Consider the following 57,671-nt stretch of genomic DNA (forward strand, 5'->3'; position numbering starts at 1 on the left):
CAGCACCACCACAACTCCACCTCCGACCACCCCACCGCCGACCACCCCACCGCCGACCACCGATACCGATACTGTCTATGGCTCCAGCGGCGGCGATGTCCTTCGGGCTACTGGTGCTCACACGATGGTCGGCTATGGCGGCAACGACGAGTACTATGTCGACCATGCCGGCGACAAAGTGGTCGAGTCCGCTGGCCAGGGCCAGGACAGGGTGTGGACCTCTGTGAGCTATGCGCTCGCGGCCGGCTCGTCGATCGAAGTCCTTGGCACCACGAACGACGCCGGCACCACCGCAATCAACCTGAATGGCAACACGCTGGCCCAGACCATCCAGGGCAATGCCGGCGCCAACGTCATCAGCGGCGGTGGCGGTGCCGATAAGATGAGCGGCTTTGGCGGCAACGACACCTACTATGTCGACAACGCCGGCGACAGGGTGATCGAGGCGGCGGGCGGCGGCACCGACATGGTCCGCACCTCGACGACATTTGCGCTTTCGCGTTCGTCCGATGCGCAGATCGAGATTCTTACGACCACGAACGCCGACAGCACGGCGGCGATCAACCTGACCGGCAATGATTTCGCCCAGACCATACAGGGCAATGCCGGCGCCAATGTCATCAACGGTTTGGGTGGCGCCGACACGATGAGAGGCTACGGCGGCAACGACACCTTCGTTTTCAATACCGCTCTTGGTAGCGGCAATGTCGACAGGATCACCGACTTCAACGCGTCCCAGGACAAGATCCACCTCGAGAACGCCATTTTTGCCGGGCTGGGCGCGGGTGCGCTCACAGCCGCCGCTTTCTTTGAGGGCGCGGCCGCGCACGACAGCTCCGACCACATCATCTACAACAGCTCAACCGGGGCGCTCTCTTTCGACAACGACGGCATTGGCGGCGCGGCTCAGATACAGTTCGCCACCCTTTCTCCAGGCCTCTCGCTTACCGCAAGCTCATTCTTTGTGACTTGATCTCTGGCAGGGGACAACGTCCGGCGAGGGCTGCCGTGGTCAAGCAAGACCAAACAGACGGCCCTCGTTGCCTGCCAAGAATCGGCGTACGGCCGACCCGACATCGAGGACCACAACGTGATGAAGGACACGGCCAACGACGGCCGCTCGCCAATGAGCGAGAACACGACGCCGTCGCTTCATCCGCGCTTGCAACGGCCAACGACGCTTCATCGGCGCTGATGAAGGGCCAAATGTCCTTCGGCGGCGGCTACTTCCGACTGCCCCAGCTCGCGCGGTCCGGCCATGATCCTTAGCCATACCACCTAGTGGTGCGCAGCAATCGCGTTCAGGAACATCTCCCCAAACTCCCTGAGCTTTGCGGCGCCGACGCCATTCACTTCGGCGAAAGCGTCGAGGTCGCGCGGGCGGCGCTCAGCCATGTCGATCAGCGTGCGATCGGAGAAGATCACATAGGCCGGCACCTGGCGTTCCTTGGCAAGGCGCAGCCGCAGCGCCTTGAGCGCGGCCAGCAGCGAAGCATCGAGACCTTCGGTATCCGCAATACCTCCGGCGGAACGCAGCTTGCCGCGCGCGGCGCGATGCCGCGTCTCGACGCGATACTGGAACGGAATCTCGCCACGGCCGAGCGCATGGCCCTTTTCGGCGATGGCGAGACCGCCATGGCCGGACGGATCCGGCTCCAGGAAACCGCCAGCGACAAGCTGCCGGATCAGCGACAGCCAGAAATCCTTCTTGTGCGCCACTCCGCCGCCGAAGCTGGCGAGCCTTTCATGGCATCTGGCCAGCACCTTCTCGGTTTCATGGCCGAGCAGAATGTCGATGACATGGGCCGCACCGAAGCGTTCGCCGCTCTGCGCAACGGCCGCCAGGATGATGCGCGCTTCAGCCGTACCATCCGCGCGCGGCACCTGATCGAGGCAGTTGTCGCAATTGCCGCATGGCGGCGCTTCCTCGCCGAAATAGCCAAGCAGCACCTGGCGGCGGCACTGCGCCGTCTCGCAATAGCCGATCAGCGTATCGAGCCGGCGATGCGCCCGCCTTTTGTGCTCCGCCGATGCGTCCTCGTCGTCGATGAAGAGGCGCCGCATGCGGATGTCGCCGAGGCCGTACAGCATATGCGCCTCGGCCTTCCGTCCGTCGCGGCCGGCGCGGCCGATCTCCTGATAGTAAGCCTCCAGGCTGCCCGGCATATCGGTGTGGAAGACATAGGCTACGTCAGGCTTGTCGATGCCCATGCCGAAGGCGATGGTCGCCACCATGACGACGCCGGACAAGGTCATGAAAGCGTTTTGATTCGCTTCACGCGCGTCCTTGCTCATGCCGGCATGATAGGCGAGCGCGGTGACGCCGTTCTGTTCGAGGAACGCCGCCATCTCTTCCGTCTTCTTGCGCGACAGGCAATAGACGATGCCGCTGCGGCCAGCATGACGCTGCACGAAATCCAGCAACTGGCGCTTGCTGTTCTGCTTGGCCTCGATGCCGAGCTTGATGTTCGGCCGGTCGAACCCCAGCACCAGGCTCTCGACGCGCCCCGCGAACAACCGCGCGGCTATGTCGGTGCGCGTGGCCTCGTCCGCTGTCGCCGTCAGTGCGATGATCGGCACATCTGGGAAGATGCCGGAGAGCCGCGACAGCTCCTCATATTCGCGCCGGAACGCCGGTCCCCATTGCGAAATGCAATGCGCCTCGTCGATGGCGATCAAGCTTATGTCGAGCCTTGCCAGCGCCTCGAGCATACGCTCGGTCATCAGCCGCTCCGGCGCGAGATAGAGCAGGCGTGTCTGGCCCGCCGCGACGCGGCGCCATGCCGCGACATTGGCCTCGCGGTCGAGTGAGGAATTGATCGTATCGGCCGCCACGCCGGCAAGCCGCAATGCCGCGACCTGATCCTGCATCAGCGCAACCAGCGGCGACACGACAAGAGTGAGCCCACCCAGAACCAGCGCCGGCACCTGGTAGCAGAGCGATTTGCCCGCCCCCGTCGGCATGACGGCCAGCACATGACCCCCGGCCAGCAGCGTCTCCATGACGGGTGCCTGGCCGGGACGAAAATCGTCGAAGCCGAACACGTCCTTCAGGACGCGCCGTTTGGGATCCTCTGCCGGGGCGCTCATTGGCGATATCTGCATCAGGGAATTTCTACAATCGGCGCCGCCCGGAAAGGCGGCGTGGAGAGTGGCTGAAGAGCATCCCCTTCATTGACTGATATTGGATCGTGATTCCAGCCCTGTTCGCTTTCGTACAAAGAACGCACCACTCCGGCCGGTTAATCCTATCTTCACCAAGATTCGCCAGCTTCGGGTCCTGCGGTGATGTTTCGAGTACCGCGGCGCCGCAAGGCGCCCAGGCAACAACCCGCGCCTCTCCGGAGGCGCGGGATTTCGTTTGCGAAATGTCGTCAGTCGAGAAAGTCGGCGCGGTGCGGCGTAAAACTGTCGACCAGGCGACCCGCGTCGAGCGCCCTGACGCCGTGGACAAGGCTGGACGGGACGATGAAGCTGCTCCCGGCTTCCAGGATTTCCGTCCTGCCGTCGATGGTGACCTCGAAGCGGCCCTCGGCGACGTAGCTCGCCTGGACATGCGGGTGCGAATGCAGCGCACCGACGCCGCCCTTGTCGAAGCCGAATTCGACCATCATCAGCTCGTCGGTGTGCAGCAGAACGCGCCTGCGGTTGCCATCCGGTGTCGGCGTCCACGCGGCCTCGCCGGCATGGGCGAAAATCTTCGTTCCAGTCATCGCCAGATCCTCATCCTCTCATCGCGCCAGCCAGCCGCCGTCCACCGGCATCACCGCGCCATGCATATAGTTGGACGCCGGCGCCAGCAGGAACACGGCGGCGTCGCCGATGTCTTCCGGTACGCCCCAGCGCCCGGCCGGAATGCGCGACAGGATCGAAGCGCTGCGGTCGGGATCGGCGCGCAGCGCCTCGGTATTGTTGGTCTCGATATAACCGGGCGCGATGCCGTTGACGTTGATGCCTTTTGTCGCCCATTCGCAGGCGAGCAGCCGCGTAATGCCGAGCACGCCATGTTTCGAGGCGGTGTAGGAAGCAACGCGGATGCCGCCCTGGAAACTCAGCACGGAGGCGATGTTGACGATCTTGCCCTTGCGTCCGCCGGCAAACGCCCGCCTGGCAAAGTTCTGGCAGAGGAAAAAGACCGTCTTTAAATTGATGTCCATCACCTCGTCCCAATCGGCTTCGGTCAATTCGACCGCATCGGCGCGCCGGATGATGCCGGCATTGTTGACCAGCCCATCGAGCGGCCCCTGCTCGTCCCAGACGCGATCGAGCATGCTGGCGGCAGCAGCGGGATCGGCAAGGTCGGCGGCCACGGCCGCGAACGTCCCGCCCACCGCCGCGACCTTCCGTGCCGTGTCGTCCATCGCCGAGCGGCCGACGCCGACCACCGCGCCGCCGGCGCGCGCGATCGACAGGGCGATACCCTGGCCGATGCCAGTGTTGGCGCCGGTGACCAGGATGCGCTTGCCGGCGAGGCTGAAAGCGGCGCTCACCGCAGCTCTTCCATCGCCACCGGATCAACATCGGTATAGTCGACATTGTCGCCGGCCATCGCCCAGATGAAGGCGTAGCTGGAGGTGCCGGCGCCCGAATGGATCGACCATCCCGGCGACAGCACCGCTTCCTCGTTGCGCATGACGAGGTGGCGTGTCTCATCCGGCTCGCCCATGAAATGGAACACGCGCGCCGCTTCCGGCAGATCGAAATAGAGATAGGCCTCCATGCGCCGGTCATGCACGTGGCACGGCATGGTGTTCCAGACCGAGCCCGGCGCAAGCTGCGTCATGCCGACGACCAGTTGGCAGGTCTTCACGCCGTCGGCATGGATGAACTGGAAGATCGAGCGTTCATTGCAAGTCGCCTGGCTGCCGAGATCGAGCCGTTTGGCGTCGCCGATGCGGATGAGCCTGCTGGGATGGCTCTGATGCGCCGGCGCGCTGAGCAGGTAGAATTTAGCCGGCTCGGCCGGATCGACCGAAGCGAACGACACCTCATTGGCGCCCATGCCCAGATAGAGCATATCGCGCGCCTGCAATTCATAGGACTGGCCTCCGGCCCTCACGGCGCCGGCGCCGCCGATGTTGACGGCGATCATTTCGCGGCGGTCGAGAAAAGTCTTGGTCCCCGTCGGCTTGATCGCTTCGAGCGGCAGCGGTGCCTCAGCGGGCATGGCGCCGCCGACGATCATACGATCATAGTGGGAATAGGTCAGGCTGATGCGGCCGGGCTGAAACAGGCCTTCGATCAGGAAATTGTGACGAAGCTCGTCCGTTCCCATCGCCGCGGCGGCAACGGGGTCGATGGCGAAGCGCGATGTGAAGTCCGTTTGATTGTGAATCTGATTCATTGCTGCCCTGACTTCGAGAGGATCATTCGGTTGCCGCGGCCTTGACCGAATCGGCATAAAAAACCTGTCGTGCATGCAGACGCTCGCGATAGCGTTGCTGGCTGGCGCTGAGATGCGCGCGCATGGCCTCGCGGGCCGCCTCGGCATCGCCCGCAGAAATCGCGTTCAGGATCACCAGGTGCTCGCGTTGCAGCCCGCGTTGGTAGACGTCGGACTGGGCGATCTCGGTGGACCATGGCGAGGTCACGTCGCAAGGGATGGCGCGCCGTCCCAGCACATCGAGCATCTCGACATAGAACGGGTTGTTGGTGGCGCGGGCGATCGCCCGATGGAAGGCGAGATCGGCCGGACCGGTCGGCTCGCTATTGAGCAGCAGCCGCTCGAACTCGAAGAACGCTTCCTGGATCGCGGCTTCCTGCGCGGCGTTGCGGCGGACGGCAGCAAGCCCGGCGGATTCGATCTCGATCGCCAGCCGCACCTCGAGCACGTTGAGCGCGATCGAATCCTTGGCTCCCATGTCGGCGGCCAGCGCGCCGAACATCGTCGAAATATGCTCGGTGGCAAAGACGCCGGCGCCCTGGCGCGGCTCGACAAGGCCGTCGGCGGCAAGCTTGGCCAGCGCCTCGCGGATGACGGTGCGGCTGACGCCGAAGGTCTCGGTCAGCTGGCCCTCGGTCGGCAGCTTCTGCCCCGGCTGGATCTCGCCCGCATGCAACTGCTTGCGGAGCGCCGCGACAACGGTTTCCGAAAGCTTTGGTTTGCGTTCGACCTTCAGGCTGGTCGCCATGTCAGATGCCATTGCCAACCCCTATTTGAACACGCCCGGCAGCCAGAGCGAGATCGCCGGAATGTAAGTGACGAGCCCCAGCACCACGAGGCCCGCGCCGTAGAACGGCCAGATCGAGCGCATGGCTTCCCAGACGGATATCTTGCCCACGGCGCAGGCGACGAACTGCACTGCGCCCACCGGCGGCGTGTTCAGCCCGATGCCGAAGTTCAGGATCATGATGACGCCGAAATGCACCGGATCGACGCCATAGGCCTGCGCCACGGGCAGGAAGATCGGCGTGCAGATGATGATCGTCGGCCCCATGTCCATGAAGGTGCCGAGGAACAGCATCAAGACGTTGAGCAGAAGAAGCACCACCAGCGGATCGTCCGAGATCGCGTTCATGGAGGCGATGAGCGCCGCCGGCACTTTCAGGAAGGCCATCAACCACGAGAACGACGCCGCCATGCCGATGATGAGCAGCACCATGGCCGTGGTGCGCACGGCACCATGGGTGGCATGAACGAAACTTTCCCAAGTCATCTGCCGGTAGACGAAGACAGTAACCAGCAACGCATAGATGACGGCAATGCAGGAACTCTCGGTTGCCGTGAAAACGCCCGATCGTACGCCGCCGAAGATGATCGCGATCAGCAGCAGGCCGGGCACCGCGACGGCGAACAGATGCGCGACGGCGGTGAAGCCCGGAAACGGCTCGGTCGGATAGCCGCGGGAGCGCGCCACGAAATAGGCGGTGACCATCAGTGACAGGGCCAACAGCAGGCCCGGGATGATGCCGGCCGTGAACAGGTCGGCGATGGAGATCTTTCCACCTGCCGAGATGGAGTAGATGATCATGTTGTGCGACGGCGGCAGGAGCAGCGCGATCAGCGCTGCCATCGACGTGACGTTGACGGCGTAATCCGCTCCATATCCACGCGCCTTCATCTGCGGGATCATCAAGCCGCCTACCGCCGCTGCCTCGGCCACCGCCGAGCCCGAAATACCGCCGAACAGTGTAGCGGTCGCGATGTTGACCTGCCCGAGGCCGCCGCGCAAATGGCCGACGAGCGAGCCGGCGAAGGCAACGATCTTGCTGGCGATGCCACCGCGCACCATCAAGTCGCCGGCGTAGATGAAGAAGGGAATGGCCAGCAGCGAAAAGACGCTCATGCCGGAATTCAGGCGCTGGAAGACGATGAGCGGCGGCAGGCCCATGTAGAGGACGGTGGCAAAGCTTGCGACGCCGAGGCAGAAAGCGATCGGCGTGCCGATAAGCATCAAAAGGGTGAAGACACCGAAGAGGATCCAGAGTTCCATGGCGTCAGACCTTCACATCAGCCGTGTCGAGTTCGGCTGCGACTTCCGCCGGCGGCAATTCATCGAGCACATCGTCGATCGGCTCGCCGGAGAGGCGAAGCACGATGCGCTCCAGCGTGAAGAGCACGACGAGCACGCCTCCCGCGACAAGCGGAACGTAGTCCCAGCCTCCCGATATGCCGAGCGACGGCAGGGTAGCGCCCCAGGTCAATGCGACCAGCTGGCTGCCATACCAGATCATGCCGATGCCGAAGGCGAGCGCGACGAGGTCCGAGATCATCCGCAGCCAACGCTTGCCGCCTTTCGGCAGCACGTAGAGCAGAACGTCGAAGCCGAGGTGATAGTTCTCGCGCACCCCGACTGCGGCGCCGAGGAAAATGAACCAGCTCATCAGCATAACCGAGCCCTGCTCGGTCCAGCTTGGCGAGCGGTTCAGAACATAGCGGCCGAACACCTGCCAGGCGACGAAGACGGTCATCAGCACCAGCCCGATGCCGGCGATCCACAGCGCCGTTGTGCTGACGCGCGACATCACGCGCGCGACACCGGATAGGGGCAATCTCTGTTCTGGGCTGGAGGTCACCGGTTTTCTCCGTAGGAGGATGGCGGCGCGAGAATACCCGCGCCGCCGCTTGATCACTGCACGGCCTTGATGGCCTCGACCATGGCCTTCAGCTTGTCGTCTTTGACGTGCTTCTCGTAGACCGGACCCATCGCGTCGATGAAGGGCTGCTTGTCCGGCGTCGTGATCTGCGAACCGGCCGCCTCGACCTTGGCGCGCGATTCCTTGACCTTGGCGGTCCACAGCTCGCGCTGCCTGGCGACGCTTTCCTTGGCGGCCGCCTTGAAGATCGCCTGGTCCTCCGGCGTCAGCTTGTCCCAGCTCGACTTCGCCATGACGAAGGCTTCCGGCACCATCGTGTGCTCGTCGAGCGAATAGAACTTGGCGACTTCCGCATGCTTGGCGGTGTCATAGCTCGGGAAATTGTTCTCCGCGCCGTCGATAACCCCGGTCTCGATCGCCGAATACACCTCGCCATACGGCATCGGCGTCGCGTTGGCGCCGAGTGCCGCCACCATGTCGACGAAGATGTCGGACTGGATGACGCGGAACTTCATGCCGGCCAGATCGGCTACGGAGTTGATCGGCTTCTTCGAATTGTAGAACGAGCGTGCCCCGCCGTCATAAAAGGCGAGCAGCACCAGCCCGACCTGTTCGAACGCCGCCGCGATCTGGTCGCCGACCGCTCCGTCCATGACCTTGTGCATATGGTCTTCCGAGCGGAAGATGTAGGGCAGCGAGGGCACGGTGGTTTCGGGGATGAGCCCGTTGAACGGCGCCATCGAGATGCGGTTGAGGTCGATCACGCCGGCGCGCACCTGCTCGATCGTGTCCTTTTCCTCGCCGAGCTGCGCGGAATGATAGAGTTCGACCGCGTAGCGGCCGGCCGTACGCTCCTTCACCAGCTCGCCGAAATATTTGACCGCCTCCACCGTCGGATAGCCGTCCGGGTGCGTGTCGGACGAGCGCAGAACCGTCTGGGCGCTTGCCGGTCCGGCCATCAGGGCGGCGGCAAGCAGCGCAGCTCCCGCCAGTCTTGAAAAATGCAACATGGTTTCCTCCCTTTGCATTGCGGGCGAGTTGCCCCTTCAGAGCCGATAAGCTTTTTTCGCAAGCGTATAGGCAAGCTCCTTTGCCAACTCATGCGCCTCGTCTTCACGCAGCCGATGCTCGGCGACGAGGCGGGCGAGATAGGCGCAGTCGACCCGGCGCGCCACATCGTGTCGGGCGGGGATCGACGGAAAGGCGCGGGTGTCGTCGTTGAAGCCGACGGTGTTGTAGAAGCCGGCCGTTTCCGTGGTCATCTCGCGGAAGCGGCGCATGCCCTCCGGACTGTCGTGGAACCACCAGGCCGGTCCCAGCCTCAGCGCCGGGTAGACGCCGGCAAGCGGCGCCAATTCGCGGGCATAGCTGGTCTCGTCGAGCGTGAAGAGGACGATGGTCAGGTCGCGCTCCAGCCCGACGCAGTCGAGCAGCGGCTTCAGCGCCGTCACATAGTCCGTCCGCGTCGGAATATCGAAACCCTTGTCCCTGCCGAACTTCTGAAACATGGAAGGTGAATGGTTGCGCCAGGAACCGGGATGGATTTGCATCACCAGCCCGTCGTCGCGGCTCATCTTGGCCATCTCGGTCAGCATCTGGGCGCGAAACAGTTTGCGCTCGCGCTCATCATCCGAGCCCCGGCGGATACGGTTGAACAGCTCTTGCGCTGCCGCATCGGAAAGATTGGCGGTCTCCGCCGTCGGATGGCCATGATCGGACGCGGTTGCGCCGAAACCCTTGAAGAAGGCGCGCCGCTGGCGATGCGCGTCGAGATAGCCGGCCCAGCTGCCGGTGTCGCAGCCGCTGATCTCGCCAAGCCGGTCGAGATAGGCTGAAAAACCCTCGAAGTCCGGGTCGATCACTGCATCCGGCCGATAGGTGGGAATGACGCGGCCTTCCCAGCCACTGTCGCGGATCGCCTTGTGCCATTCGAGATCGTCGAGCGCGCCGTCCGTCGTCGCGATGACCTCGATGTTGAAGCGCTCGAACAGGGCGCGCGGACGGAAATTCTCCCACTGCAGCAGCGTCGCAATCATGTCGTAGTGACGGTCGGCCGTCGCCGCGTTCAGCGGCTCTTCAATGCCGAACAGATGAGCAAGCACATGGTCGAGCCACAAGCGGGTCGGCGTGCCGCGAAACAGATAATAGTGCTCGGCAAAGCGCCGCCAGATTGCTCTGCCGTCGGCTTCCGCGGGCGAGCCGTCCAGGCCCGAAACGCCGAGATCCTCGAGGCGCACGCCCTGGCTGAACAGCATGCGGAAAATGTAGTGATCCGGCACGACAAGCAATTGCGCCGGATCGGAAAATGGTTCGTTGAGCGCATACCAGCGCGGATCTGTATGACCGTGCGGGCTGACTATGGGCAGATCCTTGATGCCGGCATAGAGATCGCGGGCGAGCAAAAGCGAGCGCCCCTCGCCGGCAAACAGCAGATCCGGATCGGTCAATCCTGCCATTTCGGTCCTCCCAAGGATCATCGGTAGGGACGATAGGAAATAATGTCAACATACAAAAAGTGAATTGTTGTATGATGACTTTGCGCGAGCTGCCCATTGTACGAAACGGAGCCGGATGTTACGCCGCCGCCGATCATCCCTAATGATGATCCACGCAATCCGACCGGACACGCCGCACCATGACGAGCAGACTTTCCAACGACACGGTTCAGGCATTGCCGGCTTCGGTCGCTGTTCCCTCATATGACCGCGCCCGCATTGCGCCTGGCATCGTCCATCTCGGCGTCGGCGCCTTCCATCGCGCTCACCAAGCGGCCTATGTCGATGAGTGTCTGGCGGCGGGCGAGACGGATTGGGGCATTGTCGGCGTCTCGCTGCGCAGCGGCGACACACGCGATGCGCTGGCGCCGCAGGACGGTCTCTACACGCTGGCGGTCAGGGACAGCGGCGGCGAAAGCTTGAACGTCATAGGTTCGATCCTCTCGCTGCTGGTGGCGCCGGAAAATCCCGGCGCGGTGCTGGCCGCGCTGACCGACCCGCGCACCCGTATCGTCACGCTGACAATCACCGAAAAGGCTTATCTGCGGGCGGCCGGCGGCGGGCTCGACGCGGCTCATCCCGACATCGTCCACGATTTGGCGAACCCGCATATGCCGAAGACGGCGCATGGCTTTCTCGCCGAATCTCTTGCGCGCCGCCGCGCCACCGGCTGTCAGCCCTTCACGGTTCTTTGCTGCGACAACCTCCCTGCCAATGGCGCGACACTGCACCGGTTGCTGGTCGAATTCGCCGCGCTGCGGGATGCCAGGCTCGCCCAACAGGGCGATGCCCGGGTCCCTGGGGATGCCAGGCTCACTGGTGATGCCTCGCTCGCCCAGCATATCGCCGACGAGGTGGCGTTTCCGTCGAGCATGGTCGATCGCATCGTGCCGGCGACCACCGATACCGACCGGACGCGGATATCTGGCCTGCTCGGCGTCGAGGACGCCTGGCCGGTCATGACCGAGCCGTTCCGCCAATGGGTGATCGAAGACGATTTCCCGGCCGGCAGGCCTTCCTGGGAAAAGTCTGGCGTCACCATGGTCGGCGATGTCGGACCGTTCGAGGACATGAAACTCAGGCTGCTCAATGGCTCGCATTCGGCCATCGCCTATCTCGGCTTGTTGAGCGGCCATGCGACGGTCGACCGCGCCTTCGCCGATCCGGCGATCCGGCAATTTGTCGACCAATTATGGGCCGAGGCCATCCCGACGCTGCCGCAGGACGCCGGGCTCGACACGGCAGACTATATCGCCCAGCTCGCCCGGCGTTTTTCGAACACCGCGCTTGCCCACCGCACGGCGCAGATCGCCAATGACGGCAGCCAGAAACTCCCGCAACGCATCGTCGCCTCCGCCATCGAGCGCAGCGAGGCCGGTGCCGTCCCCGAGCGCCTGACCCTGGTCGTCGCCGCCTGGATCGCCGCTTGCGAGGCGCGCGGCAGGACATTGCCGGAAAATCATTTCACCGATCCGTTGGATCTGCCGTTGGTGGCGCTTTTTGGCCGCAACCTGCCGACAGAAGAGACGGTGGCGACCGTGTTCGACCTTGCCGGTTTCGCCAAGGACCACACCGAGCTCCAGACGCTGATTGGACTGACTGCTGCCCATCTCGAACGTCTGCGGCAGGGCGGGCCGGCAGGCGCCTTCGCTGCCCTGGGCATCTAATAAAAAAGCGGGGCAAGCCCGCTTTTCAATCGCTAATGACCGCGAAACTTTACGCCGGCAGGATCGCGCCTTCCAGCGTGGTGAGCTGGCTAAGGAACTGCTCGGCCTTGCTGCGGGCCTGGTCGTCCTTGGCGTCGGCTGCGTCTTCCTTGGCTTCCTGGATGCGGCGGGCAAGGTCGGCGCGATCGATGTCGCCGACGGCGACCGCCGATTCGGCGAGCAGCGTGCAGCCGGCCGGAACGATGTCGGCAAAGCCGCCAAACACCACGTAGCGCTCTTCCTTGCCGGCAGCGGTCTTCACCGTGACGACGCCCGGCTTGATCGTGGTCATGACCGGCGCGTGGTGCGCCATCACGGTCATCTCGCCTTCGGCGCCCGGAATGACGACGGATTCGACCTGCTCGGAGACAAGCAGGCGCTCGGGCGAGACCAGTTCGAATTGGAAAGCTTCAGCCATGTCAATTTAGTGAGTAGGGAATAGTGAGTAGGGAGTAGGGAGAAACGGACAACTGTCCTGATTACCCAGCTGCTATTCACTACTGACTACTGACTACTCCCTATTGCCTTGATTATGCCGCTTCAGCCGCCAGGCGCTGCGCCTTCTCGACCGCTTCCTCGATGCCGCCGACCATATAGAAAGCGGCTTCCGGCAGGTGATCGTAGTCGCCGTTGCAGAGACCCTTGAAGCCCTTGATGGTGTCGGCGAGGTCGACCAGCTTGCCCGGCGCGCCGGTGAACACTTCGGCGACGAAGAAGGGCTGCGACAGGAAGCGCTCGATCTTGCGGGCGCGGGCAACCGTCTGCTTGTCCTCTTCCGACAGCTCGTCCATGCCCAGGATGGCGATGATGTCCTGCAGCGACTTGTAGCGCTGGAGGATCGACTGCACCTGGCGGGCGACCTGGTAGTGCTCCTCGCCGACGACCATCGGGTCGAGCATGCGCGAGGTCGAGTCCAGCGGATCGACCGCCGGATAGATGCCCTTTTCCGAGATCGCGCGGTTGAGCACGGTCGTCGCGTCGAGGTGGGCGAACGAAGTCGCCGGCGCCGGGTCGGTGAGATCGTCGGCCGGCACGTAGATCGCCTGCACCGAGGTGATCGAGCCCTTGGTGGTGGTGGTGATGCGCTCTTGCAGCGCACCCATGTCGGTGGCGAGCGTCGGCTGGTAGCCCACGGCCGAAGGAATACGGCCGAGCAGCGCCGACACTTCCGAGCCCGCCTGCGTGAAGCGGAAGATGTTGTCGACGAAGAACAGCACGTCCTGGCCCTGGTCGCGGAAATATTCGGCGACCGTCAGACCGGTCAGGCCGACGCGCGCGCGCGCGCCCGGCGGCTCGTTCATCTGGCCGTAGACGAGCGCCGCCTTGGAGCCTTCGCCGCCGCCCTTCTTGTTGACGCCGGACTCGATGAACTCGTGATAAAGATCGTTGCCTTCGCGGGTGCGCTCGCCGACGCCGGCGAACACCGAGAAGCCGCCATGCGCCTTGGCGACGTTGTTGATCAGCTCCTGGATCAGCACCGTCTTGCCGACGCCGGCGCCGCCGAACAGGCCGATCTTGCCGCCGCGAGCATAGGGCGCCAGCAGGTCGAGAACCTTGATGCCGGTAACCAGGATCTGCGCTTCCGTCGACTGTTCGACATAGGTCGGGGCCGGCTGGTGAATCGAGCGCATCTCGATGCCGTTGACCGGGCCTTCCTCGTCGACCGGCTCGCCGATGACGTTGATGATGCGGCCGAGCATGCCCGGGCCGACCGGCACGGTGATCGGCGCGCCAGTGTCATAGACTTCCTGGCCGCGGACCAGGCCTTCGGTCGAGTCCATGGCGATGCAGCGCACGGTGTTTTCGCCAAGGTGCTGGGCAACCTCGAGCACCAGGCGATTGCCGACATTGGAGGTTTCCAGCGCGTTCAGGATCGCCGGCAGATGCTCGCCGAACTGCACGTCGACGACGGCGCCGATGACCTGGCGAACCTTGCCGGCGAGGCCGGTTTTCTTGATGGAAACGCTCGGCGCCTTGGCCGCGGCGGCCTTGGCGGGCGCTGCCGCCTTCTTGGCCGGAGCCGCCTTTGCCGCTGCTGCCGGAGCCTTTGCCGGCGCCGTCTTCGCGGCGGTCTTTGGAGCCGCCGTCTTCGGGGTCGCTGCTTTCGCCATCGTCTTTACCCTTCTCGTCCTTTGTTTCTCACGCGATCCGCCTGAAGGTTGTAGACCTCCTGGCGAGCGCGCCTAGAGCGCCTCGGCGCCCGAAATGATTTCGATCAATTCCTTGGTGATCTGCGCCTGGCGCTGGCGGTTGTAGGTGATCGACAGTTTGTTGATCATGTCGCCGGCGTTGCGCGTTGCATTGTCCATGGCGCTCATCTTGGCGCCCATCTCGCCGGCTGCGTTTTCGAGCAGCGCGCGGAAGACCTGGACCGAGATGTTGCGCGGAATGAGGTCGGAGAGGATTTCGCCCGGCTCCGGCTCATATTCATAGACGGCATTGCCGCCATTCGTCGTCTCGGCGGCGACCGATGGCACGCCGGCCGGGATGATCTGCTGCGCCGTCGGGATCTGGCTGATCACCGACTTGAACTGCGAATAGAACAGCGTGCAGATGTCGAAGCCGCCCTCGTTGAAGAGGTTGATCACCTTCTTGGCGATCGCGTCGGCGTTGACGAAGCCCAGCGTCTTGACCTCGCGCAGATCGACGCGGTCGATGATCAGCGCCGCGTAGTCGCGACGCAATATGTCAAAACCCTTCTTGCCGACGCAGATGATCTTGACCTGCTTGCCGTCGGCCAGAAGCTTGCGGATATGGTCGCGGGCGAGACGGGCGATCTGCGAATTGAAGCCGCCGCACAGGCCGCGCTCGGCGGTGCACACGACGAGCAGGTGCACGTCATCCTTGCCGGTGCCGGTCATCAGCGCGGGAGCATCGCCGCCGCCGCCGATCGCCTGGGTGATGTTGGCCAGCACCGCGCCCATGCGCTCCGAATAGGGGCGCGCGGCTTCCGCGGCTTCCTGCGCGCGGCGCAGCTTCGCCGCGGCGACCATCTGCATCGCCTTGGTGATCTTCTGCGTCGCCTTGACCGAGGCGATACGGTTACGAAGGTCTTTTAACGAAGCCATGCTTCAAACCTGATTCCCGGCTTCGTTCAAGCGAAGGTCTTGGCGAAGGCGTCGATTTCCGCCTTCAGCTTGGCGCGCAGATCGTCCGACAGCGCCTTTTCCTTGCGGATGCCGTCGAGCACGTCCTTGCCGGCCGAACGCATGTGGCTGAGCAGCCCATGCTCGAACTTGCCGACCTGGTTGACCGCCAGCTTGTCGAGATAGCCGTTGACGCCGGCAAAGATCACCGCGACCTGCTCTTCGACCTTCAGCGGCGAGAACTGCGGCTGCTTCAGAAGTTCGGTCAGGCGCGAGCCGCGGTTGAGCAGGCGCTGCGTGGCGGCGTCGAGGTCGGAGCCGAACTGTGCGAAGGCCGCCATTTCGCGGTACTGCGCGAGTTCGCCCTTGATCGAGCCGGCAACCTGCTTCATCGCCTTGATCTGCGCCGAGGAACCGACGCGCGACACCGACAGGCCGACATTGACCGCCGGACGGATGCCCTGGAAGAACAGATTGGTTTCCAGGAAGATCTGGCCGTCGGTGATCGAAATGACGTTGGTCGGGATGTAGGCCGACACGTCGTTGGCCTGCGTCTCGATGATCGGCAGCGCGGTCAGCGAACCATTGCCATTGTCGTCATTGAGCTTGGCGGCCCGCTCCAAGAGGCGCGAATGCAGGTAGAACACGTCGCCCGGATAGGCTTCACGGCCCGGCGGGCGGCGCAGCAGGAGCGACATCTGGCGATAGGCGACGGCCTGCTTCGACAGATCGTCATAGCTGATCAGCGCATGCATGCCGTTGTCGCGGAAATATTCGCCCATGGTGCAGCCGGCGAACGGCGCCAGGAACTGCATCGGCGCCGGATCGGACGCGGTGGCGGCGATGATGATCGAATAATCGAGCGCGCCGCGCTCCTCCAGCACCTTGACGAACTGCGCGACGGTCGAGCGCTTCTGGCCGACGGCGACGTAGACGCAGTAGAGCTTTTCCTTCTCCGGGCCGTTGTCGTGCACCGCTTTCTGGTTGAGCATCGTGTCGAGGATGATGGCGGTCTTGCCGGTCTGGCGGTCGCCAATGACCAGCTCGCGCTGGCCGCGACCGACCGGGATAAGCGCATCGATGGCCTTGAGGCCGGTCGACATCGGCTCATGCACCGACTTGCGCGGGATGATGCCGGGCGCCTTGACGTCGACGCGCTTGCGTTCGGTTGCCTTGATCGGGCCCTTGCCGTCGATCGGATTGCCGAGCGCGTCGACGACGCGGCCGAGCAGGCCAGGACCGACCGGAACGTCGACGATGGCGCCGGTGCGCTTGACGGTGTCGCCTTCCTTGATGTCGCGGTCGGCGCCGAAGATGACGACGCCGACATTGTCGGCTTCCAGGTTGAGCGCCATGCCGCGGATGCCGCCGGGGAATTCGACCATCTCGCCGGCCTGGACGTTGTCGAGGCCGTAGACACGGGCGATACCGTCACCGACGGACAGCACCTGGCCGACTTCGGAGACCTCGGCCTCCTTGCCGAAATTCTTGATCTGGTCTTTCAGAATTGCGGAAATTTCCGCGGCGCGGATGTCCATCAGCCGACCTCTTTCAGTGCAAGCTTGAGCGAATTGAGTTTGGTTTTGAGCGACGTATCGATCTGGCGCGAGCCCATCTTGACCACCAGCCCGCCGAGCAGCGACGGATCGACGGTGACAGTGATCGCCACATCCTTGCCGGCAACGCTCTTCAACGCCGCCTTGAGTTCGGTCTGCTGGGCCGCCGTCAGCGCATGCGCCGAGGTGACCTCGGCGGCGGCCTCGCCGCGATGTTCGGCGGCGATCTGGCGGAACGCCTTGATCATGCCCGGCACTGCGAACAGCCGGCGATTCCCAGCCACGACACGCAGGAAATTACCGGTGAGGCCGGTGATCCCGGCCTTGTCGGCGATTGCCGCGATGGCCTTGGCCTGGTCCTCGCTGGAAAACACCGGGCTCTTGATCAGCCGGGCAAGGTCGGCGCTGCCGTCGAGCATGGCTTGGAAGCTGTTGAGGTCGGCTTCGACCTTGGCGACCGAATTTGCCTGCTGGGCGAGTTCGAACAGCGAACCCGCATAGCGCTCTGCGACACCTGAGATTGGCGATGACGATTGGGCCACGGACCGTCTTTTCTCTTGTCTGACAGGCCGCAGATTGTTGGCGCGAGCAATAAACTCTGGCTAAATCTTTGACCTTACTGCATTTTTCAAAACACGGAGGCGCGGCTTCCGCTATCCCCGGTCGAAAGTCGATTGCCGTCTAGCACAGGCATTTTAAGACCGCAATGCGTCCTTCCGCATGGTTTTCAGGCACTATTGTCGCATCCGGTGGCTCGGTTCACCCGAAGCTCCCGGATTAGCCTTTGGATTCAGGGCAAAAAGCCGAAGGCGAAGGCAAGCGGCAGGGCGGCCAGCACCAATTCCACTGCGATGGAAACCCAGTTGAAAGGCGTGTTGGCGCCGTCCGACATCATCGACAGCAGGCGGCCGAAAGCGGTGAACAGCCAGGAAAAGCCGAGCGCCATGTAGAGCAGCGGTTGCGCCAAGAGGATGCAGCACAGGCTGACGCCGAGATAGAAGCCCGACATGCGGCCGCGCCCCTCCGCGATCGCCGCCGCCTTTTCGGGCTTGACCTGCAGCCGCAGAATCCGGAAGGCCAGCCCCGGCGCCAGGAACAGCAGCAGCCCGAGAGCCAAGGTCACGACGGCGCTCGACCATGCCAGCCACTCGCCCTGGCTCATCGGCCATGGAAACGCAAATTCCATCCTTGTCCCCTCGAAGATGATCGTTTCGAAATTTTTGGGCATTCTAACGAAGGAAAAGCCCCGCGCCAGATGGTGGCCGGCACTTTAGAGCATGATCCAGAAAAGTGGATTCCGGTTTTCGGAAAAGATCATCAAGAGAGCGCGAATGCTACCGCTGCCTCGGCATGGATGCGCGTCGTGTCGAACACCGGAATGTCGAAATCCTGCTGGCCGATCAGCATGGTGATCTCGGTGCATCCCATGATGACGCCGTCGATCTTCTCATCGCGCCGCAGGCGGGCGATTTCGTCGATATAAGCCGCCTTTGATTCGGCGCTGACGATGCCTTGGCAGAGTTCGTCGTAGATTACTTTGTGCACCATGTCGCGGCCGGCCTGCTCCGGCACCACTGGTTGCAAACCGTATTGGTCGGCGAGCCGTCCCTTGTAGAAATCCTGTTCCATGGTGAAGCGGGTCGCGAGCAGCGCCGGGCGGTCGACGCCAGCGCTCTTGACGGCGACCGCCGTGGTATCGGCGATATGAATGAGCGGAATTGACACGGCAGCCTGCACCTCATCGGCGAGCTTGTGCATTGTGTTGGTGCACAGCAGCAGACCTTCAGCCCCGCCGGACTCGAGCTTGCGCGCGGCCTGAATCAGAAGCAGGCCGGCGCCGTCCCAGTCGCTGTGGTGCTGCCGCTCCGCGATCTCGGCAAAGTCGAACGACCACAGGAGCAGCTTCGCCGAATGCAGCCCGCCAAGCCGCTCGCGCACGATCTCGTTGAGCAGGCGATAGTAGATGGCCGTCGATTCCCAGCTCATGCCGCCCAAAAGGCCAAGGGTTTTCATGAGGACTGTTCCTTTTCCCGCATAGTTCCTATATTGTGACCACATGAGACCACAAGGAGTTTCGCCCATGAGGACAATGCAGGTACGAGAGGCAAAAGCGAGCTTGTCTGCGCTTGTGGAGGCGGCGGCGAATGGCGAGCCTACTACCATCACCAAGCATGGCAAGCCGACTGCCATGGTTGTACCGATTGAACAGGGACGGAAACTTTATCCGCAAGGCAGCCAAAAAGACTTCGTGGATTTCTTGCTTCAGTATCCAGGCGGTATCGAGCTTGAGCGGAACCAATCGCCGTCGCGAGAGGTCGAATTTTGAGCGACTATCTGCTTGACACGTCTTTTCTCTCCGCCTTTGCACCTGACCGTCCCCTGCTTCCATCGCACGTGCAGAAATGGGTCACCGATCAAAGAGAGCGTGGCTCCTGGCATATGTCATCGATCGTTGTTTTAGAGCTGGAAAAAGGCATCACGAAACTGAAGCGGTCAGGTGGACATGCGAAGGTGGAACGCATCAGTCAATGGTTCGAAAGTTTGCTCGTCGAGTTCGACCAGCGCATTCTCCCGGTCGATGTTGCAATTGGGCGAGAAGCCGGGCGACTGGAAGACAGCGCTAATGCCAGAGGCGTCAATCCAGGGCTGGCAGATGTCCTGATTGCAGCGACTGCTCGTTTGAATGGCCTGTCTGTCTTAACAGCCAATGTCCGGCATTTCGCAGTTCTCGACGTGCCATACCTGAATCCGTTCGCCCAGGGGGACCCAGCAGCATAACCCTCGTTCTTACAAAAAGCTCTGTGGATCGATATCGACCTGCACCCTGACCGAGCCGCGCTGCTTCGGCCCGTTGGCCAGCATGGCGCGGATGAAGCCTTGCATGTCGGCGCGCTTTTCGCCCTGGATCAGCAGCCGGAAGCGGTGACGGCCGCCGAGCAATGACAGCGGCGCCTCAGCCGGTCCGAGCACGAACAGGTCGGTGGCTTCGGGCGCGGCGCGGCGCAGGCCCCGCGCATGGCCCTCGGCTTCCGCCCGCGTCACCGCGCTGACGATGACGCCGGCCAGGCGGCCGAAAGGCGGTAGCGCCGCCCGCTCGCGCTCGGCGATCTCGCGCTCGTAAAAAGCCTCGGCATCGCCGGAGACGATCGCCAGCATCACCGGATGGTCGGGCTGGAAGGTTTGCAGCAGGCCAAGGCTCTTCTTGCCGGTGCGGCCGGCGCGGCCGGTCACCTGGCTGAGCAGTTGGAACGTGCGCTCGGCGGCGCGCGGGTCGCCATTGGCGAGACCGAGATCGGCGTCGACCACCCCGACCAGCGTCATGTCGGGGAAATTATGGCCCTTGGCGACAAGCTGTGTGCCGATGACGATGTCAGCTTCGCCCTTGGCGATGGCTTCGAGTTCGAGCCTCAGCCGTCGTACTCCGCCCATCAGGTCGGATGACAGCACGATGGTGCGGGCGTCGGGGAAATGCGTCACCACCTCCTCGGCGATGCGCTCGACGCCCGGCCCGCACGCCACCAGATGGTCGAGCGTGCCGCATTCGGGGCAGGCTTCCGGGCGCTTCTCATTGTGCCCGCAATGGTGGCAGACGAGCTGGCCGCGAAAGCGGTGCTCGACCAGCCAGGCCGAGCAGACCGGGCAGCCAAAGCGATGGCCGCAGACCCGGCACAACGTCAGCGGCGCATAACCGCGCCGGTTGAGGAACAGCAACGACTGCTCCTTCCTCTCCAGCGTCTGGCGCATATGGCCAAGCAGCACCGGTGACAGGAAGCCGCCACGCGCCGGCGGCGCGCGCCGCATGTCGATCGTCTTCAGGGCGGGGAGAGCCGCCTCGGCGAAGCGCCCCGAAAGCACTGCCCTGCCGTAGCGGCCCTGTTGCGCATTGACCCGGCTTTCGACGGACGGTGTCGCCGAGGCGAGCACGACCGGGAAGCCGCCGATATGGCCGCGCACCACCGCCATGTCGCGGGCATTGTAGAAGACGCGGTCCTCCTGCTTGTAGGCGGGGTCGTGCTCCTCGTCGACGACGATCAGCCCAAGCTCCTTGAACGGCAGGAACAACGCCGAACGCGCCCCGGCGACGACGCGCACGTTGCCTTCAGCCACTTGCCGCCAAACACGTTCGCGCATCCTTGGCGGCAGATCCGAATGCCATTCCGCCGGCTTGGCGCCGAACCGCTCCTGGAAGCGTTCGAGGAAGGCATGCGTCAGCGCGATCTCCGGCAGAAGGATCAGCACTTGGCTACCCCGGTCGAGCGCGGCGGCCACCGCCTCGAAATAGACCTCCGTCTTGCCGGACCCGGTCACCCCGTCAAGCAGGGTGACGCCGAATGCGCCGGCCGCGACATTGGCGCGCAGCATGGCGGCCGCATCGCTCTGGTCCGACATCAGCGAAGGCCGGGCATAGTCAGGGTCGGGTGCTGCGACCACCGGCCGCGGCGGGATCATCACGGTCTCGAACACGCCTTGCGCCTTCAGCCCATCGATGACGGTCGACGACACGCCGGCCGCGTGCGCCAGACCGGATCGCGTCCAGGCAAGCCCGCCTTCGGCCGTGTCCAGCACACGCATGCGCGCATCCGTCATGCGGTCGGGCATTGCCAGGGTGCGTTGCAGTCCCTCGATCCACGGTTCCGGATCGAAGGCTTCCGGTGCCCTGAGCAGCATGCGCGCCACCATGCCGGGCGCCGACAGCGTGTATTGCGCCAGCCAGTCGACGAAGCGGCGCATCGCGCGGTCGATCGGCGGACAGTCGAAGACCTGCTCGATCGGACGCAATTTCCTCGCATCGACCTTTTCCACGGCGCCGTCCCAGACGATGCCGGCGACCTGGCGCGGGCCGAGCGGCACGCGTACGATCGAACCCGGCACCACGCGCATGCCGGCGGGCACGGCATAGGTGTAGGGCCGCTCGGCCGGCATCGGCACCAGCACCGGCGCGGCCGCGACAAGGGGCGAATCTTCCATCATGAGACGTGACCTTGCCTCGACTTTGGTCTAGAGCAAAGGCCGACCCCGAATGTGCAGGCCATGCACATAAAAATCTTCAGGAGACCGCCATGAAATTTTTTGTCGACACCGCCGATGTCAAGGAAATCCGTGAGCTGAACGATCTGGGGCTGCTCGACGGCGTCACCACCAACCCCTCGCTGATCCTCAAATCCGGCGGCAAGATCGCCGACGTCACGAAGCAGATCTGCGATATCGTCAAGGGCCCGGTCTCGGCCGAGGTCGTGGCCACCGAATACAACGACATGATGGCGGAGGCCAGGATCCTGGCCAAGATCGCCGACAATGTCTGCATCAAGGTGCCGCTGACGCTGGACGGGCTGAAGGCTTGCAAGACGATCCGCACCGAGATGAACCGCATGGTCAACGTCACGCTCTGCTTCTCCGCCAACCAGGCGCTGCTCGCCGCCAAGGCCGGCGCCTCCTTCATCTCGCCCTTCGTCGGCCGTATCGACGACACCGGTTCGGACGGTATGGAGCTGATCCAGGAGATCCGGCAGATCTACGACAATTATGATTTTCCGACCGAGATCCTGACAGCTTCGGTGCGCACCGTGAACCACGTCAAGCAGGCAGCGCTCATCGGCGCCGACGTCATCACCGCGCCGCCGGCGACGCTGAAGGCGCTGGTCAAGCACCCGCTGACCGACAAGGGGCTGGAGCAGTTCCTGGCCGATTGGGCAAAGACCGGCCAAAAGATCGGCTGAGGCAAAGCATCCCATTTCGAAAAAAGGCCGAGCAATCGGCCTTTTTCATGTGTCGGCAATAGCCGGAAGCTTTGGGTCTCAGTCTAACCCGCCACTGCCTTTCCATGCTTGATCAGATCCTGGGCGATCGACAGCCGCAGCAGATCGGCCAGTTCGCGCGCCGCGCGATTCTCGGCGTCGATCTGCGCCCTGTAGGAAGCGAACTCCTGTTGCGGCTTGTCGAAGGACGAAGCGATCGAGCGCTTGCCCCTCGCGATCGCCGTGCCGGTCTTGGCGTCGGTCAGCACATAGTTGGCGGTCAGCGTCACCGTGCCCGCCGTAGGCTCGTCCTCGTCGGTCTGGATCTGCACGATGGCAGCGGATTCGACGAGTTCGGTGACGCCGAGATCGAGCGAATAGACCGGCGAAGCCGGCTCACCCGCGCCCTGGCCGAGCGCGAAGATCAGATTGTTGCGGACCTGCTGGGCGTAGCGGGTATTGACCGGCTTGATCGAAATCGATGCCAGCTCAGTGGCGGCGCCGACTTGCGAGCCGGCGGTGAGCGGCGCGCTCGAATAGAGCGGGCGCACCGTGCAGGCCGAAAGCAGCGCAGCCGAAACGACCAGTCCGCAAACTGCCACCCGGCGCAGCAAACGCGTCACATCTGTCTTTTCCGGATCAGGCAACGACATTGACGATCCTCTGCGGCACGATGATCACCTTGCGCGGTGCCTTACCTTCGAGCGCTTTCTGCACGAAGTCGAGAGCCAGAACCGCTTTTTCGACCGCACCTTGGTCCGCGTCGCGGGCAATTGTCAAATCGCCGCGCTTCTTGCCGTTGACCTGGACCGGCAGCACGATCTCGCTGTCGACGACAAGCGCCGGATCATAGACCGGCCACGGCCGTTCGGCGACGAGATCGGTGCCGCCGAGCGTCTGCCAGCATTCCTCGGCCAGATGCGGCATGACCGGCGCGATCAAGTGCACGATGATGTCGACGGCCTGGCGGCAAGCGCCTTTCAGCGCCGGATCGGCCTTGCCTTCCGCCACCTCGTTGAGCGGCACGGTCAACGCATTGGCAAGCTCGTAGATGCGGGCGATGGCGCGGTTGAAGGCGAGCTTTTCAATGTCCTCGCCGACAGATTTCAGCGCCTTGTGCGCGGCCTTGGAAACGCCTCCGGCTTCGCCCTCTTTCGCCGCCGCCGGCTTGACCCCGGCGAGCGTTTCGGCAGCCGTCGACACCAGGCGCCAGATGCGCTGGAGGAAGCGGTGCGCCCCGGCTGCGCCGTCGTCGGTCCACTCGACGTCGCGCTCGGGCGGCGAATCCGACAGCATGAACCAGCGCGCGGTGTCGGCGCCGTAGCCGTCGGTGATCTCTTCCGGGCTCACCGTGTTCTTCTTCGACTTCGACATCTTTTCCAGCGGGCCGATAACGGCCTCTTCGCCGGTTGATATCTCGATGGCGCGGCGTTTGCCGTCGACGTCCTCGATCCTGACTTCGCTCGGTGACAGCCAGCGCCCATTGGTCGAGGCACCGCCGACGCGGTAGGTCTCGTGCACCACCATGCCTTGCGTGAACAGGCCCTTGAACGGTTCGGCCAGATCGAGATGACCGGTCTCGCGCATGGCGCGGGTGAAGAAGCGCGAATAGAGCAGATGCAGGATCGCATGCTCGATGCCGCCGATATACTGGTCGACCGCCAGCCATTCATTGGCCGCCTTCGGCTCGGTCGGCTCGTTCGCCCAGGGCGCCGTGAAGCGCACGAAATACCAGGACGAATCGACGAACGTGTCCATCGTGTCGGTCTCGCGCCGCGCCGGCTTGCCGCATTGCGGGCAGTTGACGTGCCGCCAGGTCGGATGGCGGTCGAGCGGATTGCCCGGCCGGTCGAACTCGATGTCGTCGGGCAGCCTGACCGGCAAATCGGCCTTCGGCACTGGCACCACGCCGCAATCCTCGCAATGGATCATCGGGATCGGGCAGCCCCAGTAGCGCTGGCGCGAAATGCCCCAGTCGCGCAGGCGGAAATTCACCTTGCGCTCGGCCATCGGCCGGTTGCCGATGGTTTTCTGCTCCAGCAGTTTCGCCACTTCGTCGAACGCCTGACCCGGCTTCATGCCATCGAGGAAGCGCGAATTGATCATCACGCCATCGCCGACATAGGCTTCGTCAATGATCTGGAAGCTTCCTTGATTCTCGCCTTCCGGCATCACCACCGGCACCACCGGCAGGCCGTATTTGTTGGCGAAGTCGAGGTCGCGCTGGTCGCCGGACGGGCAGCCGAAGATGGCGCCGGTGCCATAGTCCATCAGCACGAAATTGGCGACATAGACAGGCAGCGTCCAGCTCGCGTCGAACGGATGAACGACACGGATGCCGGTATCGAAGCCCTTCTTCTCGGCCGTCTCCAGTGCTGCCACCGAGGTGCCCATATGACGGACCTCCTCGATGAACTTTGCCAGCGCCGGATTGTCCTCGGCGGCCTTCTTCGCCAGCGGATGGTCGGCGGCGACCGCCATGAACGAGGCGCCGAAGATGGTGTCGGGTCGCGTCGTATAGACTTCCAGCTCATGCTCGCCGGCAACCGGAACAGCCAGCGGCCAGCGGATCAGCAGGCCTTCCGAACGGCCGATCCAGTTCTGCTGCATCAGCTTCACTTTATCCGGCCATTCGCCCAGGCCTTCCAGCGAATCCAGCAGGTCCTGCGCATAGTCGGTGATCTTGAAGAACCACTGCGTCAGCTCGCGCTGTTCGACCAGCGCGCCCGAGCGCCAGCCGCGCCCGTCGATGACCTGCTCGTTGGCGAGCACCGTCATATCCTCCGGATCCCAGTTGACCTTGGAGGATTTGCGCGTCACCAGCCCCTTTTCGACGAAGTCGAGGAACAGCATCTGCTGGCGGTGGTAGTAGTCGACGTCGCAGGTCGCGAATTCACGCGCCCAGTCCAGCGACAGGCCCATCATCTTGAGCTGCTCGCGCATGGCGGCGATGTTCTGGTAGGTCCATTCCTTGGGATGGACCTTGTTCTGCATGGCTGCGTTCTCGGCCGGCATGCCAAAAGCGTCCCAGCCCATCGGGTGCAGCACGTTGAAGCCTTTGGCCCGCTTGTAGCGCGCCACCACGTCGCCCATCGTGTAATTGCGGGTGTGGCCGATATGGATCTTCCCCGACGGATAGGGGAACATCTCCAGCACATAGTATTTCGGGCGCGGGTCGTCATTGTCAGCTTCGAACAGCTTCTTGGCGTCCCAGGCCTTCTGCCATTTGGGCTCTGACGCGCGCGGATTGTATCGTTCGGTTGCCATCGGATGTTTTTCACTTAAAAGCAGGCACAAGCCGCCGGACAATGGCCGGCGGCCAGGAAAATGTCGTCGCGGTGTTCACCATGGATTGCCGGACCCGTCAACTGCGGCGATCCTGCGAGCATGAAAAGACAGGCAGGATATAGGCATGGCGAGCCCCGTCGAACAGCTTTCCACGGTCAAGGCGAAGATCGCCGCAGCCGAGCATGAGGCCGGCCGCGAAGCCGGCGCCGTCACATTGGTCGCCGTGTCGAAGACCTTCGACGCCGCTGACATCCGCCCGGTCATCGAGGTAGGCCAGCGTATCTTCGGCGAAAACCGCGTGCAGGAAGCGCAGGCCAAGTGGCCGGCGCTGAAGGCGGCCTTCCCTGATATCGAGCTGCATCTGATAGGCCCGCTGCAATCGAACAAGGCCAGGGAAGCGGTCGCGTTGTTCGACGTGATCGAGACGGTCGATCGCGAGAAGATCGCCGCCGAACTCGCCAAGGAGATGGCCAGGCAGGACCGCTCGCCAAAACTCTATGTCCAGGTCAACACCGGTTCCGAACCGCAAAAGGCCGGCATCGAACCGCGCGAGGCCGTCGCCTTCGTCGCCCGCTGTCGAGATGTCCATGGCCTCGCCATCGAAGGCCTGATGTGCATCCCGCCGGCCGACGAGAACCCCGGCCCGCATTTCGCGCTGCTGGAAAAGCTCGCCCGCGAGGCCGGCGTCGAAAAACTGTCGATGGGCATGTCCGGCGACTACGAGACAGCGATCGCCTTCGGCGCCACCAGCGTCAGGGTCGGCTCGGCGATTTTCGGTAGCCGATAGCCTGCCTCGCCAGACGCCTGTCGTTCCCTGATTTTTCGAGGTAGTGTATCGGGCACATCCGGCCGAGTTAGCGAGGACTACTCTTCTTGAACTGGGACCTACGGGACGCAAGAAACAATCTCTCGAAGCTTGTACGGCAGGCGCGCGAACAAGGGCCACAGACGATCACCTTGCGCGGAAAGCCAGCCGCCGTCGTGTTGGCTCTCGAGGACCATGACCGACTGGACGGCGCAAAACCTTCGCTTGCGGAATATCTTCTTACAGGCCCCGCGTGGGATGACGATTTCGTCGAGGAGGTCAACCGCCGGCCCGAGACGATGATCCGACCCGTGGAATTCTGATAACTTTTTTCGACACGAATATCGTCTCGATGAGGCAGCAAGGTTGAGGGCTCGATGGGGCCAGCTGCAACAGGTTCATTGCGCCAGGACTGGAAACGAAACGTATCGTTCCTATTTGCTGAGCGTCATCACCAAATCTCCTGGAGCCGCACCATGCGCTACAATCAACTTGGAAACACGGGGATGTTTGTCTCCGAACTGTGCCTCGGCACCATGACCTTCGGCGCCGCCGGTGAAAATGCCCAATGGGGCCTGATCGCCAGCCTCGACCAGAAGGGCGTCAACGAGATCGTCTCCCGGTCAATCGCCGCCGGCGTCAACTTCTTCGATACGGCAGACGTCTACTCCTTTGGCGCATCGGAACAGCTTCTTGGCCAGTCGCTCAGGGATCTCGGCGTCAAGCGGCAGGACGTGGTCATCGCCACCAAGGTACACGGCGCCATGGGCGGCGGGCCGAACCAGCGCGGTTCCTCACGCGGCCACATCATGGATTCGGTCGATGCCAGCCTCGAGCGGATGCAGCTCGACCATATCGATCTTTACCAGCTGCACGGCGCCGACGCGGTGACACCGATCGACGAGACGCTTCGAGCACTCGACGATCTCGTTGCCAGCGGCAAGGTGCGCTATGTCGGCGTTTCCAACTGGCAGGCCTGGCGCATCGCCAAGGCCCTGGGCATCGCCGAGCGCAAGGGCTTTGCCCGCTTCGAGACGGTGCAATCCTATTACTCGATCGCCGGTCGCGACCTCGAGCGCGAGATCGTGCCGCTGCTCAACGAGGAAAAGCTCGGGCTGATGGTCTGGTCGCCAATGGCCGGCGGCCTGCTCTCCGGCAAATACGGCCCTGGCGCGCCCGGCAATGGTGAAGGTCGCCGCGCCTCCTTCAACTTCCCGCCGGTTAACGAGGACCGCGCCTGGGCGGCGGTTGCCGTCATGCGCGACATCGCCAAAAAGCACGGCGTCAGCGTCGCCACCGTGGCGCTCGGCTATGTCCTGGCCAAACCCTTCGTGATGAGCGTCATCATCGGCGCCAGCCGCATGGAGCAGCTCGAACAAAACCTTGCCGCCACCGAGCTGAAGCTCGACGCCGACGATCTGGCCAAGCTCGACGAGGTCAGCGCGCTGCCGGCCGAATATCCCGGCTGGATGCTGGAGCGACAGGCTGCCGGCCGGCGGCCCGCGCCTTTCGCGCCGAAGGCCTAGCGGGCAGCGTCCGGTCCCTTTATGGAAAGTCGCGCGTCCCCCTGGCGCGCGGCTTTTCGTCCTTCAGAGCCGCACGCTCTCTACCAGAAAATCGAGAAAAGCCCGCACCCTGGCCGGCAGGTGCTTGCCCTGGCCGACATAGACGGCATGCGTCGGCTCCTCGTCGCCGGGATTGAATTTTTCCAGCAGCGGCACGAGACGGCCAGCGGCAATGTCGGGCGCGACGTGCCAGCGGGCCAGCCGGGCAATGCCCGCCCCGGCCAGCGCCGTCAACCGCATCGCCTCGCCGTCGCTGACCATCGCATTGCCGGTGACCGGAACCGTAAGAGATGCTCCGGCCGTGTCGGTGAACGGCCAGCCATCAATGTATCGCGCGAAGCCGAAGGCAAGACGGTTGTGATGTTCGAGGTCGGCAGGCAGACGCGGCGCGCCGCGCGCCTCAAGGTAGGATGGGGCGGCAACCACCACCATTCGGCTCTGGCCGAGCTTGCGCGCCACCAGCCGTGACTCGCGGAGCGGTCCGGCCCGGATGGCGACATCGGCGCGCTCTTCCATCAGATCGATGACGCTGTCTGTCAGCACCGCGTCGACGGAGATCTCGGGATAACGTTCGAGGAAGCGCGGCAGCAGCGGGATCAGCCGGTGCTGCCCGAACGGCACGTAGCTGTTGACGCGCAGCAGGCCGCGGGGTGCTGCCCCTGCCGCCGCTTCGCGTTCGGCCGCATCCATGTCGGCGAGGATGCGCATGCCGCTGTCGTGGAAAGCGATGCCCTCCGGGGTGAGCTGCAACCTGCGTGTCGAGCGGCTGACGAGCCGTGCGCCAAGCCGCGCTTCCAGCCGCGCGATCAGCTTGCTCACCGCCGATGGCGTCATTCGCAGCGCCCGCGCCGCCGCCGAAAAGCTGCCGGCCTCGACGACACGAACGAACACTTCGATCTCGCCGGAGCGATTGATGTCAGGTCTCGCCATTCGTGAATCTATTTCACAGAAAATATGCCTGGGGCAAGTCTGGTTCACAGTTCACCGCGACACGATCTTCCGGTCGGACGCGGGGAAACAGCGTCCTTTGCCACCAACAGGACGATGACCATGCCTCTTGCTCTCTACGCCCTCGCCGCCGGCGCCTTCGGCATTGGCGTCACCGAATTCGTCATCATGGGCCTGCTGCTCGATGTCAGCAAAGATCTCGGTGTGTCGATCTCGGCCGCCGGGCAGTTGATTTCGGGCTATGCGCTGGGTGTTGTCGTCGGCGCGCCGCTTTTGACCATCGCCACAGGAAGCTGGCCGCGCAAGACCGTGCTTTTGGCGCTGATGGCGATCTTCACCCTTGGCAATCTCGCCTGCGCGCTCGCCCCAGATTACTGGACGCTGATGGGCGCCCGCGTGATCACCGCCTTTGCCCACGGCACCTTCTTCGGCGTCGGCTCGGTCGTCGCGACCGGGCTGGTCGCGCCCAACAAGAAGGCCTCGGCGATCGCGCTGATGTTCACCGGCCTGACCATCGCCAACATCCTCGGCGTACCCTTCGGCACCTGGCTCGGCCAGGCCTTCGGCTGGCGCGCGACCTTCTGGGCCGTGACCGTTGTTGGACTGGCGGCCTTCGCAATCATCCTGCTGCTGGTGCCACGCAGCCAGGTCGCTCCCGAGAAAAGCAACCTGCGCGCCGATCTGGCCGTGCTCGGCCGCAAGCCAGTCCTGCTTGGCTTCGCCACCACGGTGCTCGGCTATGCCGGTGTGTTCGCCGTCTTCACCTATATCGCACCTCTGCTGACCGAGATCAGCGGCTTTGCGGAAGCCGCCGTGTCACCGATCCTGCTTGTCTTCGGCGGCGGCCTCATCGCCGGCAATCTGCTGGGCGGCAAGTTCGCCGACCGCTGGCTGGTGCCGTCCGTCCTCGGCAGCCTCGTCGTGCTGGCGCTGGTGCTCGGCACAATGACCTTGGCCCTGCACAGCCAGACGATGACCGTCATCTATGTCGGCCTGCTGGGTGCTGCCGCCTTCGCCACTGTGGCGCCGTTGCAGATGTGGGTGCTGGAAAAGGCCGAAGGCGCCGGCCAGAGCCTGGCTTCGTCGTTCAACATCGCTGCCTTCAATCTTGGCAACGCCGCCGGCGCATGGCTTGGCGGCGTGGTCATCGCCCATGGTCCCGGTCTCGATGCCGTCACCTGGGTCGCCGCCCTGCTGCCGCTCGCGGCGCTCGGCGTGGCTGCGCTGGCGCTGCGTCTTGATCGCCCGACGCTCGGCGAACCGGCAACCGCCTGCTCGTAAGCGAGTTCGATGAAATCCAAATCCTCTTTGTCATCATAGGAGAAAAAGATGGAATATCGACGTCTTGGCGCCTCGGGCCTGAAGGTCCCGGCGCTCTCGTTCGGCGCTGGAACTTTTGGCGGTTCCGGGCCGCTGTTCGGCGCCTGGGGCAACAGCGACGCGGCGGAAGCGCGGCGATTGATCGACATCTGCCTTGAGGCCGGCGTCAACCTGTTCGACACCGCCGACGTCTATTCGAATGGCGCTTCCGAAGAGGTGCTCGGCCAGGCGATCAAAGGCCGCCGCGACGCCGTGCTGATCTCGACCAAGACCTCGCTGCCGATGGGCGACGGGCCGGCTGACTACGGCTCGTCGCGTTCGCGGCTGATCCGAGCCGTGGAGGACGCATTGAAACGTCTCGGCACCGACTATATCGACCTGTTGCAACTGCACGCCTTCGATGCCGGCACGCCGATCGAGGAAGTGCTGTCGACGCTGGATGACCTCGTGCGCGCCGGCAAGCTGCGTTATGTCGGCGTCTCCAATTTCTCCGGCTGGCAGGTGATGAAATCGCTCGGCCTGGCGGACAGGCACGGATATCCGCGCTACGTCGCCCACCAGGTCTATTATTCGCTGGTCGGGCGCGACTACGAATGGGAGCTGATGCCGCTTGGTCTCGACCAGGGCGTCGGCGCGCTGGTGTGGAGCCCACTCGGTTGGGGGCGCCTGACCGGCAAGATCCGCCGTGGCAAGAAGTTGCCGGAAAAGAGCCGGCTGCACGACACCGCAAGCTTCGGGCCGCCGGTCGAGGACGAACATCTCTACCGGGTCGTCGACGCGCTCGACGCGATAGCCGGGGAAACCGGCAAGACCGTGCCGCAGATCGCCATCAACTGGCTCCTGCAGCGCCCGACCGTATCGTCCGTCATCATCGGCGCCCGCAACGAGGAGCAGCTTCGCCAGAACCTCGGCGCGGTCGGCTGGACGTTGACCCCGGAGCAGATGAAAAAGCTCGACGCCGCAAGCGAAGTCACCGCGCCCTACCCGTATTTTCCGTATCGGCGCCAGGAGGGTTTCGCCCGGTTGAACCCGCCAGCGGTGTAAGCGTCGCGATCCTCGTTTCGGGATCATCATAGACATCGGGGCGTAGCCGAAGCCCCCTCAACTTCGTCATCCTCGGGTCTTCGCGACGCCGCTTCGCGGCTGCTCCGCCCGTGGATGACGAAGTGATTGATGTTTCCGCCAATCGCCAAGGCGTGTGGTCCGCTGATGCAAACACGGTCCGTCAAACTTCTGCGACAAGGAACTAATGCAGCACGAACTCTCCATCGACCTTGCGCCATTCGTTCGGCGAGATCAGTTTCTGGTGCGTATAACTCACCGAGTGCAGCGGCCCGTCGAGCCTCGCCTTCCAGAACTCGATGAACCTTATCAGCACCGGGAATTTCGGCGCGATGTCGTAGTCCTGCCAGATGAAGCTCTGTAAGAGATGCGGGTGGTCGGGGAAGTGATAAAGAATCTTGGCCGTGGTCAAGCCATATCCCCTAAGCATCAGGTCCATTTCTGAATGGTCGCGCATTGCAGCCCCCAGGTTGATTCTCCTTTCCTCCCAGTGTGAAATTGTGCGCGCTATTTGCTTAACCGTCTATTGATATTTCGCAGTCTAGGCCAAGTTTACTACGCAAAAACATGTAGTTAGCAGCGATCGTACCCGAGTGCTGACAGCATTGAAAAAGGCTGCTGCGGCATCCCGCCGCGCGAATCCAACGTCTAATGTTGCCGTCACGGCGGAACTGTTAATAATGCGCGCGAATTCGCGGCCGCAACGCCGCGAGCCCGCTGGTGCGTCAAGCCGGCGGCATGGTTTGGGAGGAAAGCCAAGAATGTCCGATGTTCATGTCCACCGCGTCCAACCGGCGTGGAAGAAGAATGCTCTGATCGACAATGACACTTATTTGAAATGGTACGCCGACAGCGTGAAGAACCCGGACAAATTCTGGGGCAAGCACGGCAAGCGCATCGACTGGTTCAAGCCCTTCAGCAAGGTCAAGAACACCTCCTTCGACGGCAAGGTTTCGATCAAGTGGTTCGAGGACGGGCTGACCAACGTATCGTACAATTGCATCGACAGGCACCTGAAGAAGCGTGGCGACCAGACTGCGATCATCTGGGAAGGCGACAACCCCTACGACGACAAGAAGATCACCTATAACGAGCTTTACGCGCATGTCTGCCGGCTCGCCAATGTGATGAAAAAGCACGGCGTCAAGAAGGGCGACCGCGTCACCATCTACATGCCCATGATCCCGGAGGCGGCCTATGCGATGCTCGCCTGCACGCGTATAGGCGCCATCCATTCGGTGGTCTTCGGCGGCTTTTCGCCGGACGCGCTGGCCGGCCGTATCGTCGACTGCGAATCGACTTTCATCATCACCGCCGATGAAGGCCTGCGCGGCGGCAAGGCGATTCCGCTGAAGGAGAACACCGACAAGGCGATCGACATTGCCGCCAGGCAGCATGTGATGGTGAAGAACGTCGTCGTCGTGCGCCGCACCGGCGGCAAGATCGGCTGGGCTCCGGGCCGCGACGTCTGGTACCACGACGAAGTCGCCACGGTTAAGGCGGAATGCAAGCCCGAGAAGATGAAGGCCGAGGACCCGCTGTTCATCCTCTATACGTCGGGTTCGACCGGCAAGCCGAAGGGCGTGCTGCACACCACCGCCGGCTATCTCGTCTACGTCTCGATGACCCACCAATATGTCTTCGACTACCATGACGGCGACATCTACTGGTGCACCGCCGATGTCGGCTGGGTCACCGGCCACAGCTACATCCTCTATGGGCCGCTCGCCAATGGCGCCACCACGCTGATGTTCGAAGGGGTGCCGAACTACCCCTCGCAATCCCGTTTCTGGGAGGTCATCGACAAGCACAAGGTCAACATTTTCTACACCGCGCCGACGGCGCTGCGTGCGCTGATGGGTGCCGGCGACGCGCATGTGCAGAAGACCTCACGCAAGTCGCTGCGCGTGCTGGGTTCGGTCGGCGAGCCGATCAATCCGGAGGCCTGGGAGTGGTACTTCAACGTCGTCGGCAACGGCAAGGTGCCGATCGTCGACACCTGGTGGCAGACCGAGACCGGCGGCATCCTGATCACGCCGCTGCCCGGGGCCACCGACCTCAAGGCAGGCTCGGCGACGCGGCCTTTCTTTGGCGTCCAGCCGCAGCTGGTCGACGGCGACGGCAAGGTGCTGGAGGGCGCGGCCGACGGCAATCTCTGCATCACCGACTCATGGCCCGGCCAGATGCGCACCGTCTATGGCGATCACGAGCGTTTCGTGCAGACCTATTTCTCGATCTACAAGGGCAAATATTTCACCGGCGACGGCTGCCGCCGCGATGCCGACGGCTACTACTGGATCACCGGCCGCGTCGACGATGTCCTCAACGTTTCCGGCCATCGCATGGGCACGGCCGAGGTTGAGTCGGCGCTTGTCAGCCACGACAAGGTCTCGGAGGCTGCCGTTGTCGGTTATCCCCACGACATCAAGGGCCAGGGCATCTATTGCTACGTCACGCTGATGGCCGGCGAGACGCCGAGCGAGGAGTTGCGCAAGGAACTCGTCGCCCATGTCCGCAAGGAGATCGGCGCCATCGCCACGCCCGACAAGATCCAGTTCGCACCGGGCCTGCCCAAGACCCGCTCGGGCAAGATCATGCGGCGCATATTGCGCAAGATCGCCGAGGATGACTTTGGCTCACTTGGCGATACCTCGACGCTGGCCGACCCGGCGGTGGTCGACGATCTCGTCGCCAACCGGCAGAACAAGAAGGCCTGATGCCGGCCGCGACCGAGATCGGCACTGTCAGCGAGCTCTGGCGCTATCCGGCGAGCTCGCTCGCCGGCGAGCGCCAGGACGTAATCGCGGTCGGAAAAGAGACCATCGATGGCGATCGCTTGTTCGGCCTAGTCGATGCCTCGAACAACGAGATCGCACGGCCCGACCGCGAAGCGAAATGGCACAAGGTGCCGCTGATCCGCACCCGGTTGACCGGTGAATGCGCGCTCGAGATCGCCGTTCCCGGCGGCGACTGGTTGGCCGCGCCCGGCGCCGAAAGCGACCGCGTCGTTTCCGCCTATCTCGGTTTCGAGGCCTCGATCCGGCCGTTTCGCAGGGAAAACGTTGCGCCGGATTATTCCGGCCCGCTGACCGCGGAGCGCTATCGCAAGGCGCCCATCCACCTGCTGACCACCGCCTCGATCGCGCGCCTGAAAGCATTGCATCCCCTGGGAACGCCCGACCCGCGCCGCTTCCGCCCCAACATCGTGGTCGACATGGCGGCCATCGAGGGATCGTTCCCGGAAACGGAATGGATCGGCCGCAAGCTGGCGATCGGCGATCTGCTGTTGACCATATCGGAACCGTGTCGCCGCTGCGGCTTCACTATCATCGCCCAGGATGGCTTTGACCACGACCCGGCAATCCTGCGCAATCTGGTTCGCCACAACGCCCACAATATCGGCGTCTATTGCACCGTCGACCGGCCAGCCAGCGTGGAAATCGGTGCCCCTATGCGGTTCGTGTGAACTACCGATACAGATCCGCCCGCGTTGGCGGCAGGCCGCTCGGGCCGCGCGCCCGCTTGGTGGCGACGGTCTGGAAAATCTGCGCCGAGGCGCGCTCGAAGGTGATCGAGCAGCCGGTAAGATAAAGCAGCCAGAGCCGCGCCTTGGCCTCGCCGACCTCGGCGATCGCCTCGTCGAAGCGCGCATCGAGGCGCTCCGCCCACAGACGGCAGGTGCGGGCGTAATGCTCGCGCAGGTTTTCGACATCGTAGACAAGGAAACCGTGCGCTTCGAGATTGCCGAGCGTCATGCCGATCGTGTCGACCTCCCCGCCCGGAAAAATGTATTTGATCAGCGCCTTGTATTCCGCGCCCTTGCGCAGCGTCTTCTTCGCGCTGCCCTTGCTGCGCCGCGTGATGGCGTGGTGCAAATAGATGCCACCCGGCTTGAGCAGGCGATGGATGGTCGAGAAATAGGTCGCGTGATTGGCCAGGCCGACCGCCTCGAACATTCCGATCGACGAGATCTTGTCGTAGCTGCCGCTGAGGTCGGTGTAGGATTTGATGTCGATGGTGACACGATCCTCGAGGCCCTCGGCGCGGATGCGTTCGCGCGCCAGCCGGGTCTGCTCTTCCGACAGCGAGACACCGTGACCGATGACGCCATGGTGTTTGGCCGCATGGATCAGCATCGCCCCCCAGCCGCAGCCGATATCGAGCAACCGATCGCCAGGCTTCAGCCGCAACTTGCGGCAGATATGATCGAGCTTGTCGACCTGCGCCTGGTCGATGCCATTGGTGAAGTCGGTGAAATAAGCGCAGGTGTAGACCATGCGCTCGTCGAGAAAGAGCCGGTAAAAGGCATTCGAGATGTCGTAGTGGTGCTGGATCGCCTCCTTGCTGGAACCGCTGACGAAGGGATTGCGCCCGGCAAGGTCGGCCTGCGCCGCCATCTGCTTGCGCGAAAACAGCACCGCGGGGAGGTCGCGCAGGATCGCCAGCTTCGGCAGTGTTTTCAGCTTCGCCTTGATATTGCCCCGCGACGGCAGGGCGTAGAAATCGAACAGTGAACCGTCCTCGACATCGACGGCCTTGGAAATCCACATCTCGATCAGCGTCGAGAAGCTGGGGCGGCGCACCATCCGCCAGACGATATCCTGGTCGTTGATGGTGAGCACGGGGCCGGTGGCGGGACCGATGCGCTCGCCGGTCCACAATTTGACGGCGAAACCCGGATCGAGCGTCTCGACAACCGTTCGAACAATCCGTGCGGCCTTGTCGGCAGCCTCCATATCCATCACCCGCCCCAGAACACCGACAGGATTTTGCCCGCCGGATCAGTTGGCCGCAACCCACCACCGTCGACCGACCGGGCAGCTTCAAGGACGGCGAGACGCCACGGTCGCTTTGGATTACCGATACAGATCCGCCCGCGTCGGCGGCAAACTGCTTGGCCCCCGCCTCCTCTTTGTCGCCACCGTCTGAAACAGTTGCGTCGAACCGTTGTTGAACATCTGCGAACATCCGGCGAGATAAAGCAGCCAAAGCCTCGCCCTTGGCTCGCCCACTTCGGCCACCGCCGCGCCGAACCGCGCCTGCAGCCGTTGCGCCCACAGGCGACAGGTCTGCGCGTAGTGCTCTCGCAAATTCTCGACATCGTAGACCAGGAACCCGTGCGCCTCGAGATTGCCGACCGTCATTCCGATCGTGTCGAGTTCGCCGCCCGGGAAGATATACTTGACCAGCGCTTTGTATCCGGGGTCCTTGCGCAGCGTCTTCTTCAAACTGCCCTTGTCGCGTTTGGTTATGGCGTGGTGCAGGTAGATGCCATCTGGCTTGAGCAGGCGATGTATGGTCGAAAAGTACGCCGCATGATTGACGAGCCCGAGATGCTCGAACATGCCGATAGAGGAAATCTTGTCGTAGCTGCCGGTGAGATCGGTATAGGATTTGATATCGATGGTGATCCGTTTTTCCAGCCCTTCGGCACGGATCCGTTCGCGGGCAAATGCCGTTTGCTCCTCCGACAGAGAGACGCCATGCCCGATCACACCATGGTTCTTGGCGGCGTGGATCAGCATTCCGCCCCACCCGCAGCCGATGTCGAGAAGGTGGTCGCCAGGCTTTAGTCTGAGCTTGCGGCAGATGTGTTCCAGCTTGTCGGCCTGTGCCATGTCGATATCATTGGCAAAGTCGGTGAAGTACCCGCAGCTGTAGACCATCCTCTCGTCGAGGAAGAGCTGGTAGAAGGCATTGGAGATGTCATAGTGGTGCTCGATTGCCTGCTTGCTCGACCCGCTGACGAAGGGGTTGCGGCCAGCGAGATCGCTGCGCGCCGCCATCTGCTTGCGCGAAAACAGCACGGCGGGCAGATCGCGCAGAATCGCCAGCTTCGGTAGTGATTTCAGCTTAAGGCGCAGCTTGCCTTCGAAAGGTATTGCGTAGAGATCGAGTGGGGAGCCATCTTCGACGTCGATGGCCTTCGACACCCACATCTCGATCAGCGTCGACAAGGTGGGGCGGCGGACCACCTGCCAGACGATGTCCTGGTCGTTGATGGTGAGCACGGGGCCGGTGGCGGGCCCGATCCGCTCGCCGGTCCACAGCCTGACCGCAAAACCCGGTTTCAGCGTTTCGATGACCGTTCGAACGATCCGTGCCGCCTTGTTGCTGGCTTCCATTTCCTTCCCCGACGCGCCGGATGCCGGCAGTCCAGTGCGACAATGTTGTCCGGTTGGCCGGTGGACCGCAAGCCGCGCCGGTGCCGAAAAACATCACATGCGGCTTTTTCAACAGGACGCCTTGCCATTTGCTGCGGCGCACCCCATCATCATTGTGTGTTCAACAAATCGAAAGGAGGTGATCCGATGTCGAGTGATTTCGTTTTCCAGAACGTGGCCTCAGCGGATTGCACTTTCGGGAAGCAGTCTTCCCGTTAAGGCGCGAGATGCGCGGCGGGCGACGCTAGAGCGCCGCCGCCAATGAGCCGCGCCATGGACGGAAACACGGAAGGCCGCCGGCTTCGAAGGAAGCGGCGGCCTTTTCCGTTTGATGATCAGTGGGTGAGTGCAACCTTTTCGGTATTTCGGATGATTTCCTGAAAGGCGGCGTCCAGTTCCACTCCGGTGGAAACCTCGAAATAATGTCTGTTGGCGGCGGAGACGTCTTTCGACGAACAGTCCTTCAGCACCGCCTTCGCCTGATCCCGCTCGGTTGCCGACATATCCTTGTCGTTGAGGTCGAAGCCGATCGTGAAAATCTCGATGCCGTCACTTTTCATGTTGCCGCATAGCGTTTCAGCGTTGCCGCGCGCAAGGTTGCCCTGGCTGTTGTAGCTGCCCCCGGCGCCGGCGAAGGCTGTATTGAACTGGCCATCGGTCATCAGGATCGCGACCTTGGCGATCTTCTTCGCATTGATATCCGCGGGGCCGCTGCCGAGACCGGCATTCTTGATCGCCGCGCGCCATTGCGGCGACAGCATATAGTAGGTCCACTGAATGGCGATCGCGCCGGCGGTGTAACCATCGGCCCGGAAGTCGTCGATCGAATCGAGCAAGGCGCCGGAATCGGCTGTCAGTGGGATCACCGCCGCGTCAGGGCACTTGTTCATTCCTCCACCACCCAGATGATCATCCCGGTTGACCAGGGCATAATATTTCTTGCCGTTCCCGTCCGTGCGAACCGTGTCGGGGCCGTCGGCGCTGAAATCCGGATCGCCGTTTTTGTTCTTGCGCTCCGTGGCGCAATCGTCGGAACGGGGCGCCGCTGCGCCAACGATGGAGATGTAGTCGCTGAAGGACGGCAGCAGCTTACTGCCCGTCTTGGTGACGAGAAGCGAGCTGCCGGCGACGGGCGGCAGGTCAGAGCCCCCCTGCTTCTCGGCATAGACGTTTTCCGCCAGCTTGCCGACATTCACGGCGGAGGCATAAGGCACAAGCGCGACGCGAATGCGGGGGTTCTTCGGATCCTGGTTCTGAAGCATCGTCTCGACCGCGTTTTTTGCCGCTGCTTTCAGATCACCGATCTTGTCTTTCTTGCCGCTCCTCTTCATCGACCCCGTGATGTCGAGCATCATCGCCACCTCGACCGTCTTGTCCGAATAAAGGGCCGTGGTGGATGCGGTGACGCGCCGCGCGCTTTCAAGGCCGAAGATCGGGAAATAGAGGCCGACATCGACATGCGCGTCCGCCCGGACCGTATTGGCGGTCCTGTCGACCGTCAACTTGTCGAGGACGATCTGGTCGGCCTGCAGGATACCGGCCGTGCGGTTGGCGTCGAGGAAGACCTGCACCGATTTGCTGGCGTCGGCCTCCTTGATGACGCCGGTCGTCAGGTCGCGCGCCGTCGAGGTCACCGCCGCATCGACCACGCCTTGCAGGCTCGATCTGGCGTTGTAGAGCTGCGAAACGTTAACGGCAAAGCCGGCGCCCAGCACCAGAACCGACCCGACAACGCCAAAAAGAACCGCGATGTTTCCGCTGCGATCCCTGCCGAAACCGCCGATCGACTGAGCAAGACCCCCAAAATGCCGCATGCTTTTCGCCTCCATCATCACGGCCTCGTAGCCATGTGAAGGCGCAGTTGCAGGATCCCGGCCGGATGACCTGGCCATGGCGCGGAACGCCGGTTGCTCGCGGCAAGCCATTGTTTCTGCTATATTTCAAAACGCGGCATGGTAAACAATCGGTAAACGGGAAGGCCCAGTGGCCGTTTCGTTTACGAAGCGCTTACCATGATCCGCTCGCCACCGCGCCGTCCGGAAACTCGGTCCCTATCCGGCACAGAGATGCTGTGCCGAAGCGGATCAGGTGCACCCGACCCGGGAGGCCTTCGCAACGGCGCCGGCAGCGCCCGCATGCTTATGCCAACATCTGCGCGCTGACGGTCCTGTCGATGCCATGATGGGGAGGATTGAACAGGTTGCTTTCCTGCTCATAGGTCCAGACCTTGAACAGGCTGAGCCGATGCGAGCCGAAACTGTGCAGCAGCGGCACGTCTGTCGCATCGCGGCCGCGGGCGATAACCACGCGACCGATCCTCGGCACATTGTGGCGAGGGTCGAACGTGTACCATTTGCCGTCCAGGAACACTTCCATCCAGGCCGAAAAATCCATCGGCGCCGGGTCGACCGGCACGCCGATGTCGCCGAGATAGCCGTTCACATAGCGGGCGGGAATGTTCATGCAGCGGCAGAGCGTGATCGCCAGATGGGCGAAGTCGCGGCAGACGCCGACCCGCTCCTCATGCGCCTGCGCCGCCGTGCGGGTCGAACGCGCGTAGCCATAGCCGAAGGACAGACGGTTGTGGACGTAATCGACGATCGCCTGCACCCGCGCCCAGCCGGAGGGCAGATGACCGAAATGCTGCCAGGCGAGATTGCTGAGATGGTCGGTCTCGCAATAGCGGCTGCCGAGCAGGTAGCCGAGGACATCGTCGGGCAATTCCGCCACCGGCAATTCCCTGGCCAGTGTGTTGACCTCGTCCGGCTCGCCGCTGTCTTCGACAACCGCATCGTAGAGGATGCGGAAGCCACCGGCCGGCGCGGTAAAGCGGCGGCAGGCATTGCCATGGAGATCATGATAGACCGTGGTGGGCACAGAAGGCGACGTCAGCACGCGCGTCTGCCGCTTGATGTCGGGCTGGCGATCCCGGTGGATATCGAGCAGTGAAATGACCGGCGTGGCGGCAACACAGTCGATAGCGATTTCATAGCCGAGCCGGATCAGCATGGCGATTGCCCCCTGCGGTCGTTCTGGAAGTCAACTTTTCAACGCGAAAGGAAGGCCGTGGTTCCCAGCCATTGATCGAAAAGCCACCCCTAACCTTCCCATGGCAAGACGTTCACGCTACGGTCAAACAACTCCTTTTACCCCTCCTGAAACACCCAGGATCTCAGATGTTCGCAGGCAGAAAGTTCGCAGCCTTCCTGTTCGATATGGATGGCACGGTGATCAATTCGATTGCCGCGGCAGAAAGGGTCTGGGCGCAGTGGGCGCACCGGCAAGGTCTCGACGTTGCGAAATTCCTGCCGACGATCCACGGCGTGCGGGCGATCGAGACCATCGGCCGGCTGGCGCTTCCAGGTGTCGATCCGATCCGCGAAGCCGATGCACTTTTGAAAGCCGAGGCGGCCGATCTGGATGGTATTCATCCGATCGCCGGCGCCGTGGCGTTTCTGGGGTCATTGCCGCCCGAGCGCTGGGCGATCGTCACCTCGGCGCCTCGCGAGTTGGCGCTGCTGCGCATGAAGGCTGCTGGCATCCCAGTCCCCTCTGTCCTCGTCGCGGCGGAGGATGTTACCTTCGGCAAGCCAGCGCCCGACTGCTTCCGGCTCGGCGCGGAACGGCTCGGTGTCGATGCACGCGACTGCCTTGTTTTCGAGGATGCGCCGGCAGGCATTATGGCAGCCGAGGCCGCCGGAGCTGCGGTCATGGTGATCAACGCCACGCATCAGCATGCGCTGGAAACGCGACATACGGCGATCATCAGTTACGACACGGTCAGCATCGCGGTCGACGAGAGTGGCTGGATCGCTCTCAGGCCGGAGCGTGCCGTCGAGGCCTGTTGAGCTTCGCTGACTGGCGATTCTTGGGCTAAAAGTCGCTGGTCAGGCCTTTGACTTCCCAATCGCCATAGCGGCCGGGTTCCTTGCCGCCGCGGCCACCGATCTCCTTCGGCAGCGCGGCTTCCTTAGCACGATAATTTTCGCGCCGCGCTTGCGCTTCGGCGAGCGCGCGCCTGGCGGCCGGCGTCAGCGTCTTTTGTGGCGCCTCGTCGGGGGAGCCGGCATCAGTTTTACTGGGTTGGTCGATCATGCGATAATCCCGGTGGATTGAAACAGTGGCAGCTGTTTCCCATCATATAGCGATGAGCCTACAACGATCGACCCCCTTTCCGCAGCGCGGGCAGAAACGGAGCAGACGATGAACACCTTTCGCACTGCCATGCTTCTGGCCGCCATGACCGCACTCTTCATGGGCGTCGGCTTTCTGATCGGCGGCTCCGGCGGCATGATGATCGCACTGCTGATCGCCGCCGGCATGAACTTGTTCAGCTATTGGAACGCCGACAAGATGGTGCTGTCGATGAACCACGCCGTCGAGGTCGACGAGAAGAATGCGCCCGAATACTATTCCATCGTGCAGGCGCTCGCCAAAGAGGCCGGCCTGCCGATGCCGAAGACCTATCTGATCGATAATCCGCAACCCAACGCCTTCGCCACCGGCCGAAATCCTGAAAATGCCGCGGTGGCCGCCTCGACCGGCCTGCTCCAGCGGCTTTCGCACGAGGAGGTGTCAGCGGTGATGGCGCACGAGCTCGCCCATGTGCAGCACCGCGACACGCTGACCATGACCATCGTCGCCACGCTTGCCGGCGCGATCTCGATGCTCGGCAATTTCGCCTTCTTCTTCGGCGGCAACCGCGACAACAACAATCCCTTCGGCTTTGTCGGCGTGCTGGTGGCGATGCTTGTCGCTCCTCTCGCCGCTATGATCGTGCAGATGGCGGTGAGCCGCACGCGCGAATACGAGGCCGACCGGCGCGGCGCCGAAATTGTCGGGAACCCGCTCTGGCTGGCTTCAGCCCTTGACAAGGTCGCCCGCGGCGCCCAACGCATTCCCAATCCGGATGCCGAGCGCAACCCGGCCATGGCCCATCTCTTCATCATCAACCCACTTTCCGGCGAGCGCATGGACAGTCTGTTTTCCACCCATCCGAGCACCGAAAACCGCATCGCCGCCTTGCAGGCGATGGCGCGCGAGATGGGTGGCAGCGAAACCCAGACCTCCCCGCGCCAGGCCCCCTCGCCACGGCAGGCGGACGAAGAACAGCCGTCAGGCCCTTGGGATCAGGTCGCGCGGCCCGAGCAGCCCGCAGAGCCGGCCAAGCCGAAAACCAATCCGTGGGGACGCAATCCGACCGGGCCTAAAGGCCGGTGGTCTTAAGCGTGGCGGACAAAGGATCTAGACGCGCAATTGCAAGTGATCATCAGCAAAATTCCGGTGGCGAATTTGTCGCCGGCCTTGCTGCCCGCAAGGCGGCAGCGCGTCTGCTGGCCGCCGTCATCGATGCCAGGACGCCGCTTGACGGGCTGACCGACCATGAGAATGGCCACCCGCAATACAAGGCGCTCGACTTGCGCGATCGGGCGCTGGTGCGCGCCATACTGGTCACGGCACTTCGTTATCGCATGACCATCACGGGGCTGCTCTCGCGCCGCCTGGAAAAGCCGCTGCCGCCCAACGCCACCGCCCTGTCGCACATATTGCATGTGGCGGCGGCGCAGATCCTGTTCCTCGACATTCCTGACAGCGCCGCCGTCGATCTTGCCGTGACCCATGCCAAGTCCGACCCACGCACGCTGCGCTTTGCCGGCCTCGTCAACGGCGTGCTGCGCACGCTGGCGCGTGCCAAGGAGACAGAGTTACCCGCCGCCCTTGCCGCCACCGACGAAGCACCAAGATGGTTTTCCGACCGGCTGAAGGCGACCTACGGCGTCGACAAGGCCAGGCAGATCCTCGCTGCCCACCGCGTCGAGGCGCCGGTCGATTTCTCGGTCAAGTCCGACCCCGCGCTGTGGGCTGAAAAACTCGGCGGCATCGTGCTGCCGACCGGTACTGTGCGCGTCCAAAAACTTAGCGCATCCGTCACCGAACTGCCCGGCTTCACCGAGGGCGCCTGGTGGGTGCAGGATGCCGCGGCCAGCCTACCGGCGAGGCTGTTCGGCGATGTCAGGGGGCTTCGCGTCGCCGATCTCTGCGCCGCGCCCGGCGGCAAGACGGCCCAGCTCATCCTTGCCGGCGCGCAGGTCACCGCCGTCGACACGTCGAAGAACCGGCTGGCCCGGCTGGCGCAGAATCTTGAGCGCCTCGGCCTCGCCGCAGAGATCGTCCAGGCCGATCTGCTCGCTTATCAGCCGAACGAATTGTTCGATGCTGTTCTGCTCGACGCGCCCTGCTCCTCGACCGGCACGGTGCGGCGGCATCCCGACGTACCCTGGACCAAGACACCGGCCGACGTTGAAAAGCTTGCCGCCCTGCAGGCAAGGCTGCTTGCCCGCACTGTGACCCTGGTCAGGCCGGGTGGGCGCATCGTCTTTTCCAACTGTTCGCTCGACCCGCTCGAAGGCGAGGCGCTTCACCGCGCCTTCCTCGCCGGAACGGCTGATATCGTCGACGATCCGCTGCGCCCAGGCGAAGTCGCGAGCATCGATGCGTTCCTGACGCCGCAAGGCACGCTGCGCACGACGCCCGCCGACATGGAGCTCGAATCCCCAGAGGTTTCCGGTCTGGACGGCTTCTTCGCCGCCCGCATGCGCAGGGCTCTTTAAAGACTTGGGCCCAGAAAATTTGTCGAGTTTTTTGGGGAGAACCATGCGGAAAGCGGGTTGAACTCCAGGACTTCCGTGGAATTCGCCTTCGCATAAGTTCTTGAATCACATAAGCTTGTCTTCGGGTTGAGGGCGTTGAGGAGGGGTTTTGGCACTCGCTGCCGGCAGCACGACGCGTCTATGGACGCTTGTCGCGAGGGAGTTCTGGCGCAAGGCGCGCCGGCGCCTGCGTGCCGGGCCTGTCTATCGCTGGCGCTATTCCGGCCGCACGCCGGAACGCGTCCTGATTGCTCCACCCGACCTGCGCCTCGCCGACCCACAGATCGCGCTTGAGATCTACTATGGCCGCTATCCGCTGTCAGGGCATATGGTGGAGACCGGCGGCAAGTCGCCGTTCCAGATCGCGGTGCCCAATCCCGGCTGGCAAAAGACGCTGCATGGCTTTCGCTGGCTGCGCCACATGCGCGCTGCCGGCTCCGAACTCGCCGCGGCCAATGCCCGCGCGCTGGTTTCCGACTGGATCGCCATGCATGGCGGCCAGATTTCCGGCGTCGGCTGGGATCCAGGCACGACGGCCAAGCGCGTCATTGCCTGGCTGCAGCATTCCTCGGTGGTGCTGCAAGGCGCTGAATTTCCCTTCTACCGCGCCTTCCTGAAATCGCTCGCCGTCCAGATCCGCTACCTCAGGGCGATGGCGCGCGAGATGCCGGACGGCAAGGACAGACTGCGCGCCCGTATAGCGCTCGCCTTTGCCGCTCTGTCGTTGCCGGCGCCCGCATCGGGACTGCGCAACGCGACGCGCAACCTCGCCGAGGAGCTCGATCGCCAGATCCTGCCCGATGGTGGTCATATCTCCCGCAATCCGATGACCGTTCTCGAGCTGCTTGCCGACCTTCTGCCGCTGCGCCAGACCTATGCCAACCAAGCGGAGACGCCGCCGGCGGCCCTGATGGGGGCGATCGACCGCATGCTGCCGGCGCTGCGTTTCTTTCGCCACCAGGATGGCAGTCTCGCCCGCTTCAACGGCATGGGCGCGACCATCCACGATCGTATCGCCACCATCCTGCGCCACGACGACACCGCCGGCGCGCCGCTACTGCACGCACCGCATTCGGGCTATGAGCGCCTCTCCATGGGCGGCGTGACGGTCATTGCCGATACCGGCCCGCCGCCGCCCGTCGATGTTTCCAACGCCGCGCACGCCGGCTGCCTTGCTTTCGAACTGTCCTCCGGCCGCCAGCACTATATCGTCAATGCCGGCGTCGACACCTATGGCGCCGCCGAATTCCGGCCGCTTGCCCGCGCCACGGCCGCCCACTCGACCGCCACAATCAACGACACTTCGTCGGCGCGATTCAGTCATTCGCTGCGCGTCAACGACCTGCTTGGCACGCCGCTGATTGGCGGCCCGCAGAATGTGCCCTGCAAACGCACCGACCACCCAGGCAGCCAGGGTTTTCTGGCCCGCCATGACGGTTATGTCGCGCGCTTCGGCTTTTTGCATGAGCGCGAGCTGAAGTTGACCACCGACGGCAATGTGCTCGCCGGCAGGGACCGGTTCCAGCGGCCGGGCAATGCTGCCATCCGCAACAATGGCCGCGATTTCGTCACCGTGCGCTTCCACATACATCCCGACATAAACCTGCTCCAGGATGAGCATGACCGCCTGGTGCTGGCCGCCGACCAGGCCGATACCTGGGTTTTCACCTGTACCGAAGTTGCGCCCGACGTCGAGGAATCGATCTATTTCGCCGGCCTTGGCGGACCGCGCCGCAGCCGGCAGATCGTGCTGGCCTTCAAGGCCTCGGAGATATCGGAAGTCCACTGGCAACTGACGCGGACCGTGATCGCCGGCTATCCCCAGAAAAGCTGACTGTGTCTGCCGGTGATGAAGCGTCCGGCTTGATTGAGCTTCCACCTTGATTTCCTGATGTCATGTGCTACGGCGCGCGGACACTTTCCAAATCGAAAGGCCGCCACCCCATGGCCGTCGCCGCCAAGAACATTCCCGCGCCCGACCTCGTTCCCGTGCGTCGCGCGCTGCTCTCCGTTTTCGACAAGACCGGCCTCATCGATTTCGCCAGGGCATTGGCCGCGGCCGGCGTCGAGCTGGTCTCCACCGGCGGCACGGCAAAGGCGATCGCCGAAGCCGGCATGGCTGTGCGCGACGTGTCCGAGTTGACAGGCTTTCCCGAGATCATGGACGGCCGTGTCAAGACGCTGCACCCTTCGGTGCACGGCGCGCTGCTCGGTGTGCGCGACGACCCGGACCACGCCAAAGCCATGCACGATCACAACATCGAGCCGATCGATCTCGTCGTCTCCAATCTCTACCCCTTCGAGGAGGTCCGCCGCTCCGGCGCCGGCTACGCCTCGATCGTCGAGAACATCGACATAGGCGGCCCGGCGATGATCCGTGCCTCGGCCAAGAACCACGCCTATGTCGCCATCGTTACCGATCCTGGCGATTATGCCTCGGTGCTCAATGCGCTGGAGATGAATTTCGGCGCGCTGTCGCTGGATTTCCGCAAGAAGCTGGCGGCCAAGGCATTCGCCCGCACCGCCACCTATGATGCGGCGATCTCCGGCTGGTTCGCCGAAGCGCTCGAGATCGAGCATCCGACCTGGCGCGCCTTCGGCGGCAGGCTGGACCAAATCATGCGTTATGGCGAGAACCCGCATCAGGGCGCCGGCTTCTATGTCGACGGCGACAAGCGGCCAGGCGTCGCCACGGCCCGCCAGCTTCAGGGCAAGCAGCTTTCCTACAACAATATCAACGACACTGACGCCGCCTTCGAGCTGGTCGGCGAGTTCGACCCGGCCCGCTCGGCCGCTGTCGCCATCATCAAGCATGCCAACCCCTGTGGCGTCGCCGAAGGCGCTTCACTGAAGGCGGCCTATGCCAAGGCGCTGGCCTGCGATCCCGTCTCGGCCTTCGGCGGCATCGTTGCGATGAACCGCCTGCTCGATGCCGAGGCCGCCGAGGAGATCGTCAAGACCTTCACCGAAGTCATCATCGCGCCGGGCGCCTCGGAGGAGGCGGTTCAGATCGTCGCCGCCAAGAAGAACCTGCGCCTGCTGGTCACCGGCGGCCTGCCCGATCCGCGCGCCGCCGGCACCACCGTCAGATCCGTTTCCGGCGGATTGCTCGTCCAGGGCCGCGACAACGCGGTGGTCGACGACCTGGAACTGAAGGTCGTGACGAAGCGCGCACCGACGCCGCCCGAGATGGCCGATCTGAAATTCGCCTTCCGCATCGCCAAGCACGTCAAGTCGAACGCCATCGTCTATGCCAGGGATAGCGCCACGGTCGGCATCGGCGCCGGCCAGATGAGCCGCGTCGATTCCTCGCGCATCGCCGCGCGCAAGGCGCTCGATGCCGCCGAGGCCGCTGGTCTCTCCGAGCCGCTGACCAAGGGCTCGGTCGTCGCCTCCGATGCCTTCTTCCCCTTCGCCGACGGGCTCTTGTCGGCGATCGAAGCCGGCGCCACCGCCGTCATCCAGCCCGGCGGCTCGATGCGCGACGACGACGTCATCGCCGCCGCCGACGAGCACGGCATCGCCATGGTCTTTACCGGCGTGAGGCACTTCCGGCACTGAGCGCCCCCTTTTCCTTCTCCCCTTGTGGGAGAAGGTGGATCGGCGCGCAGCGCCGAGACGGATGAGGGGTGTTGGAAGGAATGGGACGTTGGCGTTCCCTGGAACACCCCTCATCCGACCGAGCTTCGCTCGGAAACGGAGTTATTCCGCCAGCCGGTCCGCCGGGTATGGCGTCTTGATCAGGATCGCTATGCCGACGCCGAGGAACAACACGATGGCCGCCATGCCGAGCCTTGCCGAGCCGCTGGCCAAGGTGATCGTTGCCACCATGAAAGGCGCGGCGAAACTGGTCGCCCGCCCGGCCAGCGCGTAGATGCCGAAATAGCGGCCCGACTCCGCGGCGGTGACGCTGCGCGCCATGTAGGAGCGCGACGATGCCTGCACCGGGCCAAAGGCCAGGCCGATCAGCAGGCCGTAGAAGATATAGGCTTTTTCCGCCGCTGTGCCGAACAAGCCGCCGCTATCCGTTTCGGGCATGATCCAGGCACCGAACAGCGTATAGCCTGGGCCGGTTGAGACGATACCGATCGTGGCGATGCTGAGCAGGACGAGCGAGATCATCACGATGATCTTGGAGCCGAGCGCCGTGTCGAGGCGCGCGGCAACCAGACAACCGACGATGGCGACGACATTGAGGATGATGCCGAACATGCCGATCTCGGTGATCGACCAGTGGAACATCGCTGCCGCAAATGTGCCGCCCAGCGCCAGCAGGGCATTGACGCCGTCCTGATAGATCATGCGGGCAATGAGAAAGCGGAAGATGCCACTGCGCTGCCGCACCTCGGCCAGCGTCGACTTCAATTCCGACAATCCTTCGCGCACCGCCGGCCCGATCGGAAGGCCTTTGATGGCATCGGGCGTGAAGAAGAACATTGGCAGGATGAACAGGAAATACCAGCCGGCCGACAGCGGTCCGGTGGCCCTCGCATCCTCGCCGAGTTTCGGATCGAGGCCGAAGAGCGGGTCAATGCCGATGATCGTCTTGCCGGTTTCCGGCGAGCCCGCCAAACAGGTGACGACGAAGATCAGCGCGATCATCCCGCCGAGATAGCCAAGGCCCCAGGCCACGTTTGAGACATGGCCGATCTCGCTCTTCGGCACCAGCCGCGGCATCATCGAGTCGTTGAAGACCGTGGAGAATTCCGCCGCCACAGAGGCGAGCGAAAAGAACATCACGACCAGGAAAAGGTTCGAGCCGGGCGCGGCGAACCATAGCAGGCAAAGACTGATGATCTTGATCGAGGCGAAGAATGCTATCCATGGCTTGCGCGGCCCGGTCTGGTCGGCGATCGAGCCGAGGATGGGCGACAGCACGGCGATGACCAATCCCGCAGCGGCGATGCCGTAGCCCCAGGCCGCCTGGCCCGTCTCCGGGTCGCTCGCCATGCGCGAGACGAAATAGGGCCCGAATATGAAGGTGGTGATGACCGTGAAGAACGGCTGCGCCGCCCAGTCGAACAGCATCCAGCCCCAGATGCCGCGCCTCGACGTCCGCTGCACTGCTACCTCGGCCATGTCCCCTCCGCTCGCCTTCGTTTTGTCGGCGGCGCCATGTCTGCATGTTTTCGAACTGCGACGCAAATGAACAAGCATAGTGCCGCCGCTCATTGCCCTGCATTCCTCGCCCCCACGGAGTGGGGGGGAGAGGTGGCTCGGCGAAGCCGAGACGGAGAGGGGGAAATGCGCCATCCCAAGCTTGAGTTGATCGTTCAAGAAGGGGCTCCGCTCTACGAAACCCCCTCTCCGACCGCTTCGCGGCCACCTCTCCCCCGCTCTGGCGGGGGGCGAGGAACCCAAGCCCAGTCTACATCCCCGCCAGGTCGCTCATCAGCCCTGACGCCACCGACAGCCTGGACACCGTGATCTCGCCGCCTTCGGTCAGCGCCTGCAGCCGCTCGCGGATGCGCGCCACCCGCTCGCCCCCGGCCTCCAGCCATGCCGCGACCGGGTCCGCCGCCTTGGCATGGCCGGTGAGCGCGGCCACCGCGATGCCGCGCCTGGCCGCGCCGATCGTGTCGGTGGCGCGCGAAAGCGCCAATTGATCGTAATAGTCGGACGGCGAGATCGAGCGCGCCGCGTCCTCGACGCGCGGGATGCGGAAGGCATCGCTGACCGCGAAAAACGCCTTCGCGGTGGCAACGATGTCGGCATTCGCCATCCGTGACGCCAGAGCGATGTCGGGGATGAGTTCCCCGACATCGCTCTGTGCCAATTGTACGGCCAGGCTTTCCGGCGCGCCGCCCTTGAACAGACTGTGCCGCCGCTCCTCGATCCGTTCGCGCGAATAGGCGGGCAGCAGCGAAATGAGCTTCGGTTCGAGCGCCTTGCGCGCCTCCTGCAACTCGGCGATCCGCTGACCGAGCGGTGCAATGCCGGCATCGTTCTTCAGGTACCAGCCGCTGGTCACATAGATAAGCCGGCTAATGGACTGGTAGAGGTCGAGCTGCGCCTGGCCGTCGATCTGGTTGTCGAGCGCGTCGATCTCCCTGTAGAGCGCCGGCAGCGCAAAACCGTCGCGGACAACCGCGAAGGTCCGCACCACGTCGGCCGCCGTGCGTCCGGTTGCTTCCTGCAGCCGGTTGACGAAGGAGGGGCCGCCGCGATTGACCAGATCGTTGGCCACGACACGGGCGATGATCTCGCGGCGCAGGCGATGGTCGTGGATCTCGGCCGCATATTTCTTGGCCATGCGATCGGGGAAATAGCCCATCAGGTCGCTGTCGAAATGCGGATCGTCGGGCACGTCGCTGGCGACGATGTCGGAGAACAGAACGATCTTGGCATAGGCGAGCAGCACGCCGAGCTCGGCCCTGGTCAGCGGTTCGCCGCGCGCCTCGCGCTCGGCAAGGGCCGCGGGAGACGGCAGCGTCTCGACGGCGCGATCGAGCAGCCCGCGCGCTTCCAGCGCCGTCATGAAGCGGCTCTGATGCGCAATGTCGGCCAGGCCACGCTTGCGGGCGACCGACAGGGCCAAAGTCTGCTGGTAGTTGTTGGACAGCACGAGCGAGCCGACCTCATCGGTCATCTCGGCCAGCAATTTGTTGCGCACAGGCCGCGTCAGCGCGCCCTTGCGCATGGCCGAGGCCAGCGCGATCTTGATGTTGACCTCGACGTCGGAGCAGTTGACGCCGCCCGAATTGTCGATGGCGTCCGAATTGCAGCGGCCGCCAGCCAGCCCGAACTCGATGCGGGCGCGCTGCGTCACGCCGAGATTGGCGCCCTCGCCGATGACCTTGGCGCGCACGTCGAGCGCGGTCACCCGAATGGCGTCGTTGGCGCGGTCGCCGGCATCCGCGTTGGTTTCGGTCGATGCCCGCAGATACGTGCCGATGCCGCCGAACCACAGAAGGTCGACCGGCGCCTTGAGGATGGCGCTCATGATCTCGACCGGGGAGGCGGTCGTCTTGGCAAGACCGATCGCGGCGGCCGCGGCCGGCGGCAGCGTGATCGATTTCTGGCTGCGCGAGACGATGACGCCGCCTTCCGACAGCTTGGTCTTGTCGTAGTCCTGCCAGCTCGAACGCGGCAGATCGAACATGCGTTTGCGCTCGGCCATCGAGGCCGCCATGTCAGGATCGGGATCGATGAAGATGTCGCGATGGTCGAAGGCGGCGATCAGCCTTGTCTGTGGTGATAGGAGCATGCCGTTGCCGAACACGTCGCCCGACATGTCGCCGACGCCGACGACGGTGAAGGGCGAGGTCTGGATGTCGCGGTTCATCTCGCGGAAATGCCGCTTCACCGCTTCCCATGCGCCCTTGGCAGTGATGCCCATTTTCTTGTGGTCGTAGCCGGCCGAGCCGCCGCTGGCAAAGGCGTCGTCGAGCCAGAAGCCATGCTTTTCGCTGATCGCATTGGCGGTATCGGAGAAGGTCGCCGTGCCCTTGTCGGCGGCGACGACGAAATAGGGATCGTCCTGGTCGCGCCTGACCACGCCGGCCGGCGGGATGACGCCGTCCAGGCCGATATTGTCGGTGATCGACAACAGGCTCGATACAAAGTTCTTGTAGGCCGAGGTGCCGGCTTCGAAGATGGCGTCGCGGCCGGCGCTCATTGGCAGTTTCTTCGGATAGAAACCGCCCTTGGCGCCGACCGGCACGATCACCGCGTTCTTGACCTGCTGCGCCTTGACCAGGCCGAGCACCTCGGTGCGGTAGTCCTGGGCGCGGTCCGACCAGCGCAAGCCGCCGCGCGCAACCGGACCGAAGCGCAGATGCACGCCCTCGACCTCGGAACCGTAGACGAAGATCTCGCGCCACGGCCGCGGCGCCGGCAGGCCGTCGACCGCCTGCGAGTCGAGCTTGATCGCCAGCGACTGGCCTTTCGCCTTCGTATCGGCAACGAAATGATTGGTGCGCAGCGAGGCTTCGATCAGATTGAGATAGCGGCGGATGATAGTGTCGTCATCGATGTTGGGCACCTCTTCCAGCGCATCCTTGATCTTGGCCTTGAGATGTTTGGCCGCCACCGCGCCTTCGCCCTCGGCCATCGGCCCAAGACGGGCGACGAACAGCGCATGCAGGCCGCGCGCGATGTCGGGATAGCGGTTGAGTGCTGCCGCGATGAAATCCTGGCTCTGCGGGATGCCCGCCTGCTGCAGATAGCGGCCATAGGCGCGCAGGATGGTGACTTCGCCCGACCACAGGCCGGCGGTCTGGGCAAGCCCGTTATAGCCGTCATTGTCGATGTCGCCGCGCCACACCGACAGGAACGCGTCCTCGAACAATGCACCGCTGTCGCTGAGGTCGATCGGCTTACCGTAGCTGTTTTCAAGCTCCATGTCGTGGATGAAGACCATGCCGGGCTGATCACTATTGATCATGCCCGAGCGATCGTCGCCGACCTCGAAGGTGCGCTCGCTGATGACGCGGAAGCCGATGTTTTCCAGCACCGGCACCCGCCGGGACAGCGCCACCGGCTCGCCGTGGTGATAGATCTTGAGCGCGGCCTGATGTGGCTTCTGGTCGGCATGGCGGTAATAATCGATGGCGATCGGATTGCCGGCATCGATCCCGGCGATCCGCCTGGCGTCGGCCAGCGCCACCGCCGGCGGGAAACTGTCGCGGTAGCTTTCCGAGAAACGCGAGGCGATGGCTGTGAGCGCCGCCTCGGCGCCGGTCTCAGCGGCTGCTTCACGCAGCGCGTCATCCCAGGTGCGCACGATGTCGCGGATTGCCGCCTCGATGGTGGCCTGCTCGATCTTCGGCGTCTTGCCGCCGGAACGGCCGATGATAAAGTGGACGCGCGCCAGACCGCCTTCGGGGAAGGCTGGATAGTAGGCCGACAGCCGGCCTTCGAACGCCGTCTTCAGGTAGGCCCCGATCTTCTCGCGCACCACGCTGTCGTAGCGGTCGCGCGGCACGAAGACGAGGATGGAGACGAAACGGTCGAACTGGTCGGCGCGCACCAGCGCCCTGACGCGCGGCCGCTCAACCAGCCCCAATATGGCTTCGGCATGCTTGCGAAGGACTGGCACGGGAACCTGGAACAATTCGTCGCGCGGATAGCTTTCCAGCACATTGGTAAGCGCCTTGCCGGAATGGTCGCCGGGATTGAAACCGGACTTGGCGATGATGGTCTCGGCCTTCGACCTGAGATAGGGAATCTTCATCACCGAACGCGTGTAGGCAGTCGAGGTGAACAGGCCGACGATGCGCAATTCGCCCGCAAGCGCGCCCTTGGCGGTGTAGGTCTTGATGCCGATATAGTCGAGATAGATGCGGCGATGCACCGCCGACTTGGCGTTGGCCTTGGTGACGATCAGCGGTTCTGGCCCGTGCAGGAAGGCACGGATTTCCGGCGTCGTCGTCACCGCTTCGGTGCCGCGCCTGAGCACCAGCACGTCCGGATCGGACAGGATGCCGAGGCCGGGCTTCTCCGAGCGTTCCAGCGTGCCGCTCTTTTCGCCACCGGTGTATTTGAACTCGCGCATGCCGAGGAAGGTGAAATTGTCGTCGCGCAGCCATTCGAGGAAGGCGATCGCCTCGGTGACGCTGGCCTTGTCGAGCGGCACCGGCGCATAGCGGAATTCGTGGATCGCCTGGTCGAGCCGCGCCAGCATCGGCTTCCAGTCGGTGACCGCGGCGCGCACCTGGCCCAGAAGCTTCTTCAATCGCCCGGCCAAAGCCTCGGCCTGCTCGACCGGAAGGCGGCCGATATGGACGTGGATGACGCTCAGTCGGTCATGGCTGGGATCACCCTTGGCGAAACCGCCATCGCCGAGGATTTCCTCGACGCCGCCCTTACCGTGCCTGACGACGATGACCGGATGAGTAACCAGCAGCGGTTCGCCGGCGCTGTCGGTGATCTCACCGAGGATGGAATCGAACAGGAATGGCATGTTGTCATTGACGACGGTGATGATCGTCATCGGCCGGCCTTGGCGCACGACGCCGGAATCGACGTCGATGGCGACAACGCAATCGCCTTTCTTATGTTTGGCGACGGCGCGCCTGGCGAGATCGGCGGCGCGTTCGAGGTCGGCGGCGCCGTAGGCGGCGACGTCTTCGGCAGGCGCGCGGGCCAAGAGATAGTCCCCTAGACTGCCTTGTCGTTCGCTCGCCTTTACCGCGCCTCCCCTCACCGTAGCTGTCCTTTTCGGCTGGCTTGCGGCTTTCACGCTGGCCATGATGCGAAGTCCCTCCCGTCACATGCTTTTGCAACTATGGTAGCAGATGACCGGTATTTGGCGACAAAGGTTTGACGGCTTGCGACGAAATGTCGGAAATCGGCGCAAATCACGGATGAATGATGAGGAGCGTGTCCATGACAGGCAGGATTACGTCACTTGACCTCGAGCAGGCGGAATTGAGCGAAGCGACCAAGGCCTATTTCACCAAATGCGAGGAGAAGCTCGGCCTCGTTCCGAATGTGCTCAAAGCCTACGCCTTCGACGAGAAAAAGCTGCGCGCCTTCACCGACATGTACAATGATTTGATGCTGGGGGACTCCGGCCTGTCGAAGCTGGAGCGCGAGATGATCGCGGTCGCCGTCTCCTGCGTCAACCACTGTTACTATTGCCTGGTCGCCCATGGCGCGGCGGTGCGCCAGCTCTCCGGCGATCCGGCCTTCGGCGAGATGATGGTGATGAATTTCCGCGCCGCCGATCTTTCCCCGAGGCAAAAGGCCATGCTCGAATTCTCGGTCAAGCTGACCGAGGAGCCGGCCAGGATCGTCGAGGCCGATCGGGCGACACTTCGCGAGGCCGGCTTTTCCGATCGCGACATCTGGGACATCGCCTCGACCGCCGCCTTCTTCAACATGTCGAACCGGCTGGCGGCGGCGATCGACATGCGGCCGAACGACGAATACCACGCCATGGCGCGATAGGGCCAGATTGGCTCCACTATCGGTCCTGGGGCAACAATCGTTTGACAGGCGGACGCTGACAGCTAGTTTTCCAGGAAACAAAATTTCCAGGGGGTGAAACTCGTGACCCGAAGCCCTGCTTCGACAATGGGAGCCCCTTATGCTGGAACGAATTGCCAAAATCCCTCTCTGCGCCCTGACCGTGACGGTGGCGCTCTTCGCAGCCCCCGCCCTCGCCTTCGAGGCGACCACCACCTACCAGCCGATCGCCGAAGCTGCCGCCGCCAAGACGATAACACTGACCGGCCATGACTTGACCATCGACCAGGTCATCGACATCGCCCGCAACGGCGCCAAGGTCGAGCTCAGTCCCGAGGCGCTGCAGCGTTCGGCGGATGCCTATGGCCTGCTGCTGGAGGGCGCGGCCGAAGGTGTCACCATTTACTGGTTCAACCGCGGCGCCGGCGACCAGCGCGAGACCGTTATCTTCTCCGGCGACCCGACGACGCCGGAAAACACCAAGCTTCTCAAGGACCAGCAGCTGGCCCGCTTCAAGGGCGGCGTGACACGCGGCTACGGACCGGAACTACAGGAGGAAGCGCTGGTGCGCGCGATCATGGCGATCCGCGCCAACACCATGTCCTACGAAGCGGCAAGCCCGCAACTGACTCGCGCCCTCGTCGACATGCTGAACAAGCGCGTGACACCGGTCGTGCAATCACGCGGCACGCTGGGCGAAGGCGACCTTGCGACGCTGGGCAATATCGGCGCCGCCATGGTGGGCGAAGGCGAGGCCTATTTTCGCGGTGTCCGCATGCCGGCGGCGCAGGCGCTGGCCGAGGCCGGGCTGAAGCCGCTCGAACCCTTCGCCGCCGATCAGGCGGCACTGATCAGCACCAACGCCTATGCGCAGGCACAGGCGGCGCTGCTGGTCGAGGATGCGCGAAAGTTGCTGGAATGGACCGATCTGAGCTATGCCATGGGCCTCAATGGCATGAACTCCAGCGTCACGCCGATCTCGGCACCAGTGCAAGCGATGCGGCCGTATCCATGGCTGACCTGGGATGCGGCCCGCATCATGGACATGATCAAGGGCAGCTATCTCTTCGACGAAGACCCGGCCCGCATCATCCAGGATCCCGAAAGCATGCGCGCCTCCAGCCAACGCCAGGGCTCGGCCTGGCAGGCCTGGGCCGATCTGCGCGATTCCGTGCTTTTGTCGATCAATTCGTCGGATCACAATCCGGCCGTCCTGCCCGGGCTGACGCCGCAAAGTTCGCCGGAGCTGAGCACGCCGCAATTCATGCAATATTACATCAAGGGCGGGAAGCTGAGTAACGGCAAGTCCGGCTATATCTTCTCCAACGCCAATTGGGATCCATATCCGATGGCCAACCAGGTCGAGGCCTTCACGCTTGCCTTGACCAATCTGGGCGTCGCCGTGGCCCAGCGTATCGAGCGCTTTCGCAATCCCTTCTTCACGGTGATCAAGCCCGCCGATGTGCTGAGCGCCGACCAGCGCAAGGACATCCCGACCTTCGACGGTTACCTGCCGACCGATCTGTGGCAGGACCTTGCCGACCGCGGCACGCCGGTGACCCCGGCCGGACAGGCAATCGTCGCCACAGTCGAGGATCTGGAGGCGCAGACCCGCATCAAGACGACGCGTGCTCGCGAGGCCGTCGACGTGTCGTTTCATCTGGTGGCGCAGGACCTGTTGACGGCGAGCTACTGGATGGAGCTGCGCAAGGCGCAAAAGCCGGAGCGAAAGTTCGGCGAGGCGCCGACGGCCGCGCTCGCGGCGCTCCGCAAGGTGATCCCCTGGCATCAGCCGGCGGCGGAGCGGCCAAGGCGCCCGCTCGGCATGGTCGCCTATGACTTCATGCAGGACAATCCGGCCGCAAATTTCTATCCGGGCGGACCGCAGGCGCCGAAGAGTGCAACGGCGCCGACTGCCGGCGTGCTGCCCAATTAATGCATGTCTCGCAAAAGTGTGCAGCGGTTTTGCGATAACGACATGCATAAAACAGGCACGACCAAACGATGCCTCCCGCTCAATGGCGCAGTGAGGCATCGCGGTTGCGAACCAGCCGCGCCTTATATTAGCTGTTTCGCATTCTCGTTGCTTGTTGGCCGGTTTGGCCCGATGATCGGCATGCGGCATGACCGCGTGCCGGTTCGATGCCGCTGATCAGGGAGGAGAACATGGCGAAATTTCTCTACGTCTATCATGGCTCGGGCAAGATGCCGACCGACGAGGCCGAGCGAAAAGCAGCGATGGATGCCTGGACCGGCTGGTACGCCAAGCTCGGCTCGGCCATTGTCGACGGTGGCAATCCGGTCGGCATGTCGAAGACCGTGCTGCCGGGCGGCAAGGTCGAG

General features: G+C 63.6%; 49 protein-coding genes (1 of these 49 running past the window's edge). 21 read left to right on the top strand and 28 right to left on the bottom strand.

Annotation, left to right across the window (positions count from 1 at the left end; genetic code table 11):
* A partial coding sequence (locus C9427_RS22745; protein WP_146172581.1) for a calcium-binding protein occupies nt 1–973 on the top strand: 973 nt, incomplete at its 5' end.
* 305 nt (nt 974–1,278) lie between these two features.
* On the opposite strand, the gene recQ is transcribed toward C9427_RS22745, so the two are convergent.
* From recQ to uxaC, 9 genes are all read right to left on the bottom strand, one after another.
* Nucleotides 1,279–3,090, bottom strand: coding sequence for a DNA helicase RecQ (gene recQ / locus C9427_RS22750; protein WP_245437147.1), 1,812 nt, complete (start codon nt 3,088–3,090; stop codon nt 1,279–1,281).
* Between the two features lie 284 nt (nt 3,091–3,374).
* Nucleotides 3,375–3,713, bottom strand: a complete 339-nt coding sequence (locus C9427_RS22755) for a cupin domain-containing protein (protein ID WP_107651343.1) — start codon at nt 3,711–3,713, stop codon at nt 3,375–3,377.
* A gap of 18 nt (nt 3,714–3,731) precedes the next feature.
* Nucleotides 3,732–4,490, bottom strand: a complete 759-nt coding sequence (kduD, locus tag C9427_RS22760) for a 2-dehydro-3-deoxy-D-gluconate 5-dehydrogenase KduD (protein WP_107651344.1) — start codon at nt 4,488–4,490, stop codon at nt 3,732–3,734.
* Nucleotides 4,487–5,344, bottom strand: a complete 858-nt coding sequence (gene kduI / locus C9427_RS22765) for a 5-dehydro-4-deoxy-D-glucuronate isomerase (RefSeq protein ID WP_107651345.1) — start codon at nt 5,342–5,344, stop codon at nt 4,487–4,489. The genes kduD and kduI overlap by 4 nt, the downstream gene beginning before the upstream one ends.
* A gap of 22 nt (nt 5,345–5,366) precedes the next feature.
* Nucleotides 5,367–6,143, bottom strand: a complete 777-nt coding sequence (locus C9427_RS22770) for a FadR/GntR family transcriptional regulator (protein WP_107651346.1) — start codon at nt 6,141–6,143, stop codon at nt 5,367–5,369.
* 9 nt (nt 6,144–6,152) lie between these two features.
* The gene (locus tag C9427_RS22775) at nt 6,153–7,433 is read right to left on the bottom strand and encodes a TRAP transporter large permease (protein ID WP_107651347.1); all 1,281 of its coding nucleotides are present in this window, start codon (nt 7,431–7,433) and stop codon (nt 6,153–6,155) included.
* A 4-nt stretch (nt 7,434–7,437) separates the two neighbouring features.
* The gene (locus C9427_RS22780) at nt 7,438–7,965 is read right to left on the bottom strand and encodes a TRAP transporter small permease (RefSeq protein WP_107651348.1); all 528 of its coding nucleotides are present in this window, start codon (nt 7,963–7,965) and stop codon (nt 7,438–7,440) included.
* 104 nt (nt 7,966–8,069) lie between these two features.
* Nucleotides 8,070–9,047, bottom strand: coding sequence for a TRAP transporter substrate-binding protein (locus C9427_RS22785; protein WP_107651349.1), 978 nt, complete (start codon nt 9,045–9,047; stop codon nt 8,070–8,072).
* Between the two features lie 36 nt (nt 9,048–9,083).
* Nucleotides 9,084–10,493, bottom strand: coding sequence for a glucuronate isomerase (gene uxaC, locus C9427_RS22790; protein WP_107651401.1), 1,410 nt, complete (start codon nt 10,491–10,493; stop codon nt 9,084–9,086).
* Nucleotides 10,494–10,672: 179 nt separating this feature from the next.
* Between uxaC and C9427_RS22795 the strand changes: the two genes are divergently transcribed.
* Nucleotides 10,673–12,199: a mannitol dehydrogenase family protein gene (locus tag C9427_RS22795; RefSeq protein WP_107651350.1), complete on the top strand. Its 1,527-nt coding sequence runs from the start codon at nt 10,673–10,675 to the stop codon at nt 12,197–12,199.
* A 49-nt stretch (nt 12,200–12,248) separates the two neighbouring features.
* Here the strand turns inward: C9427_RS22795 and C9427_RS22800 are convergent, their stop codons facing one another.
* From C9427_RS22800 to C9427_RS22830, 7 genes are all read right to left on the bottom strand, one after another.
* Nucleotides 12,249–12,656 (bottom strand): F0F1 ATP synthase subunit epsilon, encoded by a 408-nt coding sequence (locus C9427_RS22800; RefSeq protein WP_107651351.1) that lies wholly within the window; start codon nt 12,654–12,656, stop codon nt 12,249–12,251.
* 112 nt (nt 12,657–12,768) lie between these two features.
* A complete protein-coding gene (gene atpD, locus C9427_RS22805; RefSeq protein WP_167434449.1) occupies nt 12,769–14,349 on the bottom strand; it encodes a F0F1 ATP synthase subunit beta in 1,581 nt (526 codons plus the stop codon).
* A gap of 72 nt (nt 14,350–14,421) precedes the next feature.
* A complete protein-coding gene (locus C9427_RS22810; RefSeq protein WP_107651352.1) occupies nt 14,422–15,306 on the bottom strand; it encodes a F0F1 ATP synthase subunit gamma in 885 nt (294 codons plus the stop codon).
* Between the two features lie 26 nt (nt 15,307–15,332).
* Complete coding sequence (gene atpA / locus C9427_RS22815; RefSeq protein ID WP_107651353.1) at nt 15,333–16,862, bottom strand: F0F1 ATP synthase subunit alpha; 1,530 nt, start codon at nt 16,860–16,862, stop codon at nt 15,333–15,335.
* Complete coding sequence (locus C9427_RS22820) at nt 16,862–17,422, bottom strand: F0F1 ATP synthase subunit delta (protein WP_107651354.1); 561 nt, start codon at nt 17,420–17,422, stop codon at nt 16,862–16,864. Before C9427_RS22820 ends, atpA begins: the two co-directional genes overlap by 1 nt.
* Before the next feature lie 248 nt (nt 17,423–17,670).
* A complete protein-coding gene (locus C9427_RS22825) occupies nt 17,671–18,066 on the bottom strand; it encodes an AGROH133_08824 family phage infection protein (RefSeq protein WP_097574547.1) in 396 nt (131 codons plus the stop codon).
* A gap of 131 nt (nt 18,067–18,197) precedes the next feature.
* Complete coding sequence (locus C9427_RS22830) at nt 18,198–18,893, bottom strand: aspartate/glutamate racemase family protein (RefSeq protein WP_107651355.1); 696 nt, start codon at nt 18,891–18,893, stop codon at nt 18,198–18,200.
* Nucleotides 18,894–18,960: 67 nt separating this feature from the next.
* Here C9427_RS22830 and C9427_RS22835 point away from each other — a divergent pair, with 67 nt between their 5' ends.
* Nucleotides 18,961–19,206 carry a type II toxin-antitoxin system Phd/YefM family antitoxin gene (locus C9427_RS22835; protein WP_107651356.1) on the top strand — a complete coding sequence of 82 codons (246 nt, stop codon included), beginning with the start codon at nt 18,961–18,963 and terminating at the stop codon, nt 19,204–19,206.
* The gene (locus tag C9427_RS22840; protein WP_107651357.1) at nt 19,203–19,658 is read left to right on the top strand and encodes a type II toxin-antitoxin system VapC family toxin; all 456 of its coding nucleotides are present in this window, start codon (nt 19,203–19,205) and stop codon (nt 19,656–19,658) included. The genes C9427_RS22835 and C9427_RS22840 overlap by 4 nt, the downstream gene beginning before the upstream one ends.
* A 9-nt stretch (nt 19,659–19,667) precedes the next feature.
* Here the strand turns inward: C9427_RS22840 and C9427_RS22845 are convergent, their stop codons facing one another.
* A complete protein-coding gene (locus C9427_RS22845; protein WP_107651358.1) occupies nt 19,668–21,851 on the bottom strand; it encodes a primosomal protein N' in 2,184 nt (727 codons plus the stop codon).
* A gap of 89 nt (nt 21,852–21,940) precedes the next feature.
* On the opposite strand from C9427_RS22845, the gene fsa reads away from it, so the two are divergent.
* Nucleotides 21,941–22,597, top strand: coding sequence for a fructose-6-phosphate aldolase (fsa, locus tag C9427_RS22850; protein WP_107651359.1), 657 nt, complete (start codon nt 21,941–21,943; stop codon nt 22,595–22,597).
* Nucleotides 22,598–22,680: 83 nt separating this feature from the next.
* On the opposite strand, the gene lptE is transcribed toward fsa, so the two are convergent.
* Both lptE and leuS read right to left on the bottom strand, forming a co-directional pair.
* Nucleotides 22,681–23,268 (bottom strand): LPS assembly lipoprotein LptE, encoded by a 588-nt coding sequence (gene lptE / locus C9427_RS22855; protein WP_107651360.1) that lies wholly within the window; start codon nt 23,266–23,268, stop codon nt 22,681–22,683.
* Entirely contained in the window at nt 23,255–25,882 is a 2,628-nt protein-coding gene (gene leuS / locus C9427_RS22860; RefSeq protein ID WP_107651361.1) for a leucine--tRNA ligase, read from the bottom strand. Before leuS ends, lptE begins: the two co-directional genes overlap by 14 nt.
* Before the next feature lie 145 nt (nt 25,883–26,027).
* Between leuS and C9427_RS22865 the strand changes: the two genes are divergently transcribed.
* The 3 genes from C9427_RS22865 to C9427_RS22875 all read left to right on the top strand — a co-directional run bounded on the left by C9427_RS22865 (nt 26,028) and on the right by C9427_RS22875 (nt 28,234).
* Entirely contained in the window at nt 26,028–26,690 is a 663-nt protein-coding gene (locus C9427_RS22865; protein WP_107651362.1) for a YggS family pyridoxal phosphate-dependent enzyme, read from the top strand.
* 86 nt (nt 26,691–26,776) lie between these two features.
* Nucleotides 26,777–27,031 carry a type II toxin-antitoxin system Phd/YefM family antitoxin gene (locus C9427_RS22870; protein WP_107651363.1) on the top strand — a complete coding sequence of 85 codons (255 nt, stop codon included), beginning with the start codon at nt 26,777–26,779 and terminating at the stop codon, nt 27,029–27,031.
* Nucleotides 27,032–27,184: 153 nt separating this feature from the next.
* Nucleotides 27,185–28,234 (top strand): aldo/keto reductase, encoded by a 1,050-nt coding sequence (locus C9427_RS22875; protein ID WP_107651364.1) that lies wholly within the window; start codon nt 27,185–27,187, stop codon nt 28,232–28,234.
* 63 nt (nt 28,235–28,297) lie between these two features.
* Here the strand turns inward: C9427_RS22875 and C9427_RS22880 are convergent, their stop codons facing one another.
* Complete coding sequence (locus C9427_RS22880) at nt 28,298–29,203, bottom strand: LysR family transcriptional regulator (RefSeq protein ID WP_107651365.1); 906 nt, start codon at nt 29,201–29,203, stop codon at nt 28,298–28,300.
* Nucleotides 29,204–29,323: 120 nt separating this feature from the next.
* Between C9427_RS22880 and C9427_RS22885 the strand changes: the two genes are divergently transcribed.
* Together C9427_RS22885 and C9427_RS22890 are read left to right on the top strand one after the other, a co-directional pair.
* Entirely contained in the window at nt 29,324–30,502 is a 1,179-nt protein-coding gene (locus C9427_RS22885) for an MFS transporter (RefSeq protein WP_107651403.1), read from the top strand.
* A 48-nt stretch (nt 30,503–30,550) separates the two neighbouring features.
* Nucleotides 30,551–31,585, top strand: a complete 1,035-nt coding sequence (locus tag C9427_RS22890) for an aldo/keto reductase (protein WP_107651366.1) — start codon at nt 30,551–30,553, stop codon at nt 31,583–31,585.
* A gap of 202 nt (nt 31,586–31,787) precedes the next feature.
* Here the strand turns inward: C9427_RS22890 and C9427_RS22895 are convergent, their stop codons facing one another.
* On the bottom strand, nt 31,788–32,060 hold the full coding sequence (locus tag C9427_RS22895; RefSeq protein ID WP_097574538.1) for an usg protein: 273 nt from the start codon (nt 32,058–32,060) through the stop codon (nt 31,788–31,790).
* A gap of 304 nt (nt 32,061–32,364) precedes the next feature.
* Here C9427_RS22895 and acs point away from each other — a divergent pair, with 304 nt between their 5' ends.
* Both acs and C9427_RS22905 read left to right on the top strand, forming a co-directional pair.
* A complete protein-coding gene (gene acs / locus C9427_RS22900; RefSeq protein WP_107651367.1) occupies nt 32,365–34,320 on the top strand; it encodes an acetate--CoA ligase in 1,956 nt (651 codons plus the stop codon).
* Nucleotides 34,320–35,069 carry an MOSC domain-containing protein gene (locus tag C9427_RS22905; RefSeq protein WP_107651368.1) on the top strand — a complete coding sequence of 250 codons (750 nt, stop codon included), beginning with the start codon at nt 34,320–34,322 and terminating at the stop codon, nt 35,067–35,069. The genes acs and C9427_RS22905 overlap by 1 nt, the downstream gene beginning before the upstream one ends.
* 1 nt (nt 35,070) lies before the next feature.
* Here C9427_RS22905 and C9427_RS22910 read toward each other — a convergent pair whose 3' ends face one another.
* Together C9427_RS22910 and C9427_RS22915 are read right to left on the bottom strand one after the other, a co-directional pair.
* Nucleotides 35,071–36,339: an SAM-dependent methyltransferase gene (locus C9427_RS22910; RefSeq protein ID WP_107651404.1), complete on the bottom strand. Its 1,269-nt coding sequence runs from the start codon at nt 36,337–36,339 to the stop codon at nt 35,071–35,073.
* Nucleotides 36,340–36,459: 120 nt separating this feature from the next.
* Nucleotides 36,460–37,560 carry an SAM-dependent methyltransferase gene (locus tag C9427_RS22915; RefSeq protein WP_245437148.1) on the bottom strand — a complete coding sequence of 367 codons (1,101 nt, stop codon included), beginning with the start codon at nt 37,558–37,560 and terminating at the stop codon, nt 36,460–36,462.
* On the opposite strand from C9427_RS22915, the gene C9427_RS34865 reads away from it, so the two are divergent.
* The gene (locus tag C9427_RS34865; RefSeq protein ID WP_245437149.1) at nt 37,523–38,032 is read left to right on the top strand and encodes a hypothetical protein; all 510 of its coding nucleotides are present in this window, start codon (nt 37,523–37,525) and stop codon (nt 38,030–38,032) included. The two genes, C9427_RS22915 and C9427_RS34865, sit on opposite strands and share 38 nt — an antisense overlap.
* 70 nt (nt 38,033–38,102) lie before the next feature.
* Here the strand turns inward: C9427_RS34865 and C9427_RS22920 are convergent, their stop codons facing one another.
* A complete protein-coding gene (locus C9427_RS22920; RefSeq protein WP_107651405.1) occupies nt 38,103–39,581 on the bottom strand; it encodes a TadE/TadG family type IV pilus assembly protein in 1,479 nt (492 codons plus the stop codon).
* A 325-nt stretch (nt 39,582–39,906) separates the two neighbouring features.
* Entirely contained in the window at nt 39,907–40,776 is an 870-nt protein-coding gene (locus tag C9427_RS22925) for a transglutaminase-like domain-containing protein (protein ID WP_107651370.1), read from the bottom strand.
* A gap of 167 nt (nt 40,777–40,943) precedes the next feature.
* Between C9427_RS22925 and C9427_RS22930 the strand changes: the two genes are divergently transcribed.
* Nucleotides 40,944–41,615 carry an HAD-IA family hydrolase gene (locus C9427_RS22930; RefSeq protein WP_107651371.1) on the top strand — a complete coding sequence of 224 codons (672 nt, stop codon included), beginning with the start codon at nt 40,944–40,946 and terminating at the stop codon, nt 41,613–41,615.
* Nucleotides 41,616–41,640: 25 nt separating this feature from the next.
* Here C9427_RS22930 and C9427_RS22935 read toward each other — a convergent pair whose 3' ends face one another.
* Nucleotides 41,641–41,862: a DUF1674 domain-containing protein gene (locus C9427_RS22935; protein ID WP_107651372.1), complete on the bottom strand. Its 222-nt coding sequence runs from the start codon at nt 41,860–41,862 to the stop codon at nt 41,641–41,643.
* A 108-nt stretch (nt 41,863–41,970) separates the two neighbouring features.
* Here C9427_RS22935 and htpX point away from each other — a divergent pair, with 108 nt between their 5' ends.
* The 4 genes from htpX to purH all read left to right on the top strand — a co-directional run bounded on the left by htpX (nt 41,971) and on the right by purH (nt 47,978).
* Nucleotides 41,971–42,993 carry a zinc metalloprotease HtpX gene (htpX, locus tag C9427_RS22940; RefSeq protein WP_107651373.1) on the top strand — a complete coding sequence of 341 codons (1,023 nt, stop codon included), beginning with the start codon at nt 41,971–41,973 and terminating at the stop codon, nt 42,991–42,993.
* A gap of 2 nt (nt 42,994–42,995) precedes the next feature.
* On the top strand, nt 42,996–44,378 hold the full coding sequence (locus C9427_RS22945) for an RsmB/NOP family class I SAM-dependent RNA methyltransferase (RefSeq protein ID WP_245437150.1): 1,383 nt from the start codon (nt 42,996–42,998) through the stop codon (nt 44,376–44,378).
* A gap of 148 nt (nt 44,379–44,526) precedes the next feature.
* A complete protein-coding gene (locus C9427_RS22950; RefSeq protein ID WP_107651375.1) occupies nt 44,527–46,251 on the top strand; it encodes a heparinase II/III family protein in 1,725 nt (574 codons plus the stop codon).
* A 110-nt stretch (nt 46,252–46,361) separates the two neighbouring features.
* Entirely contained in the window at nt 46,362–47,978 is a 1,617-nt protein-coding gene (gene purH, locus C9427_RS22955; RefSeq protein ID WP_107651406.1) for a bifunctional phosphoribosylaminoimidazolecarboxamide formyltransferase/IMP cyclohydrolase, read from the top strand.
* Nucleotides 47,979–48,119: 141 nt separating this feature from the next.
* On the opposite strand, the gene C9427_RS22960 is transcribed toward purH, so the two are convergent.
* Nucleotides 48,120–49,496, bottom strand: coding sequence for an MFS transporter (locus C9427_RS22960; RefSeq protein WP_107651407.1), 1,377 nt, complete (start codon nt 49,494–49,496; stop codon nt 48,120–48,122).
* A gap of 289 nt (nt 49,497–49,785) precedes the next feature.
* Nucleotides 49,786–54,609, bottom strand: coding sequence for an NAD-glutamate dehydrogenase (locus C9427_RS22965; RefSeq protein WP_107651376.1), 4,824 nt, complete (start codon nt 54,607–54,609; stop codon nt 49,786–49,788).
* Between the two features lie 137 nt (nt 54,610–54,746).
* Here C9427_RS22965 and C9427_RS22970 point away from each other — a divergent pair, with 137 nt between their 5' ends.
* The 3 genes from C9427_RS22970 to C9427_RS22980 form a co-directional block, all read left to right on the top strand.
* A complete protein-coding gene (locus C9427_RS22970) occupies nt 54,747–55,310 on the top strand; it encodes a peroxidase-related enzyme (RefSeq protein ID WP_107651408.1) in 564 nt (187 codons plus the stop codon).
* A 139-nt stretch (nt 55,311–55,449) separates the two neighbouring features.
* Entirely contained in the window at nt 55,450–57,264 is a 1,815-nt protein-coding gene (locus C9427_RS22975; protein WP_107651377.1) for an aromatic amino acid ammonia-lyase, read from the top strand.
* Between the two features lie 230 nt (nt 57,265–57,494).
* A protein-coding gene (locus C9427_RS22980) for a YciI family protein (protein WP_107651409.1) crosses the window boundary here: on the top strand, nt 57,495–57,671 show its 5' portion. It continues 147 nt past the right edge of the window; 177 of the gene's 324 nt are visible here — the first part of the coding sequence; the start codon lies at nt 57,495–57,497; its stop codon lies beyond the right edge, outside the window.

Origin of the sequence: Mesorhizobium helmanticense (assembly GCF_003034915.1) — a bacterium.
Lineage (GTDB): Bacteria > Pseudomonadota > Alphaproteobacteria > Rhizobiales > Rhizobiaceae > Mesorhizobium > Mesorhizobium helmanticense.

What these genes read in the sequence shown, in the direction of transcription:
- C9427_RS22800 (WP_107651351.1), bottom strand. Translation starts at nt 12,656, where the DNA reads ATGGCTGAAGCTTTCCAATTCGAACTGGTCTCGCCCGAGCGCCTGCTT.
- C9427_RS22960 (WP_107651407.1), bottom strand. Translation starts at nt 49,496, where the DNA reads ATGGCCGAGGTAGCAGTGCAGCGGACGTCGAGGCGCGGCATCTGGGGC.
- C9427_RS22920 (WP_107651405.1), bottom strand. Translation starts at nt 39,581, where the DNA reads ATGCGGCATTTTGGGGGTCTTGCTCAGTCGATCGGCGGTTTCGGCAGG.
- C9427_RS22910 (WP_107651404.1), bottom strand. Translation starts at nt 36,339, where the DNA reads ATGGAGGCTGCCGACAAGGCCGCACGGATTGTTCGAACGGTTGTCGAG.
- C9427_RS22925 (WP_107651370.1), bottom strand. Translation starts at nt 40,776, where the DNA reads ATGCTGATCCGGCTCGGCTATGAAATCGCTATCGACTGTGTTGCCGCC.
- C9427_RS22755 (WP_107651343.1), bottom strand. Translation starts at nt 3,713, where the DNA reads ATGACTGGAACGAAGATTTTCGCCCATGCCGGCGAGGCCGCGTGGACG.
- C9427_RS22785 (WP_107651349.1), bottom strand. Translation starts at nt 9,047, where the DNA reads ATGTTGCATTTTTCAAGACTGGCGGGAGCTGCGCTGCTTGCCGCCGCC.
- C9427_RS34865 (WP_245437149.1), top strand. Translation starts at nt 37,523, where the DNA reads ATGGCCTTCGACACCCACATCTCGATCAGCGTCGACAAGGTGGGGCGG.
- C9427_RS22895 (WP_097574538.1), bottom strand. Translation starts at nt 32,060, where the DNA reads ATGCGCGACCATTCAGAAATGGACCTGATGCTTAGGGGATATGGCTTG.
- htpX (WP_107651373.1), top strand. Translation starts at nt 41,971, where the DNA reads ATGAACACCTTTCGCACTGCCATGCTTCTGGCCGCCATGACCGCACTC.
- C9427_RS22795 (WP_107651350.1), top strand. Translation starts at nt 10,673, where the DNA reads ATGACGAGCAGACTTTCCAACGACACGGTTCAGGCATTGCCGGCTTCG.
- atpD (WP_167434449.1), bottom strand. Translation starts at nt 14,349, where the DNA reads ATGGCGAAAGCAGCGACCCCGAAGACGGCGGCTCCAAAGACCGCCGCG.
- atpA (WP_107651353.1), bottom strand. Translation starts at nt 16,862, where the DNA reads ATGGACATCCGCGCCGCGGAAATTTCCGCAATTCTGAAAGACCAGATC.
- acs (WP_107651367.1), top strand. Translation starts at nt 32,365, where the DNA reads ATGTCCGATGTTCATGTCCACCGCGTCCAACCGGCGTGGAAGAAGAAT.
- kduI (WP_107651345.1), bottom strand. Translation starts at nt 5,344, where the DNA reads ATGAATCAGATTCACAATCAAACGGACTTCACATCGCGCTTCGCCATC.
- C9427_RS22890 (WP_107651366.1), top strand. Translation starts at nt 30,551, where the DNA reads ATGGAATATCGACGTCTTGGCGCCTCGGGCCTGAAGGTCCCGGCGCTC.
- C9427_RS22770 (WP_107651346.1), bottom strand. Translation starts at nt 6,143, where the DNA reads ATGGCATCTGACATGGCGACCAGCCTGAAGGTCGAACGCAAACCAAAG.
- C9427_RS22845 (WP_107651358.1), bottom strand. Translation starts at nt 21,851, where the DNA reads ATGATGGAAGATTCGCCCCTTGTCGCGGCCGCGCCGGTGCTGGTGCCG.
- C9427_RS22930 (WP_107651371.1), top strand. Translation starts at nt 40,944, where the DNA reads ATGTTCGCAGGCAGAAAGTTCGCAGCCTTCCTGTTCGATATGGATGGC.
- C9427_RS22885 (WP_107651403.1), top strand. Translation starts at nt 29,324, where the DNA reads ATGCCTCTTGCTCTCTACGCCCTCGCCGCCGGCGCCTTCGGCATTGGC.
- C9427_RS22880 (WP_107651365.1), bottom strand. Translation starts at nt 29,203, where the DNA reads ATGGCGAGACCTGACATCAATCGCTCCGGCGAGATCGAAGTGTTCGTT.
- purH (WP_107651406.1), top strand. Translation starts at nt 46,362, where the DNA reads ATGGCCGTCGCCGCCAAGAACATTCCCGCGCCCGACCTCGTTCCCGTG.
- C9427_RS22835 (WP_107651356.1), top strand. Translation starts at nt 18,961, where the DNA reads ATGAGGACAATGCAGGTACGAGAGGCAAAAGCGAGCTTGTCTGCGCTT.
- C9427_RS22775 (WP_107651347.1), bottom strand. Translation starts at nt 7,433, where the DNA reads ATGGAACTCTGGATCCTCTTCGGTGTCTTCACCCTTTTGATGCTTATC.
- fsa (WP_107651359.1), top strand. Translation starts at nt 21,941, where the DNA reads ATGAAATTTTTTGTCGACACCGCCGATGTCAAGGAAATCCGTGAGCTG.
- recQ (WP_245437147.1), bottom strand. Translation starts at nt 3,090, where the DNA reads ATGAGCGCCCCGGCAGAGGATCCCAAACGGCGCGTCCTGAAGGACGTG.
- C9427_RS22970 (WP_107651408.1), top strand. Translation starts at nt 54,747, where the DNA reads ATGACAGGCAGGATTACGTCACTTGACCTCGAGCAGGCGGAATTGAGC.
- lptE (WP_107651360.1), bottom strand. Translation starts at nt 23,268, where the DNA reads ATGTCGTTGCCTGATCCGGAAAAGACAGATGTGACGCGTTTGCTGCGC.
- C9427_RS22905 (WP_107651368.1), top strand. Translation starts at nt 34,320, where the DNA reads ATGCCGGCCGCGACCGAGATCGGCACTGTCAGCGAGCTCTGGCGCTAT.
- C9427_RS22780 (WP_107651348.1), bottom strand. Translation starts at nt 7,965, where the DNA reads ATGTCGCGCGTCAGCACAACGGCGCTGTGGATCGCCGGCATCGGGCTG.
- C9427_RS22975 (WP_107651377.1), top strand. Translation starts at nt 55,450, where the DNA reads ATGCTGGAACGAATTGCCAAAATCCCTCTCTGCGCCCTGACCGTGACG.
- uxaC (WP_107651401.1), bottom strand. Translation starts at nt 10,493, where the DNA reads ATGGCAGGATTGACCGATCCGGATCTGCTGTTTGCCGGCGAGGGGCGC.
- leuS (WP_107651361.1), bottom strand. Translation starts at nt 25,882, where the DNA reads ATGGCAACCGAACGATACAATCCGCGCGCGTCAGAGCCCAAATGGCAG.
- C9427_RS22810 (WP_107651352.1), bottom strand. Translation starts at nt 15,306, where the DNA reads ATGGCTTCGTTAAAAGACCTTCGTAACCGTATCGCCTCGGTCAAGGCG.
- C9427_RS22865 (WP_107651362.1), top strand. Translation starts at nt 26,028, where the DNA reads ATGGCGAGCCCCGTCGAACAGCTTTCCACGGTCAAGGCGAAGATCGCC.
- C9427_RS22965 (WP_107651376.1), bottom strand. Translation starts at nt 54,609, where the DNA reads ATGGCCAGCGTGAAAGCCGCAAGCCAGCCGAAAAGGACAGCTACGGTG.
- C9427_RS22875 (WP_107651364.1), top strand. Translation starts at nt 27,185, where the DNA reads ATGCGCTACAATCAACTTGGAAACACGGGGATGTTTGTCTCCGAACTG.
- C9427_RS22830 (WP_107651355.1), bottom strand. Translation starts at nt 18,893, where the DNA reads ATGAAAACCCTTGGCCTTTTGGGCGGCATGAGCTGGGAATCGACGGCC.
- C9427_RS22935 (WP_107651372.1), bottom strand. Translation starts at nt 41,862, where the DNA reads ATGATCGACCAACCCAGTAAAACTGATGCCGGCTCCCCCGACGAGGCG.
- C9427_RS22825 (WP_097574547.1), bottom strand. Translation starts at nt 18,066, where the DNA reads ATGGAATTTGCGTTTCCATGGCCGATGAGCCAGGGCGAGTGGCTGGCA.